Below are 57,671 nucleotides of genomic sequence, written 5' to 3'. Positions count from 1 at the left end.
AGTTATTATTGGCGAGTTATTATTAACTGGAAAGTTTAATGCAGAACGTGTTGTTGCTTTAGCTGGTTCTTTGGTAGAGAAACCAAGATATTTTACTACTAAAATAGGTAGTGAAGTAGCTACAATGATTTATGATAAGGGCATATCTAAAGATGCTAATCCTAGAATTATTTCTGGTAATGTGTTGAGTGGTAAAGAAATACGACCTGATGGTGCTTTAGATTATTACAGCAATGTGATAACTGTGATTCCTGAAGGTGATGATTATGAATTATTTGGATGGAATAAGCCTGTTTTTAATAAAATTTCTACTTCAAGAGCGTTAACATTTTCCTGGTTGAACTCAAAAAAGGAATACGATTTGAATACCAACACTAATGGTGAACACAGGGCTTTTGTAGTTACTGGAGGTTATGAAGAAGTTTTTCCTTTAGATATTTATCCATTACAAATCTTAAAAGCCTGTATGTACAAGGATTTAGATGAAATGGAAGCTTTAGGGATGTACGAAGTAGCTCCTGAAGATTTCGCGTTAACGGAATTTGTATGCGTTTCTAAACAACCACATCAAAAGATAATAAGAGAAGGTTTAGACTTAATGCTTAAAGAAATTGGATAATTATTCATTGAGGAACGAAATGAAAAATAACATTTCATTCTTTTATCGAAGAGAAATGAAAAATATTACAAGATGAGTTTAAAAAGAAGATTACATATTTTAAAGCGTAAATACAGAGGGTCTAAAATGGCACCTGCATTCAACGCTATCCATACGTTTTTATTCTTGCCAGATGAGACTACTCACGGTGGGACACATATAAAAGCTGCAGACGATTTAAAGCGTACCATGAATACCGTTATCATGGCTATGATTCCTTGTCTTATTTTTGGAATGTTTAATGCTGGTTACCAGCATTACGCAGCTTTAGGTGATATTCAAAGAGTTTCCGCAGGTTTTCTTAGCCCAGAGTTTTGGACATTAGATAATTTCCTTATTGGACTCATAAAGATTCTGCCTTTGGTTGTAGTTTCCTATGGTGTAGGATTAGGTATAGAATTCTTATTTGCAATCATTAAAAAGCACGAAGTAGAAGAAGGTTATCTCGTTACAGGAATGTTAGTGCCTTTAATAGTTCCTGTTGATATTCCGCTTTGGATGTTAGCAGTAGCGGTTGCTTTTGGTGTTGTGATTGGTAAAGAAGTATTTGGTGGTACTGGGATGAATATTTTAAATCCAGCCTTAACCATTAGAGCGTTTTTATTTTTTGCTTATCCTACATGGATGTCTGGTGATAAAGTTTGGGTACATGGAGCAGTTGAAAGAGCTGCTACTCCAGATGCTATTTCAGGTGAAACTATTTTAGGAAGTTTAGCACAGAATGCCGATGTTGGTTATAGTGTCATGGATATGTTTTTAGGATTTATTCCAGGTTCGGTTGGAGAGACCTCAGCATTCTTGATTTTGATAGGAGGCTTATTCTTGATTTTCACTAAAATTGGAAGTTGGAGAATTATGTTGTCTTCTGTATTAGGAGCATTAGCTATGGGATTAATTTTCAATTGGGTAATTGAAGCTGGAGTAGTTGGTAGCAGTAGTAAATTTTACGGATTAATGAATACTGTTTGGTGGCATCACCTATTAATTGGTGGTTTTGCCTTTGGTACTGTGTTCATGGCTACAGATCCTGTTACAGCTTCTCAAACTAATAAAGGAAAATGGATTTACGGTTTCTTAGTTGGGTTTATCTCAATCATGATTCGCGTGTTCAACCCAGCCTACCCAGAAGGTGTAATGTTGGCAATACTGTTAATGAATGTGTTTGCTCCAACTATAGACCACTATGTAGTTCAAGGAAATGTAAAGAAAAGAATGAAACGTTTAAAAGCTAAAACTGCTTAAGTTATGAGTAACAAAACAGATTCAAATTTATATACAGTACTATTCGCCATATTAATGGTGGTAATAGTTGGTGGACTATTAGCTTATACTGCTTCTGCGTTAAGACCAAAAATAGATAATAATGAGCGTATTGAAAAACAACAAAACATTCTGTACGCTATGGGAATTAATGAAAATGAAGGAAGTAGTGCAAACTTTGTTGCTACTACCCAGGCGCCTGAACTTTTTACAAAGAACGTTGCTGAACAATTGGTTCTAGAGTCTAAAGGCGGTAAAGTTGTAAACACAATGACTCGTGAAGAGTTCATGAAAGCTAACAACGGAAAAGAACCATATTTAATTGACATCAAAAAGCAAAAGAGTAATGCTAAAAGTGGTTCGTCTAGATTACTTCCTCTATTTGTTGGAAATAGTAAAGAAGGTAAAAAAGTTTATGTAGCCCCTATTTATGGAAAGGGTCTTTGGGATGCTATATGGGGATATGTAGCACTAGATGAAAATATGGTTGTTCAAGGAGCTTACTTTGATCATAAGGGAGAAACACCGGGTTTAGGAGCAAATATTAAACAGCGTTTTTTTATGGATGATTTTGAAGGAGAGCATTTATTAGCTGAAAATGGTGATTTTAAAGGAATTACTATAGCAAAAGGAAATGCCGACCCAAAAAACGAAGATAAGACAGATAATGAAATAGATGCTATTGCTGGAGCAACAATAACAGGTGATGGTGTTACAGCTATGATAAAAAGCGATTTAAAGTTGTATAAACCTTATTTCGATAGTTTAAAATCTCAAAAAACAAATTAATCTATGGGCTTACTTTCAAAAAAAGATACAAAGTTAATTACCGACCCATTAGCGGATAATAACCCAATTACCATACAGGTTTTAGGAATATGTTCTGCATTGGCTATTACTGCAGAACTAAAGGCATCAATTGTTATGTCTATATCTGTGTTGTTTGTTTTAGGAGTTGGAAACGTGGTAGTCTCTTTAATGAGAAATATTATACCTTCAAAAATTAGAATCATTGTACAATTGGTAGTTGTGGCTGCTTTGGTTATTATAGTAGACCAAGTACTAAAAGCTTTTGCTTACGAATTGAGTAAAACGCTCTCGGTATTCGTAGGTTTAATCATCACCAACTGTATTATCATGGGACGTTTTGAAGCATTTGCACTAGGTAATGGGCCTTGGCGTTCCTTTTTAGATGGAATTGGAAATGCAGCAGGTTATGGAGCCATACTAATTATTGTTGGTTTTTTTAGAGAATTGTTAGGGTCTGGAACATTACTTGGATTTAAAGTTCTAGGAGATCCTATTGAAAAAACAGGATTGTATGCCATCGGATATGAAAATAATGGATTCATGTTATTGTCTCCAATGGCGTTAATTGTTGTGGGTGTTATAATCTGGGTACAACGTACCAGAAACAAAGCATTAATAGAAGATCATTAAAAAGGTGTTAGGTATTAGGTTTAGCCTCTTACCCAAAACCCAAAACCTTAAAATATGGAACATTTAGAATTATTTTTTAAATCAATATTTATAGACAACATGGTATTTGCTACGTTCTTAGGAATGTGCTCTTACCTAGCAGTATCTAAAAAAGTATCAACAGCAGTTGGTCTTGGTGCTGCAGTTATATTTGTATTAGTTGTTACGGTGCCTTTAAACTGGTTACTAGACCAGTACATATTACAACCAGGAGCTTTAGGAAAATGGTTAGGCGCAGAATATGCATCATACGATTTAAGTTTCTTATCATTTATTATGTTCATTGCTACCATTGCTACCATGGTGCAATTAGTTGAAATCATAGTTGAGAAATTTGCTCCAGCACTTTATAACTCACTTGGAATCTTTTTACCACTTATAGCTGTAAACTGTGCTATTTTGGGAGGTTCGTTATTTATGCAATCTCGAGAGATTCCAACTATTGGTTTGGCTACCACATATGGCTTAGGTTCTGGTATAGGGTGGTTTTTAGCTATTTTAGCCATAGCAGCCATTCGTGAAAAGATAAGATATTCAAATGTACCACCTGCATTGAGAGGATTGGGAATTACATTTATTATTACTGGTTTAATGGCTATCGGATTTATGAGCTTTGGTGGTATGTTAACTGGAGGAGATGAAGAATCTAAAAAGGAAACTCCTGAAGTAGTAGAGAGAATAGAGGCAGAAAAAGAAGCGATTAAAAAAGAAACTGGTGCTGAGCATAGTCAAAGCATTGCTGATAACACAATAAAAGTAGTAGAGTAACATGATATTATTAGCTAGTACAACAGGAGTCATTGTAGCAACGGTAACAGCGTTTTTAGTGTTAACACTTGCGTTGGTTGGTTTGTTACTATTTGTAAAACAAAAGTTAGCACCATCTGGACCTGTAAAGATTAAAATTAATGGTGAAAAAGAAATAGAAGTACCTTCTGGTGGTAGCTTGTTATCTACTTTAGGAAACCAGAAAATCTTTTTGCCATCGGCTTGTGGTGGTGGTGGAACTTGTATTCAATGTGAGTGTCATGTTCACGCTGGTGGAGGTGAAGCGCTTCCAACAGAGACACCTCATTTTACGCGCAAAGAGTTACAACACGGAGCTCGTTTAGCATGTCAGGTGAAGGTAAAACAAGATATGGATATCACCATACCAGAGGAGGTTTTTGGTATTAAAAAATGGGAGGCAGAAGTAGTGCGTAATTACAATGTGGCATCTTTTATTAAAGAGTTTGTAGTGCGTATTCCAGAAGATATGAACTATAAAGCAGGAGGGTATATCCAGATTGAAATTCCGCAATGTGAGATTAAATATTCTGATATTGATATTACAGCGCATCCAGAGGAGCATGAAACTCCAGATAAATTCAAAGAAGAGTGGGATAAGTTCAATCTTTGGCCTTTAGTAATGAAGAATGATGATGTTGTTGAGAGAGCTTACTCTATGGCTTCTTATCCTGCAGAGGGACGCGATATTATGTTGAATGTTCGTATTGCAACGCCACCATGGGATAGAGCCAAAAATGGTTGGATGGATGTAAATCCAGGAATAGCCTCTTCGTATATTTTCTCAAGAAAGCCTGGTGACAAAGTAACCATTTCTGGACCTTATGGAGAGTTCTTTATTAATGAGTCTGATGCCGAAATGTTATACGTAGGTGGTGGAGCAGGTATGGCACCAATGCGTTCACACTTATACCACTTATTTAAAACATTAGAAACTGGAAGAACGGTGACTTATTGGTATGGAGGTCGTTCTAAAAGAGAGTTATTCTACTTAGAACATTTCTATGAGTTAGAGCGTAAGTTCCCTAATTTTAAGTTCTTTTTAGCATTGTCTGAGCCTTTGCCAGAAGATAATTGGAAGGTAAAAAAAGACATTCATGATAAAGAAGGAGATGGTTTTGTTGGGTTCATTCATAATTGTGTTATTGATAATTATCTTAACCATCATGAAGCCCCAGAAGATATCGAGTTATACTTCTGTGGGCCACCATTAATGAACAAAGCTGTTCAAAAAATGGGAGAAGATTTTGGTATTCCAGATGAGAATATCAGATTTGATGACTTTGGAGGATAGACATGTTATATCATGCTGAACTTTTTTAGCACATATTGATAAAAAAACCAACTCATTGAGTTGGTTTTTTATTTATGTAGAAAAAATATAAACTTATAATTATTGATTAGGAGGCATATATGCAGGAACAATATTCTCTATTGCTTTTATACTTTTCAGGTAAGCAAATATGGCTTTCAAATCATCATCTGGTAAATTTCTGTAAGACTGCCAAGGCATTGGGGGTAATATAGGTCTACTGCCTTCTAGTCCCTTGTATAACCCTTTTTTAATGGCGTTTAGAAACTGTTCCTCTGTCCATGTTCCTATACCAGTATCGTCTGGTGTTAAATTGGCAGCGTAAGAGGTGCCCCATGGTCCTGTAGCTGCTGTTAATCCCATATTGAAAAGTATATAAGATTTAGCAGTATTTTCGTCAAAAGGAGCTAGTGCTTCATCAGCGGGATGCCCCGATAGTAATCTGCTAAAATCTAGTTCTATGCCCTTCTCACCAAATGTTTTGGGTGTGTGGCAATCATGACAGCCAATAGCGTTAACAAGTTCTTCACCTCGCTTTATGGGATCAACAGAATTTTCGCTAACAGATTCATAGGTTTTTTGCTCTTCTTTTTTTGAGTTACATGCCACTAGAATTAGAAAACAAGCAACTATCAAAATAATATGGTTTTTCATTTTTGGTTGGTTTTATATAGTAGGTAAGTCAGTAGGAAAAGGGTGCTTATAAAAATACTATTTTTTGTTGAAATTAAAATTTACACTATTGTAATTGAATCGAAATGCTTTTTTTAAATTTAAACAAGTTTTGATAATCCATAACATTTGGAATATTATCAAGTTCACATAAAAGTTCAATGGTTTTCGTAAGTCCGTTAAAAAGTAAATCTTTATTCGTAGGGTTTTTGGGTTTTTTATTTTTATGATGAAGCGGTAATTGGTATCCGCAGGCTCTTAAAAATGTCATTTCAATTTGTAGTAATTCTAGAGGAGAATAACCATTAAATTTACGCCCTAAACCTTGATGTATTTTTCCTATATAGCTAAGTTGTAAAGCACCATGATCATCAGAGAGATATTTCCAACTATCATTATTGTCTAAAATATTACCAACGGCACATTGCTTACAACATTCAGGATTCAATTTGTTGTTATGAAAAGCAGTATACATCTTTTTTATGGCACTTTCAAAACGTGTAGTAGTTTTCATAGCATGAAATTTTAAAAAATTAGCAACACTTTAAAGTTAAGCAATTTTTTAACAAGTATTATAAGTGGTATTTTTGCTTTATGAGTAAAGCACTTACCGAACAGGAATTACATAATTTAGCCATGAACCATGTTGGAAAAGATTTGGAGGAACGTGGTTTTGAATTTATTGCGGTTAATAGCCAATTAAAAAAACACCCACAATTTGTTTGTATTGATAAAACTAGCCAATACTATTTTGTTATTGTAAAAGCAGTTATATTGCCCGATAATCCTAATAACTATGATGTAGTTTGGATGGAAACTTTTAAAAAACATGCTAGAGAGAAAGATGCAAAAGTTTTATATGCTGGTGTGGGTTTAGGTAACCCTAATGGTGAAAATTTACCAGTGTATTTACATGAAGATTATTTGTTAGAATATAACGGTATTCAGGTGTTGGATACTAACTTTAATTAGAATGAAGAGGTTTATTATTTACTTATTTATTGGTTTTTTTTTATTAGGATGTAATCAAACGACCAAGAACACTAAAATATCTGGGGTGGTTTTTGGCACTTCTTATACTATTATTTATAATTCCAGAGATAATTACCAAAAGCAATTTGATAGCTTGTTTTATGTTGTCAACAAATCGATGTCTACCTATCAAGTAGATTCTGATATTTCAAAGTTAAATAGAAATGAAATAACATCTATTGATAATCATTTTAAAAGGGTTTTAGAGAAATCTTTTGAAATTTACAATGAAACAAATGGCGCTTTTGATCCAACTATTGGAGCTGTTGTAAACGCTTGGAGTTTTGGGCCTGAAGGAACAATTTCTGAATTGGATAGCTTAAAAATTGATAGTTTAATGCATTCAGTTGGGTTAAATAAAGTAAAGCGGGTTCATAAAAATATTATTAAACCTAAAGAGACCTTTATTGATTTTAATGCTATTGCAAAAGGTTACGGAGTAGATGTTATTGGTGAATTTTTAGAAAGTAAAAATGTTAATAATTATTTAGTAGAAATAGGAGGTGAAATAAGGGCAAAAGGAGAGAATTTGGATAAACAATCTATGTGGACGGTTGGTGTTGAAGAACCACATTTTGATGGGAGTCAATCTATTTTAAAGGCCATTAAATTAAAAGATGCTGCCATGGCAACCTCTGGCACCTATAGAAAATTTAAGATTGATTCAAATGGTAATCGCTATTCGCATATTATAGACACGAAAACAGGTTATCCAAGTAAAACAAACTTATTGAGTATCTCTGTAATAGCCCAAGACTGTATGACTGCTGATGCATATGCTACGGCTTTTAAAACCATGGGTATTGAAAAAGTAAAAACATTTTTAGCAACCCATCCAGAACTTAAAGTTTTTTTAATTTTTGAAAATGAAAAGCAGGCGTTTGAGACTTTGTCTTTAAACCAGTTTCCTGAATAACTTTCTAAAAAGCCTCAATTAAAAGTAAAATCCATCCAATAACTAAAAGTATTCCACCCAGAGGCGTTATTGGTCCTAAAAACTTCATTTTATTTCCTTTTGTACTGGATATCACCAAACCGTAAATACTAAAAGAAAAGCATAAGATACCTAATGTAAAACACCAGTAAATAGGAATTGAAGCATATTTAGGGTTAAACCCAAGTAACAATAAAACAATGGCGTGATACATTTGGTATTTCACTCCAGTTTCAAAACTTGTTTGCTGTTCACTTGATAAGATGTTTTTTAATACATGCGCTCCAAAAGCTCCAAAAATTATGGATAGTGCTCCAAAAATGGTGGCAGTAATGATTATTTGTTGTTCCATATTAAGGTTTAAACACTACAGGAATTATTTCACCTTTGGCTAGACAATATTTGTAAATATCGTCATCTGAAAAATTAGAGGTATAATCTACTTCTTCAACTTTAAAACCAATGCGTCTTAGTTTTTCAAAATAATCACGCCCATAGACCCTAACATGATCGTATTGTCCAAAAATTTTAGCACGTTCTTTTTTGTCTGTGATGTTATTGTTTTCAAAAGTTTCTTCTCTATTTAAATCCTGTGGTATTTGAAAAATGCCCCAGCCACCACTTTTCATTACCCGGAATAATTCTTGCATGGCTTTGGTATCATTAGGGATATGTTCTAAAACATGGTTACATAGAATTACATCAAACACATCATCATCAAAAGGTAAATTACAAATATCTGCTTTTACATCAGCTAAAGGTGAATTTAAGTCGGTTGTCACATAATCTAAATGTGTCATTTTCCTGAATCGTTTGTAAAAAGCTTGTTCAGGAGCAAAGTGTAAAACTTTTAAATGGGTTTTAAAAAAATTAGTTTCATTCTTCAAGTACAACCACAGTAATCGGTGACGTTCCAAAGAGAGTGTAGAAGGCGATAAGACATTATTTCTCTGGGTGCCATAGCCATAAGGTAAAAAAGTTTTAAATTTTTTACCATCTATTGGGTCTGTATATGTATTACCTTTTAAAAAGAGTGCTAAAACCGGACGAAAAATATAACTTAACCTAATTAATACAGGTCTTGGGATAATATTTAATACAATCTTGAAAAGTTGTTTCATTGTATTTAAAGCACAAGTGCTTCTTGACGAAATTCGGCTTCTTCATCACTCTTTATACCCAGAGCATCATAGATATAAGCAAATGTTGAAAGTAATTCTGGTTTTCCATCTACAAGCGCTACATTATGTTCAAAATGAGCACTTGGTTTTTTATCTAAAGTAGTTATTGTCCAACCGTCTCTATGTTGTTTGATTCTGTGCGTACCCATATTTATCATAGGTTCTATGGCAACTACCATACCTTCAATAAATTTTTTTCCCTTGCCTCGTCTACCATAATTTGGCATTTCAGGGTCTTCATGCATTTTTTTTCCAAGCCCATGTCCAACTAACTCCCTTACAACCCCATATCCATGCGCTTCACAATATTGTTGAATGGCATAACCAACATCACCAACTCGGTTATTTAACTTAAACTCTCTTATACCAATGTATAAAGATTCTTTGGTTACTTTCAAGAGCTTTTCAACCTTAGGATCAATATCTCCAATGGCAAATGTATAGGCATGGTCACCATAAAAACCGTTTTTTAATGCACCACAGTCAATAGAAATAATGTCACCTTCTTCAAGAGGAGTGGCATTAGGAATCCCGTGAACTACTTGTTCATTTGGGCTCATGCAAAGTGTGTTGGGGAAATCATATAATCCTAAAAAACCAGGTTCAGCACCATGATCTCTGATATGTTCTTCTGCAATCTTATCTAATTGCAATGTGGTAACGCCTGGTTTGATTTCCTTTGCTAATATTCCTAATGTTTTTGATACAATGAGAGCACTTTCGCGCATTATTTCAATTTCAGCTCTGGTTTTTATTTCTATCATGTTTCAAAAATAAGTGCAAAGATAATTAAAAATAAGTGTTTTGTAGTTTAAGAGTTTTGAAGGCTCTACTTAAAAAGACCAAAAAATCCTTTTCTGTTTTCAATTTTTGGTGGAGCAGAATTGGTAATTTCTTGGTAGATTTTACCCCAACCAGGAAAGCCACCAAAGTTACGATCATCTATAAAAATGTCTGCATTAATTTTTCTGCTAGCACCATTGGCGAATTTTTCTTCTGGAAAACTGCTGTTTATAGCATAAAAACTCACGCCATTTTCTTCACAAAAATCTATAGCATCTTGAAGTTTAGTTCCATGCCTGTAAGTCCATAAAATTAATCTGTGACCTTTGTTTTGCAGTTTTTTTAAAGTTTCAAAAGCAAACATTTTAGGTTTTCCAATTTTTGGGAAAGCATCTTCCACTATGGTACCATCAAAATCAACCGCAATAATAAGGTTTTTGTTTAATGTCATTTATTATAAGACTTGAGTTTGATGTAAAAGTACATTATTTTTTTTAGAGGTTTTTAAATGTTGTTTTTGAATGTTCATAACAAAATAAAACCCTACTATAAAGCAGGGTTTTAAAATACAAATTATAGTTAATGGTAATTATACTAAGGGCTGTTGTGTCATAGCATTTGGTTGCTCAACACCCATAAGTTTTAAAATAGTAGGAGCCATATCTCCCAAAATACCATCTTTGATTTCGGTTAAGTCATTGTCAATTAAAATAACAGGAACTGGGTTAGTTGTATGCGCTGTATTGGGAGAACCATCTGGGTTAATCATGGTTTCACAATTTCCATGATCTGCAATTAACAAGGTAGTGTAGTTGTTTTCTAGAGCAGTAGTAACTACGTCTTTTACGCATTCGTCAACAGCTTCGCAGGCTTTTATGGCGGCTTCCATAACACCAGTATGTCCTACCATATCACCATTGGCAAAATTTAAACATACAAAATCAACATCTCCTTTTTGTAACTCAGGAATTAAGGCATCGCGTAATTCATAGGCACTCATTTCAGGTTTTAAATCGTAAGTAGCTACTTTAGGCGAGTTTCTCAAAATGCGTTGTTCTCCTTTAAACGGTTCTTCACGTCCGCCAGAAAAGAAAAACGTTACATGTGGATATTTTTCAGTTTCAGCAATTCTGATTTGTTTTTTATTGTTTTTTTCTAAAACTTCACCTAAAGTTTCGTTTAGATTTTCTTTATTGAAAATTACGTTAACGTTTTGATAAGTATCATCATAATTTGTAAGTGTAACATAATGTAAGTTTAACTTTTTCATGTTATACTCTGGAAAATCTACTTGTGATAAAACTTCTGTTAATTCACGTCCTCTATCAGTTCTGAAGTTAAAGAATATAATAACATCGTCTTCTTTTATTGTGGCGATAGGAGTATTATTATCATTGGTTACTACAATTGGTTTGATAAACTCATCTGTGACATTGTTTGAATAATTAGCTTCAATAGAGGCAACAATGTTACTTGAAGTTTCTCCTATACCATTAACTAGCGCATCGTAAACTAGTTTAATACGTTCCCAACGCTTATCTCTGTCCATAGCGTAGTAACGACCAGAAATACTTGCAATTCTGGTGTTTGTGTTTTCAATATGATCTTGTAATTGTTTTACAAAACCAGCACCAGATTTTGGGTCAACATCTCTACCATCGGTAAATCCGTGAACATAAGAGTTCGCTACTCCGTATTCGTTGGCAGCATCTACCAAGCCTAAAAGGTGGTTAATATGAGAGTGAACACCACCGTTACTTAGTAAACCTAAAAAATGAACATCTTTATTGTTTTCTTTGGCGTATTTAAATGCATCAATAAGTACTTTTTCGTTATTGAGCGTTTTATTCTTAACAGCTAAATTAACCTTAACCAAATCTTGATATACAATTCTACCCGCGCCAAGATTCATGTGTCCTACTTCACTATTTCCCATTTGGCCTTCTGGAAGACCAACATGAAGTCCGTCTGTTCTTAATGTTGCAAACGGATATTTTGTGTAAAGGGAATCAATAAAAGGTGTATTGGCATGGTCTATAGCAGAAACTTTTGGATCAGGAGAATTTCCCCAGCCATCGAGTATCATTAAGATAACTTTTTTGTTCATTTTTTGTTAAATTTTTAAACTAAGCAAAGATACAGAAGTTGAATAAAATATCTGGTGTAATAAACCTTGAAAAACCTTAATTTTTATAGCTTTTTCAGGAAATTCCAAAAGAAATCGTTTGCGTTAATACTTTGTGAAATAAACGTTAAAAATGTGTTATATATGTTTTTTTGTGTAACAGGCTAAAAAATAAATCGTCTCTTTAGTATATCAAAAAACGAATCATTTAATCAAACTTTAATTCTTTCATCATGAAAAAAACAATTATTACTACTGCATTAGCAGTTTGTGTTGCCGTTGTATCGGTTAATGCATCTTCAGCCACTTCAACTATTCAATCAAATAGTACTTATGAGTATTTTTTTAAAGTAAATTCATTCTGTGTGTCTATAGCCAAAGGTGATTTTGAAACAGTAAAAAAATTGATTGAAAGGGGAGCTGACGTAAACGAACGCTCTAACGGAATGACACCAGCCATGTACGCTGCTAAGTTTAACAGAACTGAAATTTTAAAACTTTTAATCGATAAAGGTGCTAATTTAAAATTGAGAAGTACAAATAAAAACTACACGGCAGCAAAATATGCTGAATTACATGGAGCGCATGAAGCTGCAGCTATTATTAAACAAAATTTAAAAAGGAAAAAGTAATTACAACATTTATTAGGTAATTATTTTGAGTTAGTCAGTAAAAACGTCTCTTAATCTGAGACGTTTTTTTGTTTCTATAATTTCTTTGTTGGGGTCATTGAAATAGTGTGTTGTTATGTGTTTTACTGTTGGCTACATCTTTATGCGACAGAGAAAGTGGTAATAACTGAGAGTAAATTAATTTTAAGTTTTTTCTAGTATTTATTTTTTACATAAATAAAATTAGGAAACAAACATCTTCTACTATTCAGATAATAAGTAAATTATAATGACACTTAAGATTCACACAGTTTATACATTCTGTAATGCAAACCTATTTCTGGAATTATAAAAGCGTTGCCAATAATATAAAATCCATTACGTTGATAAAAATTTACGGCAATTTCCCTAGCATTACACCAAATAACTTCAATTCTTTCATTTTTTAAAAAATCTTCACCATATTTAACTAAATAATTTCCCAATTTTTTACCTTGAAACTCATTTAAAATAGCCATCCCTCTTAGTTGATATTGGTTATTAAAGTGTAATAACTCAAGGTTGTTTTTCATAAATGTAGCAACACCAACTAATTTAGAATTAATAAACAATCCAAAATGATGCGTAGTTTCTAAATCATCACCTTCAAAATTACAAGAAGAAATAGGTTTGCCTGAGCGAAGTATAGGATGTCTAACAGTATAAGTTTCTTTAGTAGTAATTTGCTGAATATGATAATTCATTTTTTCTTAATAATTTCGTTTATAGCACAGACAATCAAAATTACATATAATTTGAAGTTTTTATAAAACCATGGCATTCATTTTTAAAATTATAGATAACGAAGACATTGAAAGCGTCATTCCACTAGTAGAAAAACTTAACAGTTATAAGATTTCTTATGAAATACTAAAAAAGCGTTTTTATGAAATGATTGCACAAAAAAATTATGAGTGTGCAGTTATATATGATGGAAACAAGTTAATAGGTGTTAGTGGATTGTGGTTTTGTACGCGTCATTATTCAGGTAGAAGTGTTGAGCCAGACCATGTTTACATTGATGAGGCCTACAGAAATAAGGGCTTAGGAAGACAATTTTTTAATTGGATTTACGATTATGCAAAAGAAAGGGGATATGAGGCTGTAGAGTTAAATACTTATGTTTCAAACGCTCAATCTCATAAGTTTTATTTTAATGAAGGCTTTAAAATTTTAGGCTTTCATTTTTTTAAAAAGTTATAATTTTTTCTTGTAAATGATAAAGTAGATTATATATATTTGCATCGCAAACGCGGGAGTAGCTCAGTTGGTAGAGCGTCAGCCTTCCAAGCTGAATGTCGCCGGTTCGAACCCGGTCTCCCGCTCAAAAAAGCTTCATCAAAAAAGATGAAGTTTTTTTTATTTTAAGTGGTTCAATTCTGTATTGGGTTTAACTTCATAAGGGATTTTATTGGCTTCAAAAATTCTTGCTCTTAAGTTACCTCTAAGAACGATAGAATCATTTTTTACATCTAGCCAACTACCCTCTCTTAAGCCAATTACGGGTTGTGTGTTAAACTTATGAAATTCTTTTATTCTAGTTTCCCTGGTTTCACCCATATGTGTACTATTGCTTTCGGGGTCTAAATAGTGTGGATTAACATTAAATGGCACTAATTTTAAGGCACCAAAACTTGGCGGATGAATAATAGGCATATCATTGGTTGTTCCAATAGTTAGTCCACAAATATTGCTGCCAGCGCTAGTACCTAAGTAAGGTATTCCTTTTGTTACCGTTTCGTTTAAAATACCTATTAATTGCTTTTTGTAAAGCATATGGGTTAAAACAAATGTGTTACCCCCACCAACAAATATGCCTTTGGCTTCTTTAACAGCCTCATAGGGGTTTTCAAAAGTATGAATACCATAAGCCTTTTTATTTATTTTAAGAAATGCGGTTTGAACCTTTTTTGTATAATCATTATGACTTATACCACCTGGTCTGGCGTATGGGATAAATAAAATTTCTTGCGTATCTTTAAAAAACATTGCGAGTTCATCTAAAATATATTCTAAGTATTCACCACCATGGATTGTTGATGTACTGGCAATTAGGATGTTTTTCATTGTATTAAATAATAATTACACTGGACGTGTAAAATTACGCAAATGGATGTTTTAACAAAAGTTTAGAATATTTTTCAGTTAAATCAGAATTATATCATCGAAATTTATAAAAAAAATAACTATGATATCTATGAGACGAATTTTTCTTTTTATTGGTTTTTTATGCTTTATTTTTATTGCTGAGGCTCAAATAGTTAAAAGGGTTGAGGTTGAAGGTATTATACATGCCGATGCTAATGACGTTGAGGGGATTACAGTTTATAATTCGTCTTCAAACGTGGGAACCATTACTAATGAAAAGGGGGAGTTTAGTATAGCGGTTGCTGTGAATGATATTATCCAAATTTCTGCTTTACAGTTCAAGGCTCTTTCAATCACAGTACAAGAAGATGCTGTAAGATCTGGGAAATTAGGGATTCATTTGGTGGAACAGATTCATAAATTAGATGCCGTTTTGCTGTCATCTGGTCTCACTGGAAATATTACCACTGATATTGAAAACGTTTCCTATTTGAAACCAGTTATTTTGAAGATGGGGAGCATGAATGTTGATTATGAATATTATGATGATAAGGCTTTTGATGCCGAGACTGTTCAAAAAGATTTAAAATCAAGAATCAGTAAAGGGGAATTGTATAATGGATTTGATGTTAAGAAAATTTCTAAACTTATTTTTGGTAAAAAAAATAAAGAATATATCAAACCAGAATACGTAGTTGTTGAAAAACCTATAGAACTTTTTGATGTTTATTCTCCTGAATATATAAGTGAAATGTTTCAAATTCCTTTAGAAGATGTTAATGATTTTATAGCCTATGTAGACACCAAAGATTTAGATAAAGAATTACTTAAAAAAGACCATGAAATTGAATGTCTTCAGTTCCTGTACGAAATAAGTAAGGAATATTTAAAAGATAAAAATGCGAAAGATTAGTTTTGGTTTTTTTGGTCTTTCAATTCTAATTATACATTTACTCGATAAGAACAAACTTAACCTGCAATCAAGGGACTAATATTATTTTTAGAATAGTTTTTGAAATTCTTTACTTACTTTCGCAATAAACAAATGCCGTTGTCAAAAACCTTATTAATCCTATTCGTAATACCTCTTTTAGCCTTTTCCAGTATTCATAAATACTACATTAGTGTTACTCAAATAGAATATGTTAAGGATAAACAATCGGTTCAAATAATAACTAGAGTTTTTTTAGACGATTTTGAAAGTGTACTAAGAGAGCGTTATGATGAGTCTATTACCTTAGATGAATCAAATGAGACACCTAGAGTAAATTTATATATTCAAAGGTACTTAAGTAACAAGATAAAAATAAAGATTAACGGTACAGATGCAAGTTTTGTTTTTATTGGTAAAGAGTATGATCTTGATGTTATGAAGTGCTATCTTGAAATTGAAGGCGTCGAGAGTATTGAATCTTTTGAAATTACAAATACGGTCTTATTTGATATGTTTGAAGACCAACAAAATATCATTAAAACAAAAATAAACTCCAAACAAAAAAGTTTTATTCTAGTTGTTCAGAACAATAATGCTGTGTTAAATTTTAATTAAAAGTAAGTTAAACCAATCGCTAAATAATTATTTTCGTTTGGTTTTTTTTAATAAAAAGGATTTTCTCATTTCAATCTATAAGACATAATTAATAATAATATAAAATTTGAAAATGAAAAACTTAAAGTGTTATTTTCTGATTGTGATTTTTGTTTCTGTATCTGTTTTTTCCCAAGAACATGAAATTGAACGACCAAAAGCAGGTCATACAAATACCAATAAATTTAAACAATTAAGTGACGAGTTTTCTACACCAAATGCATACAGAACAGCTTCAGGAGCCCCTGGTCATGCTTATTACCAACAGCAAGCTGATTATAAAATGGATATTGTTCTAGATGATAAAAATGCTAAACTATACGGCTTTGAAACTATAATCTATACCAATAATTCTCCAGATGAATTAAGTTATTTGTGGTTACAATTAGATCAAAATAAGAGAGCAAAAGATTCAAAATCTCCACTCATTGAAAGTAACAATGATGAAACAATAATGTATCCAAAAAATTTCATAAACAATTATCTTAAAGAACCTTTTGATGGTGGTTTTAATATAGAAACTGTTGAGGATACTAATGGTAAACCTTTAAAATATACCATTAACTCTACCATGATGCGTATAGAGTTGCCTAAGCCTATGCAAACTGGCGACAAGTTTTCATTCTCAATAAAATGGTGGTATAATATTAACGATCATGTTATTTTAAGAGACCGTTCGGGATATGAGTACTTTCCTAATGACGGAAATAGGGCTTATGTAATTGCACAATTTTTTCCAAGAATGGCTGTATATAATGACGTTGAAGGATGGCAAAATTTTCAGTTTTGGGGCAGTGAAGAATTTGCTTTGCCCTTTGGAGATTATGAAGTCAATATTACCGTACCTGCTGACCATGTTTTGGACGGCACAGGTATACTTACCAACAGAAAAGAAGTGTATTCTAAAACCATGTTGGAACGTTACGAAAAGGCTAGAAAAACTTATGATAAACCCGTTTTAATTGTTACTCAGGAAGAAGTAGAAAAAGCTGAAAAAAAATTTTCTAATGAAACAAAAACTTGGAAGCTGAAAGCTGAAAATGTTAGAGATTTTGCATTTGCATCCTCTAGAAAATTTATTTTAGACATGATGGCTGTTAAAGTTGGTGATAAAGATGTTATGGCAGTGTCAATGTATCCTAAGGAAGGTAATCCTTTGTGGGAAGAATGGTCTACAAAAGTTGTAGCTAGTACATTAAAGACATATTCTAGAATGACTTTTAATTACCCTTATCATAAAGCTATTTCGGTACATTCTAAAAATCAAGGTATGGAGTACCCAATGATTTGTTGGAACTATGGTCGTCCAAATGAAGATGGCACTTATAGTGACCGTGTAAAATATGGTATGATGGGAGTAATTATCCACGAAATTGGTCATAATTTTTTCCCTATGATTGTCAATAGTGACGAACGTCAATGGGCTTGGATGGATGAAGGTATAAATACATTTTTAGAGTATTTGGCTCAATTAGAGTTTGGAAAGAATTATCCAGATGCATTATCACCACAACATGACGTATTTCCAGCAGACAGAGGACCAGCTAGGTTAATTGTTCCATATATGGGTGGTGATCAAGATAGAATTGCTCCAATAATGTCTAAGCCTATGAATGTTTACCAACTAGGGAATAATGCCTATGGGAAACCAGCAACAGCTTTAAATATTCTTAGAGAAACCATCATGGGGCATGAATTATTTGATTATGCTTTTAAGGAATTTGCTAATCGATGGAAATTTAAACACCCTACACCAGAAGATTTTTTCAGAACTATGGAAGATGCCTCGGCCGTAGATTTAGATTGGTTCTGGCGCGGTTGGTTTTATACTACAGATTGGGTTGATATTGGAATAAAAGATGTGAAAAAGTATTATGTGTCATCTGAACCTAACGCTGATATGAAAGATATTATGAAAGAAAGAGGAATAGAGAGAGAACAATTAAGACCTTTAGTTTATTTGGTTGAAGAAGGAAGCGAGGAGTATGACAGTTCTATGAAAGACCAAAATCCCACTGAAGTTGTATCTGTAAAAGAATATTTGATGGATAATTTTAGTAATGAGGAACGTCAAACAATAAAAACGCCTAAGTTTTTCTATAATATTACTTTTGAAAAACCAGGAGGCTTAGTAATGCCCATAATTGTAGAGTTTACATATGCTGATGGTACAAAGAAAGAAGAAACATATCCGGCTCAAATTTGGAGGTTTAATGATAATGAAGTTTCTAAAGCTATTGCCTCAGATAAAGAAATTGTAAGTATTGTTGTTGACCCTGACCTTGAAACAGCTGATATTGACACTAGTAATAACTTATGGCCTAAGGAAGTTCAAGAAAACGATTTTGAAAAGTTTAAAAATAAAGTAAAAGGTTAAAAAGCATTTTAAAAATATAATTAGGTTGGTTTAATGCCAACCTTTTTTGTTTATATAATAAAAACAACTTCCTATATTTGTACTGTGATTTATCAACCTACATTTTTATTCATTAGCGGTGCAGAAATAGCATTTATTCTGTTCATTGTTATAATGGTTTTTGGAGCTGATAAGCTACCAGAAATTGCTCGTGGTTTGGGTAAAGGTATGCGCACACTTAAGGATGCTACAAACGATATTAAACACGAAATAACTAAAAGTGCCGAAAATCATGGCATTGATACCAGCATAACAAAAGATGTTAAGAATGAACTTGATAAAGTAAAAGACGATTTAGAGGATTTTACTGGTTCTGTAAAGCGTAAGTTTTAATTACCTAATTTTCTGCTAATAGTTAGTCCGTCTCTAATAGGTAATATTACCGTTTCAATTCTTGGGTCTTCCTTCAACATTTTATTGTATTCAATTAAAGCTTTGGTGTCTTCATCATCTGGCTTTAATTCTTCTATGACCTTACCGCTCCATAAAACATTATCAGATAAAATAATACCTCCAGGGTTTAGTTTTTCAATAATTAATTCATAGTAATTAGGGTAATTATCTTTATCGGCATCAATAAAAACAAGATCGAAGGTTTTATTTAGCTCTGGAATTATTTCTAGAGCATTTCCTGTGTGTTGAACAATTTGATTACCATAACCAGATTTGTCAAAATACTTTCTTTGAAAATCGTACAATTCCTCATTGATATCAATGGTATGTAACTCGCCTCTAGTTTGTATGCCTTCCGCTAAACAAATAGCAGAATAGCCAGTATAAGTTCCTATTTCTAAAATATTTTTCGGGTTAACCAGTTTGGAAATCATACTTAATAATCTGCCCTGGTAATGCCCACTTAGCATACGCGGTTGTAGAATTTTTTGATAGGTTTCTCTGTTTAGCTGTTGTAACAATTCGGGCTCATTTTCGGAATGAACTACTATATAATCATCTAATTTTTCTGGTATAAAGTGCATAAATTTTTCTTAAATCAACTGTATTGTTTTTACAAAAAAATAAAATTATATGTTAAAAATGATTACTCGTGAAATTTTTATTACAAATTTAATGCTAACTTGTAAATTATAGAAATATCCAATTAATCTAAGATTATGAAATACCACTTAACAATTTATTTATTATTTATTTCTATTATAATAAGTGCTCAAGAATCTGATAGAACAGAGGTATTTACGTATGACTTAGAAAGTGAAATCCCCAAAGACTCAACAGCTATTAGAGGAGAACTTTTAAACGGATTGAAGTATTACATTAAAGAAAATGATAGACCTAAAGAGACCGCTTATATAAATTTAATAGTTAAGGCAGGACATTTACAAGAGGACAATTCTCAGCAAGGATTGGCACATTTGCTAGAGCATATGGGTTTCAACGGTACTAAAAATTTCAAGAAGGACAAACTGGTAAAGTATATAGAAAGTATTGGGATGAAGTTTGGAGCAGACCTTAATGCTCATACAGGATTTGATGAAACAGTTTATAAATTAAAAGTACCAAGTAAAGACTTAAAGAAAATAGATAAGGCATTTCAGATTATAGAAGATTGGGCACATAACATAGTACTTAAAGATGATGCTATAAACGATGAACGTCCTGTGGTATTAGAAGAATTTAGAGGAAGGCTTGGTAGTAATTATCGTATTGGAAAAGAAACCGCAATTTTTCTGTATGAAGGTATGCAACAGTTAAAATATTTTTCTGATGATAAAATTGAGAATATTAAAAATTTCAAAACGGATGATTTACGCAGATTTTATAAAGATTGGTACCGCCCTAACTTAATGGGAATTGTGGTTGTTGGAGATTTAGATGCCTCTTACGTTGAAAATAAAATAAAAGCACATTTTTCTTCATTACGTAATCCTGATATTGAAAAGCCTATAAAAAATTATGATACTGTACCTTATCATAGTCAAACCCGTGTTAAAGTTATTACAGATAAAGAAAAAACCTTGACTAATTTAATGCTTAGCTTTTATGATAAATACCCTAAAAGGAAAAAAACTGTGCTCATGGGTCATCAAAAAAATAGCATAATAGCAGGAATGATGCTAAGAATGATTAATAATAGGCTTGTTGAATTGTCTAATAGCAATTCGCCTCCTTTTATTACCGCCGTAGTAACAGTAAATTCTACAATAAGTAATTATCATTATCATTTTTCAATAGGGGCTTATGTCAAAGAAACTGAAATTGAAAATGCGCTTAAACATATGGTTTTAGAATTAGAGCGGGTTAAACGTTTTGGGTTTAATGAAGAAGAGTTTAATAGAATAAAAAATGATATGTTGGCCAACAATGAGTCATTTTTAGAAGGTAAAAATGATTGGTATTCCAGTCGTTATCTTAGTCTTTTAAAGGAAGAATTTAAAGGAGACGGGGTGCTTTACTCTAACGATTGGTATTATAATTTTCATAAATCAATGATTCCTCAAATAACCATTAAAGAAGTTAATACTATGTTTAACTCTATTTACCATAAAGACAATAGAGCATTGATAATAACTGCTCCAGAAAAGGAGGATTTTGTGCTCCCAAATAATAGCACACTGCTTAAAGTACTTTCACTAACAGAAATAGATACCACAATTACAGCATATAAACCCCAAAAAATAGAAAATGAACTTTTAGAGGAGATTAGACCAAACGGAAATATTGTTTTAGAAGAGGATACCATGCATGGTATTAAGAAATTAGAACTCAGCAATGGAGCAAAGGTATTTTACAAAAAAACGGATTTCGATAAAGAACAAGTTGGTTTTAAGGCATATAGTTATGGAGGAACTTCGGTGTTTAATGATGAAGATGTTAAAAGAATTGGACATATGTCAATTGTTACGGTTGCTGGTATTGGCGGGTTTAAAAGTTATGAATTGTCTAAAGTTTTGAGTGGAAAAAAAGTTAATGTATCTCCATACATATCAACTTATGAAGAGGGGTTAAATGGGGGCTGTAGAACAACAGATTTAGAGACCTTATTCAAATTAATATACTTAAACTTTACGGCTGTTAATAATGATGAAGCTATGTATTTAACGTATGTTGACAAAATTAAGGCTGTTCTTAAAAACAGAAAATTAAGTCCAGATAATATATTTTCCAGTACAATCAATAAATTAAAAAATATAGATAACCCGAGATATTTTGATATCAATGAAGGAGATAATATGGAAAAGTTGTTAGATTCTGTACCTTATTCAGATTTATACAGTGCTTATACTAATCGCTTTGAAAATGCAGGAGATTTTAATTTTTTCTTTATTGGTGATTTTGATGAAGATATTTTAAAACATTACATAGAAAAGTACTTGGCATCGTTACCAAGTACAGAAAAACGTGAACAATATACATTGTCTACTTACAAGAACATACTCTCTGGTGAGCGTGTAGAAGTTTACAAAGGTTTAGAAGATAAGGCTAACTTAATAATAGAATTTACTAAAGAAGCAAAGCACATAAGAAAAGAAGGAGAAGCCCTAAAAGTTTTTGGACAAATTTTTGAATCACATTTACGGGATAGAATTCGTGAAGAAGAAGGAAAAGTTTATTCTGTTAGAGCAAAATTTGGACATATAGGAAGGCCTTACTCTAGGTATACTGGAGGTATTACGTTTTCTTGTGCTCCCGAAAATATAGATGCTTTAGAAAAAGAAAGCTTATCGGTTTTAAAACAACTTATAAAAAAGGGAGTAACAAAAAAAGAAGTTGAGAATGTGAAGAAAAACTGGTTATTAAACAGAAAGAAAAGTTTAGAGACGAATGGGTTTTGGCTTAACCATATGTATAATAGAGTGTTTTGGAATAAAACTTTTGATAAAGGTATTGATGATTATGAAGAAAATATTGCGTTAATAACTACTAAAATTGTTAATAAAGTAGCAAAGAAATATATAAGTGAGCCAAGTTTGATAGCCAAATTATTACCTGAATCAAAGGAGGAAACTAACTAATTGAAATTTTGTATTATAAAGGAAAATGTATTTTTTAAAGAATTAAAAAAATGAAATTAAGCTAATATTCTATTAATTAATTTTTCTTTAGCAGATGTGTTTTCACCACAAAGCCACTGTATAACATTGTTTTCCCAAATAGCATCATATTCATCTTGATTAATGATATTTCGCTTTAAGGCTAAATCTAAAATCTTTCCAGGATAAGATGACTGAGATTTACTTTCCATTTCCCCCAAAGGGTAAGGGTCATCAAGACCCATTAAAACTTGTTTTGAACTATGATTTTTGATAAGTAATTCTAAACTACCAGTATCATGTACTAAGGTATCAAAGAAAATGTTTTTATGTCCAACAGCCTTTCTGGGGTGGTGTTTGCCTTCAAATAAATCGGGTCTGCCATCAAAGCCTTGAATACGTCTTCCTATATTTATTTGTGCTAACTGTCCACCATGAGCAAAACAGGTGCGCATGTTTGGATACTTATCTTGATAACCGTTTAGAGTTAAAAAATGGTAGGCATCAGCACATTGCGCCAACATCCATATTAAGTGAAACCTCCAGGAAGTATTTTCTAACTTAATAAATTTCTCGCCATCATACGGATGAATTTCTACTGCTAAATTGTATTTGTTGGCCAATTCAAAAATCGGTTCGTTTTCTTCATCATAAATACAACGCCAAGTACCAATGGTGTCCATGTAGTGCGTTGGTAAACAAAGGAGTTGTAAATCATGTTCTTCCACGCAACGTTCAATTTCCCAACAAGCGCTTCTTAAAAAACCGGGATGAACTACAAAACCACAGGTAAATTTACTTGGGTGTTCATGCTGAATTCTGGCATTAAAATCGTTTTGAAAACGTAAAGCCTTTTTCATTTCCTCAACGCGTAAGCCATTGCCATACAATTGCGAAAGATTTAAAACCACAGCATGATCTATTTTGTTACGTTCCATCCATTCTAACTTTTCGTTGAGGAAAAAACTAGAATCTGTAACAGGACGCTTCCAATCTTTTTGAAGCATAAACTTTCTGTCCTTATCTACCCAAAAAATCCCCTTTTCCTGCATAAATTCAGGAATTTCCTCTGGGTAAGGAAGTAGGTGAGAATGACCGTTTATTCTAAGTTTACGCTTTTCCATTTTTTCTGATTACAGGGCTTAAGCTGTGGTGGTCTTTTTATAGTTTGGAGATTACTTAGTAATACTTCCTCCTAATGAGGAACTTCACAATTTTGTAGTTTATATTTTTTTAGGGGGCTCCATTTTGGTTCCACATTTTTTACAAGTACGTTTCTTTTTACTGTTATAAAACTTGTCAAAAATTACAGGCATATCGGTTTCAATATCATCAAGTTTGAATTTTTTTCTGTAGAGCAGATTGCCACAGTTTTCGCAATACCACTCTAAGGCATCTTTCATTTTTTTAGATCGCGGGTATTCAATAACTAAACCAACCGTATTAGACCTTCTCTGAGGTGAATGTGGAATTTTAGAAGGTAAAAGATATATGTCACCTTCCTTTATATGAACATCTTCAGGTTTTCCATTATTGATTATTTTCAAAACCATATCGCCCTCAATCTGATAGAAAAATTCGGGTGTTTCGTTATAGTGGTAGTCCTTTCTGTTATTTGGGCCACCAACAACCATTACAATATATTCACTGTCTTTCCAAATGCATTTATTGCCAACAGGTGGTTTTAATAGATGACGATTTTCTTCAATCCAATCTTTAAAATTTAAAGGAGAAACTAACTTACTCATACGATGCCCCTATTAATCTCTCCGAAAAGGAGAGCAACCCAAATTGGGTATTTGAGTTTATTAATAATTATGTTCTATCTAAATATACTATTTCTTCGGTAATTTTCAGTATTTAAGTAAGGGTATGGATATAAATTACAGACTTTTTGTTCTGCCTCCATCAACAGGAATGTTAATTCCGTTAATATAACTAGCACAATCACTCGCCAAGAAAACTACAGCATTGGCAACCTCTTCTGGACTAGCAAAACGTTTAGCAGGGGCGTAGTTTTTCATAGTTTCGGTCATTTCTTCAGGGGTCTTATCTTCAATAATGGCTTTTATATTTATAATCTCTTTTAATCGTTCGGTTTCAGTAAAACCTGGCAGAACGTTATTTACGGTTATACCAAAAGGAGCTACTTCCATAGATAAGGTTTTACTCCAATTTCCTACAGCGCCTCTAATAGTATTGCTAACACCTAACATGGGAATAGGTTCTTTTACTGAAGTAGATATGATATTTACAATCCTACCAAATCCTTCTTTTTTCATAAAGGGAATTGTAGCTTGAGCTAACACATGATTACATTTAATGTGCATGGTGAAGGCATTTTCAAACTCATCTAAACTTGCGTTTAAAATATCACCACTTCTAGGACCGCCAGTATTATTGACAAGAATATGAAAACCATGATTGCTGTCAATAAATTTAATGACCTGCTCTTGTAACTCTCTGGGATTTAAAAAATCGGCCACAATGTAACTATGATTTTTTTGATTAGGTAATTCTGTTAAAACAGCTTTTAGCTTTTCTCTGTTTCTAGCAACCAATGTTACATTTACACCTTCAGAAGCGAGTAACATAGCAGTTGATTTACCAATGCCTTGCGTACTACCACAAACTAAGGCGTTTTTATTGTTTAAGTTCAGGTTCATAGTTTTTATTTTAATTTGGCAACGTTATCTTCTTCTAGAATTTTTTGTGTTTCTTTTGTAATTTTATTTAGAATTGATCTTAAATCATCATTAACATTAATTTCTCCTTCAGATAACAAGTTTAAAATCGCTTTATCCTGAGCTCTGCCCTTTAACATGGCTTCATAATATCCTAAATTTTCATTAAATGTAACCAAAGCATATTTTGATGCATATTCATTGGGGAATGCCTTTTCTAAAGTCATTTCTAATTTACGCTTTTCCTGAAAAATAGGGTTGGCCACATGGTCTCGCATTTCATAAAAATTGTCAATGGCTAAGTCTGCAATGGCATCAGTATCTTTTTTTCTGGATTTTTCATAGGTTTCAAAGATTGCTTTCCAATTGTTCAAATTCTTATCCAGAACGTTGTCAAACTCAACCACATCTTCAAAACTTGCGTTCATACCTTGTCCATAAAACGGTACTATGGCGTGTGCTGCATCGCCCATTAAAAGTGTATTCCCTTTATAATGCCAAGGAGAGCATTTAACGGTTCCTAAAGGCGCAGTTGGGTTATTATTAAAGTCCTCTAATAAATTTGGCATGAGAGCTAGGGCATCTGGAAATTCTTTTTTAAAAAACTCCAACACTTTTTCATCAGTATTTAAGCCGTTAAAATTATATACTCCTTCATTATAACTTAGGAAAAGAGTTACTGTAAAACTACCATCTAGATTTGGTAGTGCGATAAGCATAAAACTACCTCGAGGCCAAATATGAAGCGCATTTTTAAATATTTTAAAATCATTTTTTCCCTTTGGAAGAATACACAATTCTTTATACCCATGCGTTAGATAATCTTGCGAAAAGCTAAACAGAAACTTTTTCCCTAGATAATAACTTTTGCGTAAAGCCGAACCAGCACCATCGGTTCCAATAATTACATCAGCATCTTCAATAAATTGTGTGTTGGTTTCATAATCTTTGAAAAGTGCTGTGGTTTTTTCAAAGTTAACCGACTCACATTTTTTGTTAAAATGAATTACTACATTCTCGTGTTTTTCGGCTTCGGTTAACAGAAGCGCATTTAAATCGGCTCGTGAAATTGAATTGATGTATTCATAGTCACGTCCGCTATAAGATGATAAAAAAGTATTACCTTTCTCATCATGAATCATACGTCCGTTCATGGGTATACAAAGCTGTTTTACTTTGCTGTCTAATCCAACCAATTTCATAGCCTTAATACCTCGATTTGATAAAGCTAGGTTTATAGATCTGCCTGCGTTAATATTTACTTTTCTTAAGTCTGGGCGTTTTTCATAAACAGAGACATTAAATCCACGCTGCCCTAACCTTAAAGCCAGTAGGGAGCCGCAGAGACCTGCGCCAATAATGAGTATATTTTGTTTATCCCTCATGCAAAATACCTTTAAATCTTTCAACCAAATTATAAACATCTTCAAAGGAATTATATAGTGGTACAGGAGCACAACGAATGACATCTGGTTCCCTCCAATCTGTTATCACACCTGCTTTGGTTAACTTATGGTGTAACTTTTTATCAGCATTAATTACTTGAATGGATAATTGGCAACCCCGCTCATTAGTGTTTCTTGGGGAAATAATCTTCACAATACTTTCTTCTAAAGAATCTAATAAAAATTCAAGATAGCCCGTTAATTTATTTGATTTTTCAACCAATGCATCCATACCAACTTGATCAAAGATATCTAATGAGGCTTTAATAGCAGCCATGGATAATATAGGAGGATTACTTAATTGCCAACCTTCGGCTCCTGGTAATTGATCAAACTCATTACGCATATTAAACCTTGTTGCTTTATTATGGCTCCACCAACCCGTAAACCTGTTTAAATCCTTTCTATAGGCATGGCGCTCATGTATAAAACACCCTGCCAAACTTCCGGGTCCAGAATTGAGATATTTATAACTGCACCAAACGGCAAAATCAGCTCCTGAGTTGTGCAGATCTAGCTTAACATTACCTGCACCATGAGCACAATCAAACCCAACAGCACACCCATATTGATGCCCTAGTTCCGTAATACGTTTTAAATCAAAATATTGTCCAGTATAATAGTTTACAGCACCAATTAAAATAAGAGCAATTTCATTACCTTGATTTTTAAGTGTTTTCTCTAAATCCTCATAATGTAATAATGTTTCACCTTTTCTTGGCTTCCATAAAATTACACCATCTTTATCATCAAATCCATGATGGCGCAATTGCGATTCTACAGCAAATCTATCAGAAGGAAATGTATCACTCTCAATTAGTATTTTGTACTTTGTTTTTGATGGTTTATAGAATGATACCATCATTAAGTGTAAGTTAACTGTTAGGGTATTCATCACAATAACCTCAATAGGTTTTGCACCAACTACATCAGCCATTTTTTTAGTTAAATACTCATGATAATGTAACCAAGGGTTTTTGGCTTTAAAATGTCCTTCAACTCCTAAATGTGCCCAATCTTCAAGTTCTTTATCAATGTATTCTTTTGTGGATTTAGGTTGAAGCCCTAAGGAGTTTCCTGTCATATAAATCAGGTCATTTCCACTACTATCTCTAGGTATGTAAAATTGTTGGCGATATGGTGCCAAGGCATCTTTTTTATCTAATTCTAAAGCAAAATCTAATCCTAATTTATACGAATCCAAATTTGAGTTTTTACCAGTCTCTAACAAAAGTACGTGAATTTTTTTCATTTGAAAATTAATAAAAACCAAATGAAAAATCTAGTATAGCCAATACAAATAATGACTAAAGTGAATCAAAAAGATGATTGATTTTCGCTAATTATTTTTCGTATATTTAAAAAAAATCAAAGCTATGGCGAAGACAAAAGAATATTCAAACGGAGAGGTAACAGTTGTTTGGCAAGCCGAAAAATGTATTCATTCTGGTATATGTGCAAAAGGTTTACCCAGTGTTTTTAGACCAAGTTTAAGGCCTTGGGTAAAGATTGATGCTGAATCTACTGAAACAATTATTTCACAGGTAAAGCAGTGTCCTTCTGGGGCGTTAAGTTATTATATGAATAAGAAAGAAAAGGAGACATCTGAGGTTGCAAAAACAAAAGTTGAAGTTTTAGAAAACGGACCTTTACTGGTTTACGGAACACTTACAGTAACAAATAAAGACGGTCTAACTGAAGTAAGGAATAAAACTACAGCATTCTGCAGATGCGGTTTTTCAAGTAACAAACCATATTGTGATGGTGCACACGTTAGAAAAGGTTTTAAAGGTTAGTTTTATAATGCATGATTTAAAAAAAAGCACTTTAATCTTTAATTAAAATGCTTTTCATATATATAGACGCCAATGCGGATAAGTTCTTTTAACAATATATACGCTTTAGGTCGCTTTTAAGTTTTTCACCTTACATTGATTTGTGTTGGTCTTGTAAAATTTAAAAAAGAAAGCGCCATATTTCTATGACGCTTTAAACATATATTTAGAGAATGGTTTACCAGAAAATGGCGTACAATACAGCTAAAATAACCATTACCACAAACGAACCTATGTTAAACAGTGGCGTTGTTTTAAATAGTTCTTTACTAAGTGGAATACCTTTAGAATCATCAACTCCTTTAGCTTCGGCATTACTCAAAATCATAATAATAGCCATTGACAATAATGTAGCAATACCCATTTGATGCATCCAAGGTGCTAACCAATCAAATGCCTCCATTTGTTTTGGTAATATTTTCAATGTCAATGCTACTGGAATTGATAAAATAGCTCCCCAAATAGCTGCTTTGTTGGTGGTTTTCTTCCAGAACAACCCTAATAAGAATACCGCTAAAATACCAGGGCTTACCAATCCTGTATATTCCTGAATATATTGAAAAGCTTGATCTAAACCATCTAAGAGAGGCGCTACTAATACAGCAATAACTAAAGCCACTGCAGCAGTGATTCGGCCTACATTTACGGTCTTCTTATCACCGGCATTTTTATCAAAATATTGTTTATAAATATCCATTGTAAAAATGGTAGACGTTGAATTTAGCATAGAGGCTAAAGAAGATACGATAGCAGCTGCTAATGCAGCAAAAGCAACACCTTTAAGCCCTGTTGGTAAGAATTGAAGTAACCACGGATACGCCTTATCTGCTTGGTCTAAAGAAGGCTTATTCAACTGGCCTACTTCACCTAAACTAGCCATAATTTCAGGGTCATTTACCATAACGTAAGCTGCAATTCCTGGCACCACAACAATTAATGGAATTAGTAATTTTAAGAAAGCGGCCAATAAAATACCTTTTTGAGATTCTTTTAAAGATTTTGCAGCCAATGTTCTTTGTATGATATATTGATTGAATCCCCAGTAATATAAATTAGCTACCCATAAACCACCTACCAAAACCCAAATACCAGGTAAATCTAAATAGTTGCTATTAGCGCTTCCATCACTATTAAATTCTTCTAAAACCATGTGGAATTTCTCGGGTGCAGCATCCCATACCTTATGAAACCCAGCCATAACACCTTCACCACCAGAAACGGTATTCAATGCTAAATACGTAGTTACTAGTCCGCCTAAAACTAAGAAAATCACCTGAATAACATCTGTCCATGCCACCGCAGATAACCCTCCATAAAGAGAATAAGCAGCAGCAAATAATGCTAAACCAATAATGGCGTACATCATATCTACTCCCATAATAGTTTCAATAGCTAAACCACCCAAATACAATACCGATGTTAGGTTAACAAATACATACAACCCTAACCAAAATACGGCTAAAATGGTTTTTAAATTGGTAGAGAACCTTTTTTCAACAAATTCGGGTATGGTATATAAGCCTTTTTCTATAAATATTGGTAAAAAATACTTTCCTACAATAATGAGGGTTAATGCCGCCATCCACTCATAGGAAGCTATTGCCAATCCTAGAGCAAATCCAGAACCAGACATTCCAATGAATTGTTCTGCTGAAATGTTAGCCGCAATTAATGAAGCTCCAATAGCCCACCAAGGTAATGACTTGCTTGCTAAAAAATAATCCTCAGCATTTTTTTGATGTCCTTTTTTGTCTCTGGACACCCATAATCCTACACCTAGTATCAAGATAGCGTAGGCTATAAAGACTACATAGTCCCACATGTCAAATCCTCCTGTCATAGTAAAAGTATTTAGTTTAGTTAGTATATTAAAGTCTCAAATATAGAAATTATAATCTAATAAACTGTAAAAGATTAACAAGACAACCAAACTAGTAGGGTCTAGTAGGTTTTTATTCATTTTTTTTTATATTTGCAAAACAATGATATGATACGCGTAAAAAGTAAAATAGGAATTCCTAAGTACAAACAAATCATTAATTCTATTGAGGAAATGATTACATCTGGTGCACTTCAAAAGGGTGATCAAATACCTTCAATAAACAAAATTAAAAACGATCACAACTTATCTAGAGATACCGTACTCATGGCTTTTAATGAGTTAAAAAACAGGGGTATTATTCAATCTGTAGTTGGCAAAGGTTATTACGTTTCAAGTGAGAACATAAGTATAGCACAAAAGATTTTTTTACTTTTTGATGAATTAAATTCCTTTAAAGAAGACTTATACAACTCATTTCTAGAAAACTTAGATAGTACTACACAAGTAGAAATATACTTTCATCATTTCAATAAGGATATTTTTGATAAACTTATTTTAGACAATGCAGGAGATTATAATTATTACATCATCATGCCTGCTAACTTAGAGGATACCCATAATATGATACAGAACCTTCCTGAGGAAAAGGTTTATATCTTAGACCAAATTCCTCAAGAACTTTCTAAATATCCAGGTGTTTATCAAAATTTTGAAAAATCACTATACAACAACTTAAAAGAAGCTAAAAATCTCATATTTAAATATAAAAAACTAATCTTGGTTAATTCTGAACAAAAACAACCACAAGGCATGTTAGATGGTTTTTCAAAATTTTGCAATGACAATAAGTTAAAATCAGTAGTAGTTGATTCTTTAAAAGATACCACTCCTAAGTCTGGAGAGTTATATATCATTCCAGATGATAAGAACTTGTTGAGAATTATTAAAAAGATGAAAGCGTTAGATTTAGAACTAGCCAAAGATGTTGGTGTTATTTCATATAATGACACCTTACTTAAAGAGATTGTAGAAGGAGGAATTACAACTATATCAACCGATTTCAATGCCATGGGTAAACGTTTAGCAGAAATGATTTTAAATAAAGAACAAATGCAAATTGAAAACGCCAACCAACTAATATTAAGAAATTCACTATAAACAAATGTACACTATACAACATAATCAAAAATTAGGTGTTTTAGAAATTGAAAACGCTAATACTTATGCTAAAATCTATTTAAATGCAGGAGCCAGTTTACAGGAATTAACACTAAATGGTCATGAAATAATTAAAGATTTGTCACCATTAAGTTATTCAGACACCTATGCATCATCCATTCTATTTCCTTTTGCCAACAGGATAAAGGATGGAAAATATACGTTTAAAGGAAAGGATTTTCAGTTTGAACCCAATCAAAAAGAAGAGCACAACGCTTTACACGGTTTAGTATTTAATAAAACTTTTGAAGTTACTGACTGCACAGCCAATGAAGATTTTGCTTGTGTGACACTTCAGTATAAAGAGACAAACAAATCTATAGGGTTTCCATATACCTATACCATTGAATTGGAATATATTTTTAGTAATGAAAATTTGGAATTAAAACTAACGGTTAGAAACACAGATTCTGAGACGTTTCCATTCACTTTAGGGTGGCACCCTTATTTTACTAGTGATAATTTATTTGAAAGCATTCTACAATTTGACAGTACAGAAAAAATAATTCTAGGAGACCGAAACATTACTAAAGGAACTGTTAAAATAGATACAACCGAAGCTTTTAAAATAGCAGGTCAACAATTTGATGATTGTTGGATACTTAATTCTGATCAAGTCATTTTTAAAACTCCAAAGTTTAATTTAAAATTTAATGCGTCAGGAAATAACAATTTTTTACAAGTTTATACACCTCCAAAAGAAAATACCATAGCTATTGAACCTACAACAGGAGTTTCAGATAGTTTTAATAATGGTATTGGCTTAGAAACATTAGAACCAGGTGCCTCCTTTAGCATAACATGGCGCTTAAATATTAAAAGCAACTAAAAAAATATACAATGAATAAACAACTAATTAAAGATGTAAAAGATATTTATGTTGAAGCATTTGGTGAAGACCCTATTTTAATTTTTTCACCCGGTAGAATCAACATTATAGGAGAGCATACCGATTATAACGATGGGTTTGTGTTTCCTGCTGCCGTTGATAAAGGCATTGCGGCGGCCATTCAAAAAAGTGATTCTGGCGTTTCTACTGCCTATGCTTTAGATATGGATAGCAAAGTAGAATTTGAATTAGATAAACTGAAGCCATTAAAAGAAGGTAGTTGGGAAAACTATGTCTTTGGGGTTATTGCCGAAATTCAAAACAGAAACAAAGTGGTTGGTAATTTCAATATTGTTTTTAAAGGTGATATACCCGGAGGCGCGGGTATGTCGTCTTCTGCAGCGCTTGAAAATAGTGTGGTCTATGGTCTTAATGAGCTTTTTAAACTAGGCTTAACTAAAGAGGAAATGATTTTTATTTCGCAAAAAGCAGAACATAATTATGTGGGTGTAAATTGCGGTATTATGGATCAATACGCCAGTATGTTTGGTATTAAAGACCATGCTTTGTTGTTAGATTGTAGAACCATAAAGGCAAAACCGTTTAAGATTGATTTTAAAAATCATGAACTACTTTTAATAAATACCAATGTTAAGCACAGTTTATCAGATAGTGCTTATAATGACAGACGTTCGGCTTGTGAAAATATTGCAAAAATGTTGAAAGTAACGGCTTTAAGAGACGCCACAGAAGATGATTTAGCAACGATTGAAAGCGAGGTGACTCCAGAAAATTATCAAAAAGCACTATATGTCATTCAAGAAAATAACAGAGCTAGACAAGCCTCTAAAGCTATGGAAGAAGATGATTTAGAAAAGCTAGGAAACCTGATATATGGTTCTCATGAGGGACTTTCTAAACAATATAAAGTAAGCTGTGAGGAACTTGATTTTCTGGTGGAAAAAGCCAAGGAAAGTGGTTATGTAATTGGAGCAAGAATGATGGGTGGTGGTTTTGGTGGCTGCACAATCAACCTCATTGAAAAGGGTAAAGCAAAAGATTTTGAAAAATTAGTTTCTGGACCTTATAAAGAGAAATTCGGAAAAGATTGTTCTGTATATTCAGTAGCATTATCTGATGGAACACACGTAATAAACTAATCAAATTAAATACATTATTAAATGAGTACGCTATTAGATGATTATTCACATAAACGCTTTAATATATTAACTGGCGAATGGATATTGGTTTCACCTCACAGAGCGAAAAGACCATGGCAGGGACAAAACGAAACTGTAAATAACGAAAAAAGACCAAGTCATGATGAATCTTGTTATTTATGTGCTGGTAATACAAGAATTAATGGTGAAGTAAACCCAGAATACAAGGATGTGTTCATTTTTACTAATGATTTTGCAGCACTGCAAAGTGATTCACCAGACTTTGAAGTTAATGATGGATTGTTGATTGCTCAAAGTGAAAAAGGTATTTGTAAAGTAGTTTGTTTTAGTCCAGACCACTCAAAGAGTTTAGCAGATATGACTCCTGGAGAAATTCAAAAAGTGGTTTTCGCATGGCAAAAAGAATATAAAGAATTAGGAGACAATCCATTAATCAACTATGTTCAAATATTTGAAAATAAGGGTGCTGTAATGGGATGTAGTAATCCGCATCCGCACGGACAAATTTGGAGTCAATCTACATTACCTAATGAAGTTGATAAAAAGAACACCCAACAGCTAAACTATTATAAAAAAAATGGTATTAGTCTTTTAGGTCATTATTTGGACCAAGAATTAGAGAAAAAAGAGCGTATTATTTATGAGAATGATGCCTTTGTCGTATTGGTTCCTTTTTGGGCTGTTTGGCCTTTCGAAGCTATGATTGTTCCAAAAACACATAAATCTAATATTTTAGAGTTGAATGATGAGGAAGCGTACTTATATGCCGAAGCTATTTCGGTATTAACGAAAGCATACGACAAAATTTTTAACACCTCATTCCCGTATTCAAGCGGAATTCATCAAGCACCAACCAATGGTAAAGATAATAGCCATTGGCATTGGCATATGAGTTTTTATCCACCTTTATTACGAAGTGCTACTGTTAAAAAATTTATGGTAGGTTATGAAATGTTTGGTTCACCACAACGTGATATAACAGCTGAAAAGGCAGCTCAAATGATAAGAAACTTAATCTAATTTGATTAATAGCAACTAAAAAGCCCTTGTTCATTTATTGAACAAGGGCTTTTTTTCGAGCTTTATGTTAGAGTCGGCCATAAAACCTAAGCAGACAACTGCTTAATTTTCTACTTAACATCAATTACCTTTTTTAAAGGAGTTTCTTCGACTAAGTTTTCATTCTTTAAAAGCGTAATCATTAAAATACCATTGTTGTAATTAGCTTTAATCTCTTGGTCAAGATCTACAGATTCTGGTAAAGTGCATGAGCGTTTAAACGATTTATAACTAAACTCTTTTCTTGAATAGTTATCTTCTTCTTTAGTTTCTTCTAATTCTTTATCAGCACTTACCCAAAGTACATCATTTTCAATAGAAACTTCAAAATCATTTTTTTTAAATCCAGGAACGGCAAACTCTATTTCAAAATAATCGTCAAGCTCTTTAACGTTCATTGCTGGCACCAAGTTTTTTTCAAAGAAATCTTTCTCAAAAGCATCATCAAATCCCATTAGACTACTAAAATCATTGAAGTTTGGTGTAAACATACGATTGCTCAAAGGCGATAAAAGGTCATGTCTCCAGGGAGTAAACAATCTGTTTCTCCAAGGTGCTAAAGTACGGTTTCTTCTGTTGTGTTTTGTCAATGAAGTCATGATACTCTCTTTTTAGGTTAAACAAAATTTCATCAAAAGAAAGTAATTCATTCATTAGAAATATCCAATGATTTTTATCATGTTTTAATATTCATTTTGAAGATTTTATAAAGAAATATGGAATCGCATAAAATAAAAAATCTGGTTAGTGTTTAACCAGATTCTTTATGATTTTTGTGGAGTCGCCGAGATTCGAACTCGGGTCCAAACAAGTAATCAAATAGCTTTCTACATGTTTAGTTTTTATTTGGTTTTCGACAACAAGCCGGCTAAAAACTACCTACTTATTGTTTAGCTTTTAAATCTCGAAAAGGCAACAAAGCACTACCTAATCTTAGTTTATTTTTACGATGCCTCTAATAAGAACGCCATAAACCAAGGCTTTCAAGAGACATTTAGCTTGTGCACCTTGTGCACCTAGGCTTGAACTTACTATAATTCAGTTATTAAGCAGCTAAAGCGTAATTATTTTCGCCGTTTAAAGTTTGATTTAGCCTTTAAGGTGTTTCAAAATCATTACACCACATGCTTACTGTTTAATTAATCTCGCTGTCAAAACCAGTCGACCCCATAATTAAACTAACCCGCAACGGGGAAGGCAAAGGTATCAAAAACTTTGTAATTCAGTTTAAATACAAGAGTTATACCGCAAAAATTATTCCGAAGTATGATTTCGCCAATTCCCTTCATGTGTTGTCATGATTTCAAATCCGTGTGATATTATTATTAGGAAAGCCCCAAATACAAAAGTAAAAAACCAAGCTTCGGTATGTAAATTTGGGTAAAATACTATATCGAATATATCACAAAAACTAGTAATGAGGTTTTGAAGTATTTACCAGTAATTACAGGTTAATATGCTTTCAATTTTAACCAAAATTCACTATCTTATAGAGTTGCTTAATTAGTATTAATTAAAAAAAGAATAAATCATGAATCCTCCATTATTATTTACGGTTTTTATCATTGTATTCTTGCTTGCTGGGATACGAGTGGTTTTTGAGTATAAGCGTGCTTTAAAGTTTAGGTTTGGAAAATATATTAAAACTTTACAACCTGGATTTAGATGGATTATTCCAATTATTGAGACCATTCAGGTAGTTGATATTCGTGTTATTACCATAAATGTTGTTTCGCAAGAAGTTATGACCGAAGATAATGTGCCTTGTAGTACTGATGGTGTAGTGTTTTTTAAGATTGAAGACCCTGAAAAAGCAGTTTTAGAAGTAGAAGAATTTGCCTTTGCAATAACGCAATTATCTCAAGCAGCATTACGGGATGTTTGTGGAAAGGTGGAATTAGATACTATTTTATCTAAACGAGAAGAAATGGGCAAGAATATAAAGAATATTGTTGAAATTGAGACCAAAGAATGGGGTATTAATATCATTGATGTGAAAATCAAAGACATTCAGTTACCTGAAAACATGAAACGTATGATGGCTAATCAAGCTGAGGCGGAACGTTCTAGGCGTGCTCGTATTATTTTGGCTTTAGCTGAAGAACAAGCAGCTGGTAAATTACTTGAGGCTGGAAAATTAATAGACCAATCTCCATCAGCAATAAAGTTAAGGTTGTATCAAACACTATCCAATATCGCTGCAGAAAAGAACTCAACTATTTTATTCCCTTTTCCAGAAGAGGTATTGCCAAAACCAGTTAAGGAAGTTTTAGATTAAATGCCTATTTATTAAATTTGACCAAAATTTTTTTTGAAACCAATAGACGAATATTTTCTTAATCAAAAAGAACCCTATCAATCAATCATGTTATATGTTAGGAGTGTTATTTTAAATACACTTCCTGATGTAGTTGAACGGTATTGTTATAAGATTCCGTTTTACAATATTGGTAAGAAACCCGTGTTATATCTAAATATATTGAAAGGCAAGGATTATGTAGATATAGCATTTGTTCATGGTATCCTTTTGGAAAAAGACTTTCCTATTTTAAAGAATGATAATAACAGAAAACAAGTACGCTCCATTCAACTTAGATCTTTAGAAGATTTAGACCAAGAAAATTTTGAAGAACTGTTAATCGCTTCCGTTGAAAGTGTTAGAAATAGTAAAAGACCTTGGTTTATATGAATTTGTCATTCCTGCGAAGGCAGGAATCCATAATTCTCGCCTAAGTTAAAATAATTAAAGACGGTTAATAGTTTTCCTAATTGCTACCAAATTAGTAAGTAATCTTTCCAAATTATCTAAATGTAGCATATTAGCCCCATCACTTTTAGCGTTAGCAGGGTCAAAATGTGTTTCAATAAATAAACCATCAACATGATTAACTATTCCAGCTCTGGCAATAGTCTCAATCATATCAGGTCTTCCACCTGTTACACCAGCAGTTTGATTGGGTTGTTGTAGTGAGTGTGTAACATCTAAAACAGTGGGAGCATACTGGCGCATGGTGGGAATACCCCGAAAATCAACAATCATATCTTGATAGCCAAACATGGTGCCTCTATCGGTTATCCAGGCTTTGTCACTTCCAGAATCTTTAACTTTTTGAACGGCGTATTTCATGGCTTCTGGACTCATGAATTGCCCTTTTTTTAAGTTTACTACCTTGCCCGTTTTGGCTGCAGCAACAACCAAATCGGTTTGACGAACCAAAAACGCAGGAATCTGTAAGACATCTACATATTGAGCCGCCAAAACAGCATCAGAAATTTCATGAATATCAGTTACTGTTGGAACATCAAATGTATCGGATACTTTTTTTAGAATCTTGAGTGCGTTTTCATCTCCTATACCAGTAAAACTATCAATTCTACTTCGGTTAGCCTTTTTAAAACTCCCCTTAAACACATAAGGTATTTCTAATTTGTTAGTTATAGAAACCACTTTTTCCGCTATGCGAAGCGCCATATCTTCGCTCTCTATAGCACAAGGTCCACATAGCAAAAAGAAATTATTAGAGTTGGTGTGTTTTAATTTTGGAATATCTTGAAGCTTCATATGGGTGTTTGATGATTTCTAAGGACAAAGATAGAACTTATGTTGAATATTTTAATTCACATTAGATGATTTAACTAATGGCATTAGTGATAGAAACGGCATCCTTTTGCTTTTGCAAAAGATACAGTGAATAGCACGCCTTTTTTGAAAAAAAAGAATGCCCAAATATTATATTATTTATCCGTTAATAATGAGTAACTTTGCACGCTTAAATTAAGGAGCTAGGTATGAATACTATTAAAAATATTGCCATTATTGCACACGTAGACCATGGAAAGACCACTTTGGTTGATAAAATTATGTACCATTGTCAGTTGTTTCGTGAGAACGAAAATACAGGCGATTTAATTCTTGATAACAACGATTTAGAGCGTGAGCGCGGTATTACTATTACCTCTAAAAATGTTTCTGTTACATATAAAAACACTAAAATTAATATTATTGATACACCAGGTCACGCCGATTTTGGAGGTGAAGTGGAACGTGTTCTGAATATGGCTGATGGTGTTTTGTTGTTGGTAGATGCCTTTGAAGGGCCTATGCCTCAAACCCGTTTTGTTTTGCAAAAAGCTATTGATTTAGGTTTGAAACCTTGTGTGGTAGTCAATAAAGTAGATAAGGAGAATTGTACTCCTGATGAGGTACATGAAAAAGTGTTTGATTTGATGTTTGAATTGGGAGCTGAAGAGTGGCAATTGGATTTCCCAACGGTTTATGGATCTGCAAAGAACAATTGGATGAGTGAAGATTGGCAAAAACCAACGGATAATATTGAGCCTTTATTGGAAATGGTTATAGAGCATATTCCTTCCCCAAAAATTGAAACGGGAAGCACACAGATGCTCATTACATCTTTAGATTTTTCTTCGTTTACAGGTAGAATTGCCATCGGTCGTTTAACAAGAGGAGAACTTAAAGTAAACCAGAATATTTCTTTGGTAAAGCGAGATGGTTCTACAGTTAAATCCAGAATTAAAGAGTTGCATATTTTTGAGGGTTTGGGTAGAAAAAAAGTAGATGAGGTACAAACGGGTGATATTTGTGCTATTGTAGGTTTAGAAGGTTTTGAAATAGGTGATACGGTTGCTGATTTTGAATCTCCTGAAGGGTTAAAAACTATTGCTATAGATGAGCCAACCATGAGTATGTTGTTTACAATTAACGATTCACCTTTTTTTGGGAAAGACGGTAAATATGTAACTTCTCGCCATGTTAAAGAGCGTTTAACCAAAGAGCTTGAGAAAAACTTGGCTTTAAGGGTAGAAGAAACCAATAGTGCCGATAAGTTTATGGTGTTTGGGCGTGGGGTGTTACATCTTTCGGTTTTAATTGAAACCATGCGTAGAGAAGGTTATGAGTTACAAATTGGTCAGCCACAGGTAATCATAAAAGAGATTGATGGTGTGAAATGTGAGCCCGTTGAGGAGATGACTATTGATTTACCAGAAGAAGTTTCTGGTAAAGCTATTGAAATGGTGACTATGCGAAAAGGTGAAATGTTAAGTATGGAGGCTAAAGGCGATAGAATGGTGTGTGAATTTGTGATTCCATCAAGAGGTATTATTGGCTTAAGAAACCAATTGTTAACTGCTACCGCTGGAGAGGCTATTATGGCACACAGATTTAAAGAGTATCAACCTATAAAAGGCGGTATTCCAGAACGTCAGAATGGTAGTTTAGTATCTATGGAAAACGGTACAGCCATTCCTTATTCTATTGACAAATTACAAGAACGCGGTAAGTTTTTTATAGATCCGGGAGAAGATATTTATGAGGGTCAGGTAATAGGTGAAAATTCTCGTGGTGATGATATGGTTGTTAATGTTACTAAAACCAAAAAATTAACCAATGTACGATCTGCAGGAGCTGATGATAAAGCCCGAATTATTCCTGCTATAAAATTTTCTTTGGAAGAAGCTCTAGAGTATATTCAAAAAGATGAATATGTAGAAGTAACACCTAATCATTTAAGGCTAAGAAAGATTTTATTGAAAGAGGTAGATCGTAAAAGAAATAAGTCTATTTAGAGAAGTGGTGTTTTTTGGGACTTCCATAACAGAGTGGGTAGGCTATGTAGCTATGTCTACAGTGCTGTTATCGTTTTTGATGAAGTCTGTCACAAAGTTAAGATTTGTAAATGCTTTAGGGTGTTTGTTCTTCATTGTATATGGTTTTTTATTGGTGCCCATTTCTAAGCCTATTATAATAACAAACATTGCCATACTTGGTGTTAATCTTTATTATTTATTAAGGAGGAAAGTAAAATAAACCTATAGTAATACACTTCATCTATTAAACCTATTATGTTAATTTAAAAGTATATTGATTTTGTATATTTGATTCCAGAGGAAAATAATTTTTAGTACTCCATTTTCATCATGGTACTATAATCATTTTAATTTCCTTTTGATAAATTTTTTAAAGGCTATACATTAATTGAAAAGATTAATAAATTACATTAATAAGAACGTTTTAATTAAGGTTACTTCGTTACAAATAGCCTCAGTGGTTACGAGAATTATTGCCGGACTATTAACTTCAAAAGCCATTGCTATATTTATAGGCGCTGAAGGTCTAGCATTAATTGGAAATTTGCGGAACTTAGTTAGTTCGCTTCATTCTATTGCTATTTTAGGGTTTTACAAAGGGGTTGTTAAATATATTTCTGATTTTAAGGAGAACCTTACAGAGCTTAGTAAAACTATTTCCACAGTTTTTTATATTGGCTTTGTTTCAACCACAGTGTTATCTGTATTATGTTATTTTAACGCTGAATTCATCAACGATTTTGTGTTTCCTTCTTATAACAATTATGGTTATATCATTAGAATATTTGCCATTGTACTTCCTTTTTATGCTTTGAATATGTTTTCATTCTCCATAATGAATGGCTTTTTAAAATATAAGATATTGATTGTTATCAATATTATTGGGCAGATATTAAGTGTGTCTGTGGCCTTACTCTTAATTTATCAAGAAGAATTGCGAGGCGCTTTAATATCAGTTGTCATTGCTGAATCACTCATATTTTTGATAACACTGGTTGGAATTGTAAATAGAAGAAGTTTAGTGCCATTAATAAAAACAAAAAACGTAAGTCTAGATGTTTTTAAAAAAATGAGTTCTTATTCCTTTATGGCCTTGTTTCCAACAGTGGTTCTTCCGTTAATAACCATTGTTATTAGAAATCATATTATTGAAAATATTGGTTACAAAGATGCTGGACATTGGGAAGCCATGACAAGGATTTCAAACTATTATTTAATGCTTGTTACCTCATTGATGGCCTTGTATATTTTGCCTAGGTTTTCTGAAATAGATAGTAAAGAGGAGTTCAAAAAAGAAGTATTAAGTATTTATAAATCGGTTATGCCTAAGTTGGCATTAGGGCTATTTATTATCTACCTTTTAAGGTCATTTATTGTCGCTGTAGTTTTTTCTAGCGAGTTTGAACCTGTTAAGGATTTGTTCTTATGGCAACTATTAGGTGATTTGATAAAAGTGTTATCCTTGGTGATTGCATATCAGTTGCTAGCAAAAAAAATGTTTTGGCATTACATTTTAACTGAGGCATTTTTAGTAATAACAATTTATTTTACCAGTATTAATTTTTTAAATATGTTTAATGATGTTCAAGGTGCTGTTCTAGCTCACTTTGTAAGTTACATGTTATACTTCGGGATTATAGTAATAATTTTTAGAAGATCACTGTTTGTAACTCATAAGGTTAAAACCTAATATCATTAATTTACTCCTGAACATGTAGTCTAACCCCTTCACTATGACTACTATATTCTGGCGCATACATACTTTGAATGGTGGTAATACCATTGCTCATATTACCTGCATTGTTAACACGTAAATCATATTCAAACACATAAATACCTTTTGGCAGAAAATCAAAAAAGAAATTAGTACTGGCATCTTTGGTACTTTCATAATAACCTAAGCCATCTTGCCATTTGTATTTAGATAGCACATTTACAGGCTCAAGTCCAGCGGCTCTCATGTCTTTCATATGCACAAATTCCATAGCTCTGTCGCTTTTTAATTCAATGCGAACTCTAACCAAATCACCAACTTCAAGATTTGTTTCCGAAGTTATTTCAGTAATTTCTTCTCCAGTATCAGTGTTTCTTTTTAAGAATAATTTTTTCTTTAATTGAATAGGAGTTTCGGCTGAGGTAATCTTGTCTAAATCTTCAAAATATTGCCAATATAGGCCGCCCCAAGCAATACCATCACCTTTTTTGGTAAGTTTTACTTCTGCCATCTCTGGTTTAATTTCAGATGTATTCCAGGACGTTTTAAAGTAACCTGTTCCTGCCTCAATTTTAACATCGTCAAGCTTTGAAGGTTCTATTTTTTCATTCCCTACAGCAACATCAACCATATCACTTACCGATAACCAATCACTCCCTTGAAGCAATAAAGCATAGACGGCTTCTGTGGTTGCTTTGGTTGTTTTCCATTTGTTGGTTTGCTTGTTTTTAAGTAGCCAAATTTTGAGGTTGTCAATGGTTTCTAGATTCTTCGCTTCGCTCTGAATAACAGAACCTGATTCAGAAAAAGCTTCAATAATTAACGCTTGAGTTTCAATAGGTGCCTGATACCAGTACCATGAGTTGGTGTTTTCTTTCCAATACATTCCCAATTCTTCATTGGTAATACTGCTCTCCTTTAATGATTTTAAAATTTTAGCAGCTGTTTTAGCATCATCATTTCTATGACATACCAAAGCCATGAGGCCTTTGGCATACAGCGAGCGTTTTAACCAATATTGTTGAATTTGAGATAAATAATACTTGCTAATCTCTTCAACTTCCTGAGACTTTTCAATCTCTGGGAAGAAACTTCGCATGTATAAATAATGCAATTGCATGTAGCTTAGATGGTCTTTACTCAAATCTCTTTTAGCATCATATTTACGCAGGTCTTTATATTCTTTTATAAATTGTTCATCTAAATAGTTCAGGGCTCTTTTTGTTAAATATTCATGAGCGCCATTTTGAGTTACATTCAAATGCTTTAAATGACCAAAACCAGTTATAATATGTTGGGTAATCCATCTATTTTCATGGCCTCCCTTGAACCAAGCCCAAGCGCCTGATGAAAGTTGATTATTTTCAAGTTTATCTAGTGCCAATTGTAATTCATTATTCATTTTATTCAAATCAAATAAGAGCGCCATACGTTTCTTTTGTTTGGTTTCGCTTTGCGCATCGCGTAACCAAGGTGTCTCTTGAATGATGATAGATTTTAATTCCTCATTTTTTTCAAGATTACTCATTAGAGCCTCCTGAGATTTCCATTGGTTAAATACCTCTTGAATTCGTGGATTTGAATTTACGATATGGCTTGCTAGGGCATTGGTGTAATATCTAGAAAACGTTTGCTCGTTACATTGGTACGGATATTCCATTAAGTATGGCAACGCTTGAACAGCATACCACGCCGGATTCGATGTCATTTCTAAAGTTAGTTTATGATGTTTAAGCGTTGTTGAATACACATTTTTCAATTTATCTAAAGTAAAGGTCCGGGTTTCATTACTTTTAATCCACATGGGTAGTGTTTCTGTAACCAACATTCTATTCGATAATACCGGGAGCGCATTTTGTTCGCCATCACTAAAGTCTTCAGTTTTGGCAATAACTTTGTATTGAATAGCTTGAATACCATTGGGAATTGATACATTCCATGAAACACTGGTATTTCCTTTAGCGTTTATAGAAAATGTTTTAAGGTTTGATGTGTTACCGAGAATACTATCTACTTTTTTCCCAGTAATGGCATCGGTTAAAACTAATAGTGATTGCCCATGTAATTGATTTTCTGTAAGATTAGCAATCTTGGTACTTATAGTTATTTGGTCGCCTTCTCTTAAAAATCGTGGTGCGTTTGGGATGACCATCAACTCTTTTTGAGTGACCGTTTTTAAAGTAGTGGTAGCACTTTCTAAATTTTTGGTATGCGCCAATAGTTGTAATTTCCACTGTGTTAAAGCTTCGGGAGTGGTGAAACTAAAATTGACGTTGCCATTTTCATCGGTTTTTAAATGAGGAAAGAAAAAAGCGGTTTCTTTTAAATTTTTTCTAACCTGTACCTGTGTTAAGGCATTCAACCCGCTTTTTGTTGTAATAAGAATAACACCATTAGCACCTCTTGCGCCATAAATTGCGGTGGCCGATATATCTTTTAAAACATCAATAGATTGAATGTCCGCCATATTGGTATCAAAATCCCCTTCAATAATTTTTCCATCTACAATTACTAAAGGTTTTTTAGAATCATTCCATGAAGCTTGACCACGGATAAAAATTTGTTTATCATCAGCCTCAATAAAACCGCTACCTTGTATAGCAGTTACACCAGGAATGGCACCTTGTAAACTCTCGCCTTTAACAGCTGAAATGGAACCGACTACACTTTCCTTTTTCACTGTGCCATAACCTACTACTACAACTTCATCTAACTGGGCGTTGTCTTCAAATAGTGAAATATTCAGTCGTTTTCTGTCAACAATTACACCCTGAGTCTCAAACCCCACATAACTAATTACAAGTTCATCATTGTTACTTGCTTTAATTGAAAAGTTTCCGTCAAAGTCTGTAGTGGTGCCATTGGTTGTGCCTTTTACCATAACAGTAGCACCTGGTAGTGGTAGCCCATCTTTGTCTCTAATAGTTCCGGAGATAAAGCCTTCTTTTATGTTTTCATGAAATTCCTTCGACCTTTTAATTCGTAGATTTTCAATATAATTATCATACAGCCATTTGTTAAATCTCATAGAAAATCCAAACCAATTAAATTCATCATAGTATTGTGTTGTATAGCTAGGTCTGTTCTTATTTGAATTATGAATGGTAAATGTTCTAGTGCCAAAACTTTGATTACTATCAATTCTATATGACGAATAATAAGTTCCCCTATGTATGGGGTTAAAATCCCACGCATGTGGTTTAAATTGGTCTAAAGAGGCATCATACATACTTGCTAAAAGTTCTGCACTAACCTTATCCCCTTTAGGGCCTTCAATATTGAAGCTCCAAGTTTCATCAGTTCCTGGTTGTAAGCGGTCTCTAAAAGTTTTGGTCTCAATAGTTAATTCTGTTTCTGGATATGGCACAGCAATGGGGTGAGTTCCAGAAAGGAAACTATTAAAAACAGATGTGCTGTAGTGAACCACAAAGCCTCCAACGTCCTTATCGGTTACGGGAATGCTAATCACTTTTTTATTGTTATTAAGCTGAATAATCTCTGTTTGAATAATCTTTTTGTCCTTTTCAACAGTAACGGTAACCGAAATATTTTCGGCAGCAGAAGCAATCGTTACATAGGCCGTTTCACCAACCTCATAATTTAATTTGTTTGAACTAATACCAAAGATTTGATTGTCTGCTAAAGATTTATCATCATCACTGAAAAGGGTTATTTTGGCTTGGTCTTTTACCGTTTGACCAAATTTATCTTTGCTTTCCAACACCATGAGGTATTGACCCGATAACCACTTTTTAATCTTATCTAATTCAATGGTTTTAGATATGTTAGTATCGAAAAGCTTTTCAAAAACAACGTCACCTTTTTCCCAATTTTCAGGGTTGTCTTCATTCGTGTAGGCATCATGAGGGAAAAGGTTTTTAAATGCTTCCTCCGAAAATTCTTGATAATCTGGTGCTGCCCATAATCGTTTTCTCAAAACACGATTTGGAGCCTTTAATTTGTATACTTTAATAGTGCCTGCGGCTGGAACAAACTCACCATTTAAATTTTTGGTGTCAATGGTAATGCTGTGGTCCTTTTTAGATTTATCTAGTTTATCATCAATATCAATACGAGCGTTAAGGGCATGATACCCCACATTAATGACTGTTGTCGCACTTCGGGTTTCACCGTTTATATCAGTAACATCAGCGGTAACTTCATATTTAAAAACGGGCAAACTGTTTTTGTCAACGCTTTGGTCTGGTTGGGCTTTAAATGTGATTTCAAATTCTCCTTTATCATCGGTGGTGGTTTCTCCATGCGTTATTTCTTGAGGTTCACTATTAAACCTGGGGCGATACCAAAAGTACCACCTTGGATATTGTACTTTTCTATGTACCCTATAAACTACTTTCGCATTGGTGATGTTACTACCAGCATATGCTAAGGCTGTTCCTGTAGTAGTAACCGAGTCATTTATTTTAAAGGTTTCTGTGATAGGTTTAAACTTAGTTTCAAACTTGGGGCGTTTATATTCCTCAACAGAGAAACTGTGTTCCATATCAATGTCTATCTTATCTGAATCAGACCACAACTCTATGTAATATTTTCCGTTGAGGCCATTGTTAGGCAAAATGAATTCTCCCGAAATAGATCCAAATTCATTGGTGGTAAATTCAAGTTCTGCAACCTCTTCATCATTAGAATCAAAAACGTCAACATAAAAAAGTTCGTTAGGAATGACTTTAGATATGCCTTTTTGGGTCTGAATAGCAATGGCTTTAAAATAGACCGTTTGCCCGGGGCGGTAAATACTTCTATCGGTAAAAATGAAGGCCTGGTAATGCGTTTCAATGTCATCGGGTTCTTGTCGATTTCCCATCCAGTAGTTTCCAAAATATGCCGTTTCATTGTTTGCTTTTACTTTTAGGGCCATGTTTCTATAATAGGTTTCATCTTTTGGAATTATAACATTTCCATTACTATCAGAAGTTTCAATTCTTATTTTTTTCGTATTAGAATATCTAATGTTATAAGATATCTCAACAGAGGCATTAACTATGGGAGCACCATTATTTCTATTAATTAATTGAAAAATTTGATGGGTGTCATTTTCAATATCAGCCAATGCTATATTGGTAACTTGAATATGTGCAGAGGCATAAAAATCTTCCTCGTTTTCTGCTGTGGAAGCTACAATGAGATATCTGCCATTGTTGAGTTTCGGTATTAAAACTTCGGTGGAGTGTGTATGGTAATCGCTTTCATTTCTCAGTTTGCTTTCCCAAGTTTTATCGACATTTAAGTTACTTATTAACGCCCACTTTTCTTCTTGTCGGTAAGTTTTATTGATTTTTTCAAATTGACTTTCATTTAATCTGTAAGCCTTAAATATAAGCGTGTCTAAATTTTTATAGCTTACTAAAACCCGCGCATGTTTTTGAGTGGGTAAAAAGCTTTCTGTGCTAATGTTTAGTGACTTTTGCTCAATTTGCTCTTTTAAAATTTTACATTTTTCAGCCCCTTTACTGTCTGGAAATTTGCTGATGACTTTATTACAAAGTTCAACAGCTTCTTTAGCTTTCCAACGAAACTCTTTTTTAGTAGTTGGATTGTAATTTTTGCTTTGTTGTTGAAGTATAGAAGCAATTTCAAAATCGTAAAGCGCAGAAACTTCATGATTTTTATGATGGTCACTTTCAGTTTTAAAGGCTTTTAATAGTATCGCTTCTGCATCTTTAAAAGTGGCATGTTGGTTTACAAACCTTAAGCGTTCAATATTAACATTAGTTAAGGCTTTGGGAGATTCGTCTTTTAAATGAAACTGAATTAAGTCTTGATAGATTTTTAAAGCATGTAATTGTAAGGATGTTGTGTCTTTAGATTCTATTTTCAAGGAAGAAAAGGTTTGTGCATCACCTAAAAATTCTGGGTTGTCAATTTCAAATTTATAAGCTGGCTTTGTAATTTGGGTTTCATTGGTCTGGTAAAACTCAAGAGCGTTGTGGTTTAAGAAATCAAACAACGTTGGTCTGTAAATTTTAGAGTCTTTTTGGGTGTTTAAAATGGCGTCATATTTACTTAAAGGTTCAAGCTGAAGCATAAGGCCATTTTGCAATGAATTTTGAAAACTTACATGAATTTCATTAAACAGGGTCTCCAAATCCCAAGTTCTAAAATCAATGGGGTCAATTTTATCAGTTGTTTTGGTTCTGTTATAGATTTTCCACCTATTTTGTTGAAAATATTGCCAATATAATTGCGCTAGCATATTCTCTAAAATGTTTTTGGTTGGGAAGACACTTTCCTCAATTTGGGTTTTAAAATTATTTATAACATTTAGTTGAGCCTCTTCCTCTAAAACCAATGCAAATTTGCTCTTAAAAATCATAGCTTTTATAAGCTGTGGCTCGTTTTGGTCTTTTTGAGCTTTCGTCAAAATATCCTCAACTGTTTTTAATGCAGATTTTGGTAAACCTTCAATTTCATGACGCTCTACAATCTGCCATAAATCTTTATAATCTTTAGTTTGTGTATAACAGAAATTTATAAATAATGTAAAAAATAAAAGGAGTATTGTGTTTTTCATCAGATTATAACGTAAAGTTCACAGCCAAAATACTTTCAAAAGGTATACCATAAAAATCAGAATGAGTAAAATGGTATGATGATTGAGTGAAGTTACTCAATTTTAAAGATATTTGTAATGTTTAACTTTGTATTACCGACATAATTTTCATGAATAAATTTATCTACTTTTTGTTAATGCTGCCCCTTTTGACTTTTAGTCAATCTAATCTTGAAAATGCAGAGGCCTATATTGATACAAAGCAGTATAGTAAAGCAGAAGATATTTTAACCAAGTACATAGAAAAGCAACCCAATAGTTTAAAAGCACTTGAATTTTTAGCCGATGCCTATGCATATCAAAAAAAGTGGGATAAAGCCATTGCAATTTATAAGCGCTTGGTAGAAACAGATCAAAATAATGCCAATTATCATTACAAATACGGAGGTGCTATGGGAATGAAAGCACTTATAGTTAATAAGTTTAAAGCCATTAGCATAGTAGGTGATGCCAAAACCCATTTTTTAAGAGCTGCAGCATTAGACTCAGAGCATATTGATGTGCGATGGGCGTTGGTAGAGTTGTACATGCAATTACCCGGAATTATTGGAGGGAGTAAAAGTAAAGCTTTAGAATACGCCGATGAAATGGAACAGTTATCAAAAGTTGATGGCTACTTAGCCAAAGGTTACATACACGAGTTTGATGATGAACCAGAACAAGCTGAAGCATTTTACAAAAAAGCATTAAGTATTGGCGGTTCAGTTACTTGTTTTGACAAGCTTACCAACTTTTATGAAAACCAACAGCAACCAGATAAGGCTATAAAAACCATTGAACAAGCTTATGAAAAACATAATAAAAACACCCTCCATTATCAAATAGGTAAAGTGTGTGCAGATTACAATGTGCAATTAGAAAAAGGAGAACGTTGTTTAAAAATGTTCATAGAAAACCATTCGGTAAAAGATGGTGTGCCCATTGAATGGGCTTATTTTAGATTAGCTCAAATAAGAAAAAATAAACGTGATAAAAAGGAGGCATTAAGGTGGATTAATAAAGCCTTAGCTACCAATATTGATTTTAAAGAGGCTGAAGCAGAAAAAGCAAAAATATTGGCTCTATAAATAGGTTATCTTTATTCAGTGTCACACTTAGCACAGTCGAAGTGCAACTCCTAAAGCAAAACTTCATTACAATAATTTGGAATTTGATTTTTGGAATTTGATATTTGTTCTAAAGCAACACAATGAATGTACATTTTATAGCCATAGGTGGTGCCGCTATGCACAATTTAGCCTTAGCATTACACCACAAAGGATACCAAGTAACCGGTAGTGATGATACCATTTTTGAGCCTTCAAAGTCTAGGTTAGAAGCCAAAGGATTATTGCCCGAAACGTTTGGTTGGTACCCCGATAAAATCACTAAAAATTTAGATGCTATTGTTCTGGGTATGCATGCTAAAGAAGACAATCCTGAGTTATTAAAAGCACAAGAATTAGGATTGAAAATCTATAGCTATCCAGAGTTTTTGTACGAGCAGTCTAAACATAAAACCCGTGTAGTTATTGGCGGTAGCCATGGTAAAACCACCATCACTTCCATGATTCTCCATGTCATGCATTACCATGATAGGGATGTAGACTATATGGTTGGCGCACAGTTGGAAGGTTTTGATGTGATGGTAAAACTCACAGAAGAAAATGATTTCATCGTTTTAGAAGGGGATGAGTACTTAAGCTCACCAATAGACAGACGTCCAAAATTCCATCTTTATAAACCTAATATAGCCTTATTAAGCGGTATTGCTTGGGACCATATTAATGTATTTCCAACCTATGACAACTATGTAGAGCAGTTTCGCATTTTTGTAGATTCTATTGTTAGTGGTGGAAGTATTAATTACAACGAAGAAGACCCAGAGGTAAAAAGTGTGGTGGAAGCTAGTGAGAATACTATTAGAAAAATACCTTACAAAACACCAGAATACACCGTTGAAGATGGAGAAACATTGTTAGAAACACCCGAAGGCCCTTTACCTATTGAGGTTTTTGGAAAACACAACCTAAACAATTTAGCGGGAGCTAAATGGATCTGTCAGCACATGGGTATTGATGAAGACGATTTTTATGAGGCTATTGCCACCTTTAAAGGCGCTAGTAAACGCTTAGAAAAAATTGCTGAAAGTGCTAATAGTGTGGCTTATAAAGATTTTGCACACTCACCTAGTAAAGTAGAAGCTACTACCAAAGCAGTAAAAGAACAGTATAATAATAGAACCTTGGTGGCTTGTTTAGAATTGCATACCTATAGCAGTTTAAATGCAGAGTTTCTAAAAGAATACAAAGGTGCTTTAGATGCGGCCGATGTGGCGGTGGTGTTTTATTCGCCACATGCGGTAGAGATAAAAAAACTAGATGCGGTTTCGCATGAACAAATTGCAGCTGCTTTTCAAAGAGACGACTTAATTATTTATACCAACCCAGACGATTTTAAAGCGTTTCTGTTTTCGCAAAACTTTGATAATAAAGCCTTATTACTTATGAGCTCTGGCAATTATGGCGGGTTAGATTTTGATGCTATAAAGGGACTTATTGAATAGGTTTAGTAAGTTGTTTACCGGTTTTGTATATGGCATTTTGCGTGGTTTAGCAACTAATTTAGAAAAAATCAGAAGCAATTATTTTTATCGGTGTTAGTACACACACGCATTTATTTTATTTTAAATCCAATAACCGTTTTATAATTAAAAAAGAGAATTAGCTCTTTTGCTCTGTTAAACTTAGACAAGTTTATATCAAATTTCAACATATTATTTACTTGAGTGAAGTTCGTAATAGAATGGTTTTCATTGTTTAGTCTGTAATTAATAGAAGTAACAGGTTTTTCTGTTGAAAACACAAACTGTACTTTATCGGATTCATGCATTTTAATTATACCTGTTTGAGGGTTTATTAGTTCATAATCATAATTATAGACTAGAGGTGCATTTAGAAATTCTTCTTCTTTTATTTTTTCTTTTAAGATTGCGTTTTCGAAATAATCTGGATAATGTTTTTTAATAAATAGTTTTGGGTCGGTAAGAAAATAAAAATAGTTTAATTTTTTCTGAAAGTAATTTGAATATGTGCCAGCCCCCCATGTAACATCTATCAAATATTCTTTGTTATCAATCAAAACGATATTCCAAGCATGGTCTGAGAAAAATCTTTTCCCAATATCTTTTATTTCTGTTTTTGAAGCACCAGATACATATTTTGATTTAATATTTAATTCATCACATACTTTTTTAAATAGAGTTGCATATCCTTGGCAAATAGCTTTCTTTTTTGAAATTACTCGATTGGAAAGTTTATTATTGAATTTTTCTTCTTTTCTTTCAAACTCTCTTTTGTTTGAATATTCATAAAGAAATTTACCTGATTCTGCGGGGTCGTAAATCACATTGTTTGCAATCCAAGTGTATAAGGCTCTTAATTTTTCAAAATCATTTTGAAAATCCTTCGAAATCCGTTTAGCTAATTTCTCAGGTGTGCTAAATTTACTTGGATATGAAAGAGCAATTGAGTCCACTTTTTTATAATTCTGCGCATAACTGGTAGTGATTAAACAGACTATAAATGAAAAGAATAAATTTGATTTTATCATATGTGTGTTAACTCAGGATATGCATTATTTTAATATTGGAATAAATTGAGTACGTGTTTGTAGTAACAAAATTAGATGAAAATTATTACAAAATCAAGAGCTGTAGTTATGTTTATTTCAACTTCTCCTTAAAAAAAGCAATGGTACGTTCCCAAGCTAAATTGGCTGCAGGCTCGTCATATCTTGGGGTACTGTTGTTATGAAATCCATGGTTTACCTCAGGGTAAAAATGGGCGGTATATTCTATATTATTGGCTTTCAGGGCAACTTCATAATCTAGCCAACCCGTATTAACGCGGGTATCTAATTCGGCATATTGTAAAAGTAAAGGCGCTTTAATTTTGGCCGTGTCTTCTGCACTTGGTTGTCCGCCATAAAACGGTACTGCAGCTTTTAGGGTTGGTATTTTAACCGCCATCATGTTGGATATCCAACCACCAAAACAAAAACCAACAACCCCTACATTACCATCACAGTTTTTATGATTTTTTAAGTAGTTATATGCAGCAATAAAATCTTCTAGCATTTCATTTCGGTCTCGTTTGCGTTGCATGGTTCTGCCATCGTCATCATTTCCAGGGTAGCCACCAAGCGGTGTTAAGGCATCAGGAGCAAGACTTATAAAACCTTCAATAGCGGCGCGTCTGCCTACATCTTCAATGTACGGATTTAACCCTCGGTTTTCGTGTACAACTACAATACCAGGTAATTTACCCATCGTGTTATCGGGCATAGACAATAAACCTTTTATAGTGCCACCACCTTTGGGTGATTCGTAATGGATGTACTCCGATTTTAGGCGTTCGTCATCGGGTTTAACCATGAGGGTGTTGATATAATCTGGACTTATAAAACTTAATAAAGACGATACCGTAACACCGCCAACAGCATACACCGATAACTTTTCTATAAATTGGCGACGGTCAATTTTATTATGCGCATAATAATCATATAAATCAAATACCTCCTGACTGATATCTTCTTTTTTTAGTGGTTTCATAGTGAATGATTTTAAAATCAAGTAGGTTAATTGGTTCTGACTCTTAAAGTTACTAAAAATCTAAATAGAAATTTTTGATAATAAAGTATAAACCTTAATTGAACTCAAAATCAATTATTTAAACCCCAAACTGCCTTAAATGATGGTCTAAATGTTTGTATTGTGCTTGTCCCCATTGTTCTGTAGTAAAATCTCCAAAAAGCGGGTGTGTTACCCAATCTGTTTTATCTTTTAGAGTATGGAATTCGTTTACCAGTGCCACCAATTTATCTTTTTCTGTTTTAAATTTTGGGTCGTTTCTAACCATATATTCAGGAGCCGTAGGGATGTCTTGTTTCCAGGGTTTATCGTTGTAAAGACTGGATTTGAATAATTTGAAAATGAGCTTTTTCATAAACCCAAGATTGGCATTGAGTTGTTTGGTTCCCATGGCAACTTCAATGGGCCCGTGACAATGCTTCATCATTTGATTCACATTCATTTTCCCCCACTGCGGTTCTGTTGAACTTTGTAATTTATTGATTCTGTTTAAGATTTCTTGGTGTGTTTCTTTTTCAAATAAAGACTTCATAATGAGTAAGTGTTATCTACTGTGTTCGAAATTTACAAAATTTATCCTGTCTTTGGTCTACTGTCATCTGTCACTTCTATGTTTCCTACTACATATATTTACTTGCATTAAAATTATACAATATCTATATTTACTCAATGCCAGAAAAACCAACGTCATTCTCTATTAAAAACTGGTCGCAAGACGATCAACCCAGAGAAAAACTTCTTTACAAAGGAAGAGCGGCTTTAAGTGATGCCGAGTTAGTAGCCATTTTAATAGGTTCAGGAAACAGAGATGAAAGTGCCGTAGCTTTATGCCAGCGTATTTTAGCCAGTGTAGATAATAATTTAAGCGAACTTGGTAAATTATCCATTAAGCAACTCATGGAATTTAAGGGTATAGGCGAAGCTAAGGCCATTACCATAGCGGCTGCTTTAGAATTGGGAAGACGTAGAAGGGGTGAGGAAGCCCTAGAAAAAAAGAAAATTACGTCCAGTGTGTCGGTTTTTGAATTGATGCAACCCATCATTGGTGAGTTACAGCATGAGGAATTCTGGATTATCTATTTGAACAATTCCAATAAAGTTATTCAGAAAAACCAATTGAGTAAAGGCGGTATTACAGGAACCTTAGTAGATGTGCGGTTAGTCTTAAAAAATGCTTTGGAAGTTGGTGCAACAGGATTGATTTTAGCACATAATCATCCGTCTGGAACTTTAAAACCCAGTGAGGCTGATAAGCAAATTACGGCTAAACTTAAAAACGCAGCTCAAAGTTTAGACATAAAAGTTTTAGACCATGTAATTATAACAGAAAAAGCATATTTTAGTTTTTCCGATGAAACCATTTTATAAATGCTTTTAGTTTATACTCATAATATATCACCTAGAGTTAAATACGTTTTTAAACATATTTGTACCAGAGTTTTGGGAGTTGAGGTGGGTTTTACAACTAAAATAGAGGCTTTTATTGCACATGACAGCATAAAAATGTCATATACCAAACAACAACTTGGTAATGAATTTTTTGTGAGAAGTCATGATATCATGTTTGAGCAAGGTTTGTCTGATATAGAGGTTCATGTGCATGATTGGGATACAACAAAATGTTTCTTCTATATTGGAGAAAAGGGCACCATTCCGTTTGATATTTTCGCAGCTGCTTTCTATTTATTGTCTCGTTATGAAGAATACTTACCGCATGTAAAGGATGAATTTGGGCGTTTTACAGCCAAAGAAAGCTTGGGTTATAAACACAATTTTTTACACCAACCTGTTGTAGATATTTGGGCTTATAAATTTAAGGAAGCATTACAGAAGCAGTTCCCAGATTTTGAGTTTCCAATCATGAAATACCGTATTAAACCAATTATAGATGTTCCTAGCCCCTATAAATATAAACTGAAGGGTATTATGCGCACCATTGGGGGTACGTTTAAAGACCTCTTTGGATTTAAATTTAGGAGTTTATATATGCGTTTTACCGTAATTTTAGGATTTCAGCATGATCCACATGATACCTTCAAGTACGTCATAAACAGGCAAAAATCTAGTAAGTTTAAGTTTTTGTATTTCTTTTTAATTGGTGATTATTCAACATATGACAAGGGTGTTAATGCTAATAAGAAAAGCTTTGTGTCGTTAATTAAGCATGTTGCAGATTATTGTCATGTTGGTCTAAAAACTACTTATTTTGCCATAGACGATGCCTCTATTCTTAAAAAAGAAAAAAGACGAATGGAGGATATATTAAATATTCCGTTGCAAGCTTCAAGACAGTCTTTTTCAAGGATAAACTTACCAGAATCTTATAGAAATTTAATCGATTTAGAAATTAGGGAAGACTATACCATGGGATATGTGAATATAATTGGTTTTAGAGCTGGTTCGTGTACACCGTTTTTGTTTTATGATCTAGATTACGAAGTACAAACTCCGTTATTGATTAATTCCTATCATTTGATGGATTATGCCCTTTTACAAAACAAATCGTTATTAGATAAAAAGAAGGTTTTAAATGAAATTATAAACGAAGTAAAACAAGTAAATGGGGAGTTTGTCCCTGTATTTCATAACTACACTTTTGCAGATATAGGCAGATGGAATGGCTTTAAAGAGGTGTTTAATATTATATTAGATTCTGCCAATGAAAAATAACAAAGTCACTGATGTTTTTTTTGATTTGGATCATACGCTTTGGGATTTTGATAGAAATTCGGCCTTAACATTTGCCAAAATTTTCGACTTAAATAGCATTGATGTTAACATTGCAGATTTCCTTTCATTTTATGAACCCATTAATTTGCATTACTGGAAACTTTATAGAGAAGAAAGAATTGATAAGCAATCATTGAGATTTTGTAGACTCAATGATGCTTTTTTAGAGTTAGGAATGAAGGTTGATAAGGATGTGATTTTTAAACTCTCTGACGATTATATAACCTATCTCACTACTCATAATTTTCTGTTTGAAGACACCCATGATGTGTTGAGTTACCTAAAAATTAAATATAATTTACACATCATCACCAATGGTTTTGAAGAAGTTCAAAACAGGAAACTTACACAATCTAATATCAATCATTTTTTTAAAACCATTACCAATTCTGAAATGGTAGGGGTTAAAAAGCCTAACCCAAAAATCTTTAATTACGCTCTAGAAAAAGCGAAAGCTACCGTAGAAACTAGTATTATGATTGGTGATAGTTACGAGGCTGACATTCTAGGGGCTCAAAATGTTGGAATGGATGTGATTTTAGTGAGTGCTAATAAAGACAATAAAAACGGTATTAAACAAGTTACTAACTTAATAGAATTAAAACAATATCTGTAATTACTTAATTTTGTGTTTTAACTTGCCCAAATATGAAAAAGAGAATTTTTAACCTACTATTATTACTTACAGTAAACTTTGTTTTTTTATCCTGTACAAAGGATATTGATTTTAATCAGGTTAACGACTTTGAAGTTAGTCCGGTAATTGAATCAAGCCTTATATTTTTAGATGAACCTGCAAATCAATTTTTAGAAGATGGCGTTGAAATATCCACAGTTCAGGATTCAGTATTAGTCAACATTTTTAAAGATGACTTTATAAGTGAACACCTTGTTAAGGCGGAATTTGTTTTTGAAACTATAAATAGTATCAATAGGGGTGTAGAATTAAGAATTGATTTCCTGACAGATTCAAATATTCAATTACATAGCTTTTCTTTTGCTGTAGAGCCATCTACTAATAATACACCAATCATGTTTAACTATACTGAAGTATTTGAGGGCAGTACCCTTGCAAACTTTTTAGAAACCGAAAAGTTGCTTTTTACCTTAAGTCTGCAACAAGGACCAGCAATTAATGATGATACTCCTGGAAATATTGAATTAAAATCTAAAGGGGTATTTTTTTTTAATATTGATAACACACTATGAGAAGGTGTGCTTGGTTTGTTATACTTTTAGTGGGAGTTTCTTATGCCCAAAACAAACAAATCTTGTATGGTTTCACCGAGATTCCTCAGTCTCTTTTACAAAACCCAGGAGGTAAAATATCTAATGATTGGTATTTTGGAATACCATTATTATCTCATATTCATGCCAATGGAGGAAGTTC

The 57,671-nt window shown here is 33.2% G+C and carries 53 protein-coding genes, 1 tRNA gene and 1 other RNA gene (2 of these 55 cut by a window edge); 32 read left to right on the top strand and 23 right to left on the bottom strand.

What is annotated here, in order from left to right:
- The 6 genes from DFQ02_RS00600 to nqrF all read left to right on the top strand — a co-directional run.
- Nucleotides 1-619, top strand: the 3' end of a protein-coding gene (locus tag DFQ02_RS00600) for a Na(+)-translocating NADH-quinone reductase subunit A (protein ID WP_116039056.1). 737 nt of this gene lie to the left of the window's left edge; only the last 619 of its 1,356 coding nucleotides appear in the window; its start codon lies beyond the left edge, outside the window; its stop codon occupies nt 617-619.
- Between the two features lie 72 nt (nt 620-691).
- Nucleotides 692-1,900, top strand: coding sequence for an NADH:ubiquinone reductase (Na(+)-transporting) subunit B (locus DFQ02_RS00595; protein WP_116039055.1), 1,209 nt, complete (start codon nt 692-694; stop codon nt 1,898-1,900).
- Nucleotides 1,901-1,903: 3 nt separating this feature from the next.
- Nucleotides 1,904-2,707, top strand: coding sequence for a Na(+)-translocating NADH-quinone reductase subunit C (locus tag DFQ02_RS00590; RefSeq protein ID WP_116039054.1), 804 nt, complete (start codon nt 1,904-1,906; stop codon nt 2,705-2,707).
- Nucleotides 2,708-2,710: 3 nt separating this feature from the next.
- Nucleotides 2,711-3,358, top strand: a complete 648-nt coding sequence (locus tag DFQ02_RS00585; protein ID WP_116039053.1) for an NADH:ubiquinone reductase (Na(+)-transporting) subunit D — start codon at nt 2,711-2,713, stop codon at nt 3,356-3,358.
- A 54-nt stretch (nt 3,359-3,412) separates the two neighbouring features.
- The gene (nqrE, locus tag DFQ02_RS00580) at nt 3,413-4,165 is read left to right on the top strand and encodes an NADH:ubiquinone reductase (Na(+)-transporting) subunit E (protein WP_116039052.1); all 753 of its coding nucleotides are present in this window, start codon (nt 3,413-3,415) and stop codon (nt 4,163-4,165) included.
- 1 nt (nt 4,166) lies between these two features.
- On the top strand, nt 4,167-5,477 hold the full coding sequence (gene nqrF / locus DFQ02_RS00575) for an NADH:ubiquinone reductase (Na(+)-transporting) subunit F (RefSeq protein ID WP_116039051.1): 1,311 nt from the start codon (nt 4,167-4,169) through the stop codon (nt 5,475-5,477).
- A gap of 99 nt (nt 5,478-5,576) precedes the next feature.
- Here the strand turns inward: nqrF and DFQ02_RS00570 are convergent, their stop codons facing one another.
- Nucleotides 5,577-6,149 (bottom strand): c-type cytochrome, encoded by a 573-nt coding sequence (locus DFQ02_RS00570; protein ID WP_116039050.1) that lies wholly within the window; start codon nt 6,147-6,149, stop codon nt 5,577-5,579.
- Between the two features lie 85 nt (nt 6,150-6,234).
- Nucleotides 6,235-6,681, bottom strand: a complete 447-nt coding sequence (locus tag DFQ02_RS00565) for a Na(+)-translocating NADH-quinone reductase subunit F (RefSeq protein WP_116039049.1) — start codon at nt 6,679-6,681, stop codon at nt 6,235-6,237.
- A gap of 80 nt (nt 6,682-6,761) precedes the next feature.
- Between DFQ02_RS00565 and DFQ02_RS00560 the strand changes: the two genes are divergently transcribed.
- Nucleotides 6,762-7,139: a Na(+)-translocating NADH-quinone reductase subunit F gene (locus DFQ02_RS00560; RefSeq protein WP_116039048.1), complete on the top strand. Its 378-nt coding sequence runs from the start codon at nt 6,762-6,764 to the stop codon at nt 7,137-7,139.
- 1 nt (nt 7,140) lies between these two features.
- Complete coding sequence (locus DFQ02_RS00555; RefSeq protein ID WP_116039047.1) at nt 7,141-8,115, top strand: FAD:protein FMN transferase; 975 nt, start codon at nt 7,141-7,143, stop codon at nt 8,113-8,115.
- Between the two features lie 4 nt (nt 8,116-8,119).
- On the opposite strand, the gene DFQ02_RS00550 is transcribed toward DFQ02_RS00555, so the two are convergent.
- From DFQ02_RS00550 to gpmI, 5 genes are all read right to left on the bottom strand, one after another.
- Nucleotides 8,120-8,485: a DUF423 domain-containing protein gene (locus DFQ02_RS00550; RefSeq protein ID WP_116039046.1), complete on the bottom strand. Its 366-nt coding sequence runs from the start codon at nt 8,483-8,485 to the stop codon at nt 8,120-8,122.
- A gap of 1 nt (nt 8,486) precedes the next feature.
- Complete coding sequence (locus DFQ02_RS00545) at nt 8,487-9,254, bottom strand: class I SAM-dependent methyltransferase (protein WP_116039045.1); 768 nt, start codon at nt 9,252-9,254, stop codon at nt 8,487-8,489.
- A 5-nt stretch (nt 9,255-9,259) separates the two neighbouring features.
- Nucleotides 9,260-10,078, bottom strand: coding sequence for a type I methionyl aminopeptidase (gene map, locus DFQ02_RS00540; protein WP_116039044.1), 819 nt, complete (start codon nt 10,076-10,078; stop codon nt 9,260-9,262).
- Nucleotides 10,079-10,143: 65 nt separating this feature from the next.
- Nucleotides 10,144-10,548, bottom strand: coding sequence for a BT0820 family HAD-type phosphatase (locus DFQ02_RS00535; protein WP_116039043.1), 405 nt, complete (start codon nt 10,546-10,548; stop codon nt 10,144-10,146).
- 138 nt (nt 10,549-10,686) lie between these two features.
- Complete coding sequence (gene gpmI, locus DFQ02_RS00530) at nt 10,687-12,204, bottom strand: 2,3-bisphosphoglycerate-independent phosphoglycerate mutase (RefSeq protein ID WP_116039042.1); 1,518 nt, start codon at nt 12,202-12,204, stop codon at nt 10,687-10,689.
- A gap of 251 nt (nt 12,205-12,455) precedes the next feature.
- Between gpmI and DFQ02_RS00525 the strand changes: the two genes are divergently transcribed.
- Nucleotides 12,456-12,854, top strand: a complete 399-nt coding sequence (locus DFQ02_RS00525; RefSeq protein WP_116039041.1) for an ankyrin repeat domain-containing protein — start codon at nt 12,456-12,458, stop codon at nt 12,852-12,854.
- Between the two features lie 275 nt (nt 12,855-13,129).
- Here the strand turns inward: DFQ02_RS00525 and DFQ02_RS00520 are convergent, their stop codons facing one another.
- On the bottom strand, nt 13,130-13,576 hold the full coding sequence (locus DFQ02_RS00520) for a GNAT family N-acetyltransferase (RefSeq protein WP_116039040.1): 447 nt from the start codon (nt 13,574-13,576) through the stop codon (nt 13,130-13,132).
- 70 nt (nt 13,577-13,646) lie between these two features.
- Between DFQ02_RS00520 and DFQ02_RS00515 the strand changes: the two genes are divergently transcribed.
- Together DFQ02_RS00515 and DFQ02_RS00510 are read left to right on the top strand one after the other, a co-directional pair.
- Complete coding sequence (locus tag DFQ02_RS00515) at nt 13,647-14,075, top strand: GNAT family N-acetyltransferase (RefSeq protein ID WP_116039039.1); 429 nt, start codon at nt 13,647-13,649, stop codon at nt 14,073-14,075.
- A gap of 49 nt (nt 14,076-14,124) precedes the next feature.
- Nucleotides 14,125-14,197 (top strand) — tRNA-Gly (locus DFQ02_RS00510).
- Between the two features lie 34 nt (nt 14,198-14,231).
- Here DFQ02_RS00510 and pepE read toward each other — a convergent pair.
- Nucleotides 14,232-14,939 carry a dipeptidase PepE gene (pepE, locus tag DFQ02_RS00505; protein WP_116039038.1) on the bottom strand — a complete coding sequence of 236 codons (708 nt, stop codon included), beginning with the start codon at nt 14,937-14,939 and terminating at the stop codon, nt 14,232-14,234.
- Between the two features lie 130 nt (nt 14,940-15,069).
- Between pepE and DFQ02_RS00500 the strand changes: the two genes are divergently transcribed.
- From DFQ02_RS00500 to DFQ02_RS00485, 4 genes are all read left to right on the top strand, one after another.
- Nucleotides 15,070-15,873 carry a carboxypeptidase-like regulatory domain-containing protein gene (locus tag DFQ02_RS00500; RefSeq protein WP_116039037.1) on the top strand — a complete coding sequence of 268 codons (804 nt, stop codon included), beginning with the start codon at nt 15,070-15,072 and terminating at the stop codon, nt 15,871-15,873.
- A 132-nt stretch (nt 15,874-16,005) separates the two neighbouring features.
- Nucleotides 16,006-16,509 carry a DUF6702 family protein gene (locus DFQ02_RS00495; RefSeq protein WP_116039036.1) on the top strand — a complete coding sequence of 168 codons (504 nt, stop codon included), beginning with the start codon at nt 16,006-16,008 and terminating at the stop codon, nt 16,507-16,509.
- A 112-nt stretch (nt 16,510-16,621) separates the two neighbouring features.
- On the top strand, nt 16,622-18,925 hold the full coding sequence (locus tag DFQ02_RS00490) for a M1 family metallopeptidase (protein ID WP_116039035.1): 2,304 nt from the start codon (nt 16,622-16,624) through the stop codon (nt 18,923-18,925).
- An 84-nt stretch (nt 18,926-19,009) separates the two neighbouring features.
- Complete coding sequence (locus DFQ02_RS00485; RefSeq protein ID WP_116039639.1) at nt 19,010-19,297, top strand: Sec-independent protein translocase subunit TatA/TatB; 288 nt, start codon at nt 19,010-19,012, stop codon at nt 19,295-19,297.
- Here DFQ02_RS00485 and DFQ02_RS00480 read toward each other — a convergent pair.
- Complete coding sequence (locus DFQ02_RS00480) at nt 19,294-19,941, bottom strand: O-methyltransferase (RefSeq protein WP_116039034.1); 648 nt, start codon at nt 19,939-19,941, stop codon at nt 19,294-19,296. The genes DFQ02_RS00485 and DFQ02_RS00480 overlap by 4 nt on opposite strands.
- Nucleotides 19,942-20,076: 135 nt before the next feature.
- Between DFQ02_RS00480 and DFQ02_RS00475 the strand changes: the two genes are divergently transcribed.
- Nucleotides 20,077-22,935 carry a M16 family metallopeptidase gene (locus DFQ02_RS00475; protein WP_116039033.1) on the top strand — a complete coding sequence of 953 codons (2,859 nt, stop codon included), beginning with the start codon at nt 20,077-20,079 and terminating at the stop codon, nt 22,933-22,935.
- 56 nt (nt 22,936-22,991) lie between these two features.
- On the opposite strand, the gene DFQ02_RS00470 is transcribed toward DFQ02_RS00475, so the two are convergent.
- The 5 genes from DFQ02_RS00470 to kynU all read right to left on the bottom strand — a co-directional run bounded on the left by DFQ02_RS00470 (nt 22,992) and on the right by kynU (nt 28,334).
- Entirely contained in the window at nt 22,992-24,077 is a 1,086-nt protein-coding gene (locus tag DFQ02_RS00470; protein ID WP_116039032.1) for an amidohydrolase family protein, read from the bottom strand.
- Nucleotides 24,078-24,176: 99 nt separating this feature from the next.
- Nucleotides 24,177-24,701: a 3-hydroxyanthranilate 3,4-dioxygenase gene (locus DFQ02_RS00465; RefSeq protein WP_116039031.1), complete on the bottom strand. Its 525-nt coding sequence runs from the start codon at nt 24,699-24,701 to the stop codon at nt 24,177-24,179.
- Nucleotides 24,702-24,836: 135 nt separating this feature from the next.
- Entirely contained in the window at nt 24,837-25,619 is a 783-nt protein-coding gene (locus DFQ02_RS00460) for an SDR family oxidoreductase (RefSeq protein WP_116039030.1), read from the bottom strand.
- Nucleotides 25,620-25,624: 5 nt separating this feature from the next.
- Complete coding sequence (locus DFQ02_RS00455) at nt 25,625-27,022, bottom strand: FAD-dependent oxidoreductase (RefSeq protein ID WP_116039638.1); 1,398 nt, start codon at nt 27,020-27,022, stop codon at nt 25,625-25,627.
- Nucleotides 27,012-28,334: a kynureninase gene (gene kynU, locus DFQ02_RS00450; protein WP_116039029.1), complete on the bottom strand. Its 1,323-nt coding sequence runs from the start codon at nt 28,332-28,334 to the stop codon at nt 27,012-27,014. Before kynU ends, DFQ02_RS00455 begins: the two co-directional genes overlap by 11 nt.
- A gap of 124 nt (nt 28,335-28,458) precedes the next feature.
- Here kynU and DFQ02_RS00445 point away from each other — a divergent pair, with 124 nt between their 5' ends.
- Nucleotides 28,459-28,878 (top strand): (4Fe-4S)-binding protein, encoded by a 420-nt coding sequence (locus DFQ02_RS00445; RefSeq protein ID WP_116039028.1) that lies wholly within the window; start codon nt 28,459-28,461, stop codon nt 28,876-28,878.
- Nucleotides 28,879-29,095: 217 nt separating this feature from the next.
- Here the strand turns inward: DFQ02_RS00445 and DFQ02_RS00440 are convergent, their stop codons facing one another.
- A complete protein-coding gene (locus DFQ02_RS00440) occupies nt 29,096-30,757 on the bottom strand; it encodes a sodium/sugar symporter (protein WP_116039027.1) in 1,662 nt (553 codons plus the stop codon).
- Nucleotides 30,758-30,904: 147 nt separating this feature from the next.
- On the opposite strand from DFQ02_RS00440, the gene DFQ02_RS00435 reads away from it, so the two are divergent.
- From DFQ02_RS00435 to DFQ02_RS00420, 4 genes are read left to right on the top strand one after another with little or no spacing between them, the layout of a single operon-like run.
- Entirely contained in the window at nt 30,905-31,897 is a 993-nt protein-coding gene (locus tag DFQ02_RS00435; RefSeq protein WP_116039026.1) for a GntR family transcriptional regulator, read from the top strand.
- A 4-nt stretch (nt 31,898-31,901) separates the two neighbouring features.
- The gene (locus DFQ02_RS00430; RefSeq protein ID WP_116039025.1) at nt 31,902-32,786 is read left to right on the top strand and encodes an aldose 1-epimerase; all 885 of its coding nucleotides are present in this window, start codon (nt 31,902-31,904) and stop codon (nt 32,784-32,786) included.
- Between the two features lie 11 nt (nt 32,787-32,797).
- A complete protein-coding gene (gene galK, locus DFQ02_RS00425) occupies nt 32,798-33,946 on the top strand; it encodes a galactokinase (RefSeq protein ID WP_116039024.1) in 1,149 nt (382 codons plus the stop codon).
- 21 nt (nt 33,947-33,967) lie between these two features.
- Nucleotides 33,968-34,987 carry a UDP-glucose--hexose-1-phosphate uridylyltransferase gene (locus tag DFQ02_RS00420; RefSeq protein WP_116039023.1) on the top strand — a complete coding sequence of 340 codons (1,020 nt, stop codon included), beginning with the start codon at nt 33,968-33,970 and terminating at the stop codon, nt 34,985-34,987.
- Nucleotides 34,988-35,097: 110 nt separating this feature from the next.
- Here DFQ02_RS00420 and DFQ02_RS00415 read toward each other — a convergent pair whose 3' ends face one another.
- Together DFQ02_RS00415 and ssrA are read right to left on the bottom strand one after the other, a co-directional pair.
- Complete coding sequence (locus DFQ02_RS00415) at nt 35,098-35,625, bottom strand: Hsp20/alpha crystallin family protein (protein ID WP_116039022.1); 528 nt, start codon at nt 35,623-35,625, stop codon at nt 35,098-35,100.
- 174 nt (nt 35,626-35,799) lie between these two features.
- Nucleotides 35,800-36,195, bottom strand: a transfer-messenger RNA (tmRNA) gene (ssrA, locus tag DFQ02_RS00410).
- 362 nt (nt 36,196-36,557) lie between these two features.
- On the opposite strand from ssrA, the gene DFQ02_RS00405 reads away from it, so the two are divergent.
- Together DFQ02_RS00405 and DFQ02_RS00400 are read left to right on the top strand one after the other, a co-directional pair.
- Nucleotides 36,558-37,304: a slipin family protein gene (locus tag DFQ02_RS00405; RefSeq protein ID WP_116039021.1), complete on the top strand. Its 747-nt coding sequence runs from the start codon at nt 36,558-36,560 to the stop codon at nt 37,302-37,304.
- Nucleotides 37,305-37,337: 33 nt separating this feature from the next.
- Entirely contained in the window at nt 37,338-37,715 is a 378-nt protein-coding gene (locus DFQ02_RS00400; protein ID WP_116039020.1) for a DUF1801 domain-containing protein, read from the top strand.
- A gap of 54 nt (nt 37,716-37,769) precedes the next feature.
- On the opposite strand, the gene kdsA is transcribed toward DFQ02_RS00400, so the two are convergent.
- Complete coding sequence (gene kdsA / locus DFQ02_RS00395) at nt 37,770-38,588, bottom strand: 3-deoxy-8-phosphooctulonate synthase (RefSeq protein ID WP_116039019.1); 819 nt, start codon at nt 38,586-38,588, stop codon at nt 37,770-37,772.
- A gap of 227 nt (nt 38,589-38,815) precedes the next feature.
- Between kdsA and typA the strand changes: the two genes are divergently transcribed.
- The gene (gene typA, locus DFQ02_RS00390; protein WP_116039018.1) at nt 38,816-40,615 is read left to right on the top strand and encodes a translational GTPase TypA; all 1,800 of its coding nucleotides are present in this window, start codon (nt 38,816-38,818) and stop codon (nt 40,613-40,615) included.
- 409 nt (nt 40,616-41,024) lie between these two features.
- Nucleotides 41,025-42,326 carry an O-antigen translocase gene (locus tag DFQ02_RS00380; protein WP_116039017.1) on the top strand — a complete coding sequence of 434 codons (1,302 nt, stop codon included), beginning with the start codon at nt 41,025-41,027 and terminating at the stop codon, nt 42,324-42,326.
- A 10-nt stretch (nt 42,327-42,336) separates the two neighbouring features.
- On the opposite strand, the gene DFQ02_RS00375 is transcribed toward DFQ02_RS00380, so the two are convergent.
- Nucleotides 42,337-48,882 (bottom strand): alpha-2-macroglobulin family protein, encoded by a 6,546-nt coding sequence (locus DFQ02_RS00375; RefSeq protein ID WP_116039016.1) that lies wholly within the window; start codon nt 48,880-48,882, stop codon nt 42,337-42,339.
- 149 nt (nt 48,883-49,031) lie between these two features.
- Between DFQ02_RS00375 and DFQ02_RS00370 the strand changes: the two genes are divergently transcribed.
- Nucleotides 49,032-49,988 (top strand): tetratricopeptide repeat protein, encoded by a 957-nt coding sequence (locus DFQ02_RS00370; RefSeq protein ID WP_116039015.1) that lies wholly within the window; start codon nt 49,032-49,034, stop codon nt 49,986-49,988.
- A gap of 122 nt (nt 49,989-50,110) precedes the next feature.
- On the top strand, nt 50,111-51,466 hold the full coding sequence (locus DFQ02_RS00365; RefSeq protein WP_116039014.1) for a UDP-N-acetylmuramate--L-alanine ligase: 1,356 nt from the start codon (nt 50,111-50,113) through the stop codon (nt 51,464-51,466).
- A gap of 110 nt (nt 51,467-51,576) precedes the next feature.
- Here the strand turns inward: DFQ02_RS00365 and DFQ02_RS00360 are convergent, their stop codons facing one another.
- From DFQ02_RS00360 to DFQ02_RS00350, 3 genes are all read right to left on the bottom strand, one after another.
- Entirely contained in the window at nt 51,577-52,437 is an 861-nt protein-coding gene (locus DFQ02_RS00360; RefSeq protein ID WP_181896320.1) for a transglutaminase domain-containing protein, read from the bottom strand.
- 187 nt (nt 52,438-52,624) lie between these two features.
- Entirely contained in the window at nt 52,625-53,512 is an 888-nt protein-coding gene (locus DFQ02_RS00355; protein ID WP_116039012.1) for a dienelactone hydrolase family protein, read from the bottom strand.
- Nucleotides 53,513-53,630: 118 nt separating this feature from the next.
- The gene (locus DFQ02_RS00350; RefSeq protein ID WP_116039011.1) at nt 53,631-54,083 is read right to left on the bottom strand and encodes a DUF1569 domain-containing protein; all 453 of its coding nucleotides are present in this window, start codon (nt 54,081-54,083) and stop codon (nt 53,631-53,633) included.
- A gap of 137 nt (nt 54,084-54,220) precedes the next feature.
- On the opposite strand from DFQ02_RS00350, the gene radC reads away from it, so the two are divergent.
- The 5 genes in view from radC to DFQ02_RS00325 are tightly spaced (at most 32 nt apart) and all read left to right on the top strand, a layout consistent with a single transcriptional unit that may run on beyond the window.
- Nucleotides 54,221-54,919 carry a RadC family protein gene (radC, locus tag DFQ02_RS00345; RefSeq protein WP_116039010.1) on the top strand — a complete coding sequence of 233 codons (699 nt, stop codon included), beginning with the start codon at nt 54,221-54,223 and terminating at the stop codon, nt 54,917-54,919.
- Nucleotides 54,920-56,221 carry a polysaccharide deacetylase family protein gene (locus DFQ02_RS00340; protein WP_116039009.1) on the top strand — a complete coding sequence of 434 codons (1,302 nt, stop codon included), beginning with the start codon at nt 54,920-54,922 and terminating at the stop codon, nt 56,219-56,221.
- Complete coding sequence (locus DFQ02_RS00335; RefSeq protein WP_116039008.1) at nt 56,211-56,897, top strand: YjjG family noncanonical pyrimidine nucleotidase; 687 nt, start codon at nt 56,211-56,213, stop codon at nt 56,895-56,897. Before DFQ02_RS00340 ends, DFQ02_RS00335 begins: the two co-directional genes overlap by 11 nt.
- A gap of 32 nt (nt 56,898-56,929) precedes the next feature.
- Complete coding sequence (locus tag DFQ02_RS00330) at nt 56,930-57,490, top strand: hypothetical protein (protein ID WP_116039007.1); 561 nt, start codon at nt 56,930-56,932, stop codon at nt 57,488-57,490.
- Nucleotides 57,487-57,671, top strand: partial view of a DUF5723 family protein gene (locus DFQ02_RS00325; protein WP_116039006.1) — the 5' end (the start) only. Its footprint extends 1,219 nt past the window's final position; the window shows 185 of its 1,404 coding nt (coding positions 1-185); its start codon is at nt 57,487-57,489; its stop codon lies off the right edge, out of view. The genes DFQ02_RS00330 and DFQ02_RS00325 overlap by 4 nt, the downstream gene beginning before the upstream one ends.

It is taken from the genome of Seonamhaeicola aphaedonensis (genome assembly GCF_003386195.1).
Taxonomy (GTDB): Bacteria; Bacteroidota; Bacteroidia; order Flavobacteriales; family Flavobacteriaceae; genus Seonamhaeicola; species Seonamhaeicola aphaedonensis.
The sequence above is the reverse complement of the archived record's forward strand: the minus strand, read 5'-3'. Positions and strand labels throughout refer to the sequence as shown.

Excerpts from the sequence above, each read along its gene's own strand:
- DFQ02_RS00595 (WP_116039055.1), top strand. The coding sequence starts at position 692 with ATGAGTTTAAAAAGAAGATTACATATTTTAAAGCGTAAATACAGAGGG.
- DFQ02_RS00590 (WP_116039054.1), top strand. The coding sequence starts at position 1,904 with ATGAGTAACAAAACAGATTCAAATTTATATACAGTACTATTCGCCATA.
- DFQ02_RS00585 (WP_116039053.1), top strand. The coding sequence starts at position 2,711 with ATGGGCTTACTTTCAAAAAAAGATACAAAGTTAATTACCGACCCATTA.
- nqrE (WP_116039052.1), top strand. The coding sequence starts at position 3,413 with ATGGAACATTTAGAATTATTTTTTAAATCAATATTTATAGACAACATG.
- nqrF (WP_116039051.1), top strand. The coding sequence starts at position 4,167 with ATGATATTATTAGCTAGTACAACAGGAGTCATTGTAGCAACGGTAACA.
- DFQ02_RS00570 (WP_116039050.1), bottom strand. The coding sequence starts at position 6,149 with ATGAAAAACCATATTATTTTGATAGTTGCTTGTTTTCTAATTCTAGTG.
- DFQ02_RS00565 (WP_116039049.1), bottom strand. The coding sequence starts at position 6,681 with ATGAAAACTACTACACGTTTTGAAAGTGCCATAAAAAAGATGTATACT.
- DFQ02_RS00560 (WP_116039048.1), top strand. The coding sequence starts at position 6,762 with ATGAGTAAAGCACTTACCGAACAGGAATTACATAATTTAGCCATGAAC.
- DFQ02_RS00555 (WP_116039047.1), top strand. The coding sequence starts at position 7,141 with ATGAAGAGGTTTATTATTTACTTATTTATTGGTTTTTTTTTATTAGGA.
- DFQ02_RS00550 (WP_116039046.1), bottom strand. The coding sequence starts at position 8,485 with ATGGAACAACAAATAATCATTACTGCCACCATTTTTGGAGCACTATCC.
- DFQ02_RS00545 (WP_116039045.1), bottom strand. The coding sequence starts at position 9,254 with ATGAAACAACTTTTCAAGATTGTATTAAATATTATCCCAAGACCTGTA.
- map (WP_116039044.1), bottom strand. The coding sequence starts at position 10,078 with ATGATAGAAATAAAAACCAGAGCTGAAATTGAAATAATGCGCGAAAGT.
- DFQ02_RS00535 (WP_116039043.1), bottom strand. The coding sequence starts at position 10,548 with ATGACATTAAACAAAAACCTTATTATTGCGGTTGATTTTGATGGTACC.
- gpmI (WP_116039042.1), bottom strand. The coding sequence starts at position 12,204 with ATGAACAAAAAAGTTATCTTAATGATACTCGATGGCTGGGGAAATTCT.
- DFQ02_RS00525 (WP_116039041.1), top strand. The coding sequence starts at position 12,456 with ATGAAAAAAACAATTATTACTACTGCATTAGCAGTTTGTGTTGCCGTT.
- DFQ02_RS00520 (WP_116039040.1), bottom strand. The coding sequence starts at position 13,576 with ATGAATTATCATATTCAGCAAATTACTACTAAAGAAACTTATACTGTT.
- DFQ02_RS00515 (WP_116039039.1), top strand. The coding sequence starts at position 13,647 with ATGGCATTCATTTTTAAAATTATAGATAACGAAGACATTGAAAGCGTC.
- pepE (WP_116039038.1), bottom strand. The coding sequence starts at position 14,939 with ATGAAAAACATCCTAATTGCCAGTACATCAACAATCCATGGTGGTGAA.
- DFQ02_RS00500 (WP_116039037.1), top strand. The coding sequence starts at position 15,070 with ATGAGACGAATTTTTCTTTTTATTGGTTTTTTATGCTTTATTTTTATT.
- DFQ02_RS00495 (WP_116039036.1), top strand. The coding sequence starts at position 16,006 with ATGCCGTTGTCAAAAACCTTATTAATCCTATTCGTAATACCTCTTTTA.
- DFQ02_RS00490 (WP_116039035.1), top strand. The coding sequence starts at position 16,622 with ATGAAAAACTTAAAGTGTTATTTTCTGATTGTGATTTTTGTTTCTGTA.
- DFQ02_RS00480 (WP_116039034.1), bottom strand. The coding sequence starts at position 19,941 with ATGCACTTTATACCAGAAAAATTAGATGATTATATAGTAGTTCATTCC.
- DFQ02_RS00475 (WP_116039033.1), top strand. The coding sequence starts at position 20,077 with ATGAAATACCACTTAACAATTTATTTATTATTTATTTCTATTATAATA.
- DFQ02_RS00470 (WP_116039032.1), bottom strand. The coding sequence starts at position 24,077 with ATGGAAAAGCGTAAACTTAGAATAAACGGTCATTCTCACCTACTTCCT.
- DFQ02_RS00465 (WP_116039031.1), bottom strand. The coding sequence starts at position 24,701 with ATGAGTAAGTTAGTTTCTCCTTTAAATTTTAAAGATTGGATTGAAGAA.
- DFQ02_RS00460 (WP_116039030.1), bottom strand. The coding sequence starts at position 25,619 with ATGAACCTGAACTTAAACAATAAAAACGCCTTAGTTTGTGGTAGTACG.
- DFQ02_RS00455 (WP_116039638.1), bottom strand. The coding sequence starts at position 27,022 with ATGAGGGATAAACAAAATATACTCATTATTGGCGCAGGTCTCTGCGGC.
- kynU (WP_116039029.1), bottom strand. The coding sequence starts at position 28,334 with ATGAAAAAAATTCACGTACTTTTGTTAGAGACTGGTAAAAACTCAAAT.
- DFQ02_RS00445 (WP_116039028.1), top strand. The coding sequence starts at position 28,459 with ATGGCGAAGACAAAAGAATATTCAAACGGAGAGGTAACAGTTGTTTGG.
- DFQ02_RS00440 (WP_116039027.1), bottom strand. The coding sequence starts at position 30,757 with ATGACAGGAGGATTTGACATGTGGGACTATGTAGTCTTTATAGCCTAC.
- DFQ02_RS00435 (WP_116039026.1), top strand. The coding sequence starts at position 30,905 with ATGATACGCGTAAAAAGTAAAATAGGAATTCCTAAGTACAAACAAATC.
- DFQ02_RS00430 (WP_116039025.1), top strand. The coding sequence starts at position 31,902 with ATGTACACTATACAACATAATCAAAAATTAGGTGTTTTAGAAATTGAA.
- galK (WP_116039024.1), top strand. The coding sequence starts at position 32,798 with ATGAATAAACAACTAATTAAAGATGTAAAAGATATTTATGTTGAAGCA.
- DFQ02_RS00420 (WP_116039023.1), top strand. The coding sequence starts at position 33,968 with ATGAGTACGCTATTAGATGATTATTCACATAAACGCTTTAATATATTA.
- DFQ02_RS00415 (WP_116039022.1), bottom strand. The coding sequence starts at position 35,625 with ATGACTTCATTGACAAAACACAACAGAAGAAACCGTACTTTAGCACCT.
- DFQ02_RS00405 (WP_116039021.1), top strand. The coding sequence starts at position 36,558 with ATGAATCCTCCATTATTATTTACGGTTTTTATCATTGTATTCTTGCTT.
- kdsA (WP_116039019.1), bottom strand. The coding sequence starts at position 38,588 with ATGAAGCTTCAAGATATTCCAAAATTAAAACACACCAACTCTAATAAT.
- typA (WP_116039018.1), top strand. The coding sequence starts at position 38,816 with ATGAATACTATTAAAAATATTGCCATTATTGCACACGTAGACCATGGA.
- DFQ02_RS00375 (WP_116039016.1), bottom strand. The coding sequence starts at position 48,882 with ATGAAAAACACAATACTCCTTTTATTTTTTACATTATTTATAAATTTC.
- DFQ02_RS00370 (WP_116039015.1), top strand. The coding sequence starts at position 49,032 with ATGAATAAATTTATCTACTTTTTGTTAATGCTGCCCCTTTTGACTTTT.
- DFQ02_RS00365 (WP_116039014.1), top strand. The coding sequence starts at position 50,111 with ATGAATGTACATTTTATAGCCATAGGTGGTGCCGCTATGCACAATTTA.
- DFQ02_RS00355 (WP_116039012.1), bottom strand. The coding sequence starts at position 53,512 with ATGAAACCACTAAAAAAAGAAGATATCAGTCAGGAGGTATTTGATTTA.
- DFQ02_RS00350 (WP_116039011.1), bottom strand. The coding sequence starts at position 54,083 with ATGAAGTCTTTATTTGAAAAAGAAACACACCAAGAAATCTTAAACAGA.
- radC (WP_116039010.1), top strand. The coding sequence starts at position 54,221 with ATGCCAGAAAAACCAACGTCATTCTCTATTAAAAACTGGTCGCAAGAC.
- DFQ02_RS00340 (WP_116039009.1), top strand. The coding sequence starts at position 54,920 with ATGCTTTTAGTTTATACTCATAATATATCACCTAGAGTTAAATACGTT.
- DFQ02_RS00335 (WP_116039008.1), top strand. The coding sequence starts at position 56,211 with ATGAAAAATAACAAAGTCACTGATGTTTTTTTTGATTTGGATCATACG.
- DFQ02_RS00330 (WP_116039007.1), top strand. The coding sequence starts at position 56,930 with ATGAAAAAGAGAATTTTTAACCTACTATTATTACTTACAGTAAACTTT.